The organism is Aquimarina algiphila (assembly GCF_947494415.1).
In the GTDB taxonomy this organism is placed as follows: Bacteria; Bacteroidota; Bacteroidia; order Flavobacteriales; family Flavobacteriaceae; genus Aquimarina; species Aquimarina algiphila.
Genome location: NZ_CANLVC010000010.1, coordinates 461371 through 519041, shown reverse-complemented (window position 1 = coordinate 519041; position 57671 = coordinate 461371). Strand labels below are relative to the sequence as shown.

Below are 57671 nucleotides of genomic sequence, written 5' to 3'. Positions count from 1 at the left end.
AGAACTGTCTTGTAATCACATAGCCAAAATGCCTATTAGGTTGCTCAACCAGGAGTACATTTTTATATTGTCTTTCACTTCTTAAAAAGGCAATATCATCTTCGGTTTTATCATCTCCCGACAGTTGTGCTACATATTGATAATAACTTCGTGTCTGCCCTAATAGATCTAATGCCATATTGGTCATTGCAATATCAGTTTCCAGATTTGGTCCATGACCACATAATTCTGATAATCGCTGACCAAGGATTAAAGCATTATCGGCGATCCCATAGATGTATTGTATTTTATTTTCGTTTTTCATTTTTAAGTTTGCTTTAGTTAAGCATGTATTACCCTTCGACTTAGATCAGGGTGACTTCATTCTTGCTTCTTACATATGCTTTACTTCATCTGGTAATGTATAGAAGGTAGGATGTCTGTATACTTTATCCTGAGCAGGATCAAAAAGTTCTTCCCTATTTTCGGGGTTTGAGGCTGTAATATGTTTGGATTCTACAACCCATATACTTACTCCTTCATTCCTACGTGTATATACATCTCTAGCATTTTCTAAAGCCATTTCTGCATCTGCAGCATGTAGGCTTCCAAAATGGCGATGTTCTAAGCCATTCTTACTTCTTACAAACACCTCCCAAAGTGGCCAATTGTTTTTCATCTGTTTATATTTTTTTAGCTAAATTCACTTATCCAACTGTTTAAGCAAAAACTATTATATCACTTTTTTAAGTTTCCTAGTGTCTTGTTTTTCTGCATAGGCCATTGCTGCATCACGCACCCATTCTCCTTCTTCCCAAGCATTTACTCTAGCCGACAAACGTTCTTTGTTACATGGACCATGACCTTTTACTACCTGCCAAAACTCATCCCAATCAATTTCTCCAAAGTCATAATGACCAGTTTCTTCATTCCATTTCAATTCTGGATCTGGAATTGTAAGTCCTATTAAATCTGCTTGTGGAACAGTTTGGTCTATAAATTGCTGACGTAGCTCGTCATTAGTTTTACGTTTTAATTTCCATTTCATAGATTGCTCTGTGTGCACAGATTCTGCATCTGTAGGCCCTAACATCATTAATGAAGGCCACCACCATCGATTTAAAGCATCTTGCGCTAATTCTTTTTGTTCTGGTGTTCCTTTTGCTAATGTCATCATTATCTCATATCCCTGACGTTGATGAAAACTTTCTTCTTTACATACACGTACCATAGCTCTTGCATATGGTCCATAAGAAGTGCTACATAAAGGTACCTGATTAATAATAGCCGCACCATCTACTAACCAGCCAATAGCACCAATATCTGCCCATGTGATTGTTGGATAATTAAAGATACTGGAGTATTTTGCTTTACCTGTATGCAATTGTTCATATAACTCATCTCTTGATATCCCAAGTGTTTCACAAGCACTATAAAGATAGAGACCATGACCAGCTTCATCCTGTACTTTGGCTAGTAGCGCTACTTTTCTGCGCATAGAAGGTGCTCGGGAAATCCAATTTCCTTCTGGTAACATTCCTACAATTTCTGAATGGGCATGTTGAGAGATTTGCCTAATATGTGTTTTTCGATACTTTTCTGGCATCCAATCTCTTGGTTCAATCTTTTCATCCCTAGCAATTCTTTGATCAAAGATTTCCTCTAGGCTTCGACTCTGCTCAACCCCAGTGTTTTTTACTTCTTTTTCGCTCATAACAATTCTATTTTTATTATGAAAAATGGACTCCTGCCTTAACAGAATTACAATTCCAAATTATACTCTTCATCTTTGTTTTTATTTACAAACAAGGATTCTAAACATCAAAATCAACAACTACTTTTTCTGTAGTAGGTACTGCCTGACAAGATAAAACCAAGCCTTTGGCGACTTCGTCTTCTTCTAATGCATAATTTACTTTCATTTGTACCTCTCCTTCAATAACTTTACATTTACATGTACTACATACACCTCCTTTACAAGCAAAAGGAAGATCTGCTCCAGAAGCCAAAGCTCCATCCAAAATATTATCGTGATCATCATCCATAGCAAAGTGAAATTCCTTTCCTCCATCTATGATTGTAACTTCGGTTCCATCAAACTTATGATCCAGCACTTCTGCTACTTTTTTCTTATCCTCATCAGTAGCTCCAGAAAAGAACAACTCATAATGAATTTTTTCTTTACTCAGTCCTGCGCCCACCAACTCATCTCTAATCAAGAATATCATTTCCTCAGGTCCACAAACAAAACATTCATCAACACTAGAAATATCAATTATCTTATCTGCGAGTTCTTGTATTTTTTCTGCTGTAAATCTTCCATTGAGTAACGGAATATCTCGTTGCTCTTTGGTCAAAAAGTAAAATATCTCTAGCCTACCAAAATATGTATTTCTAAGTGCTTCAATCTCTTCTTTAAAGATAATTGATTTAACGTTTTGATTCAAATAAAATAGCTTGAAAGTACTATTTGGTTCTGATATCAAATGTGTCTTTATAATCGACAATATTGGAGTAATACCACTTCCTGCTGCAAAAACAATATAATTTTTAGGTCTAGAAGGGTTAATCTCTACATAAAAGTTTCCAACAGGAGGCATAATCTCTATGACATCTCCTACTTTTAAAACATTATTTGCAAAATTTGAAAACAGACCTCCATTAATCCTTTTAACAGCCACTTGCCACTTATTTTCAACTGGACTAGAACATAAAGAATAGGAACGTCTAACCTCGTCTCCATTTATGGTTGTCTTGAGCGTAAGATGTTGTCCTTGTTTATAAACGAATTTATCTTTGAGCGCTTCTGGTACATCAAAAGTTATCGAAGTACAGTCCTTAGTTTCTTTATTCAATTCAGAAACTTTTATGGGATAAAAATCAGTCATACTCTAATTTAACTATATCGTTATAGTTAAACAAAACTAACGATTGTTAGTTTGAATCACAAATAATTATATGTTAATTTTAAATCCTCAAAAAAACAAACACTATACAACTCCTTTAAGGAGTACTGATATCATATCACGTTTTAATATATCAGAATCGATATTTTTTTGATTTGGATACCACAAATACAATGTTCTTAAAGTAGACAGTGTAGAAAACACCATAATCTCGATATTATACGGTTTAATCTCTCCTTTTTCAACTCCCTTTTTGACTATATTCCTAAAATTCTCTTCATAATCATGTCGCATTTTCTCGAAATATATAAGATTTTCTTCTTCGAGATGCATCCAATCACTATTAAGAGAACCTAGTCCATCTGCATTACGCAAAGTAACATCTACGTGCAAACTGATAATATTTTCTAACTTTTGAATTGAGCCTACATCAGAGTTTATGATTTGATTCATTCCTGTCGTAAATTCTTCTGCAAGATCTATGATAATAGTAGATAAAATCTCTTGTTTTGATTGTATATGGTTATACAAACTTGCTGCTTTAATACCCATAGCTTTTGCCAGATCTCTCATGGTAACAGCGCTATATCCTTTCTCTGTAAAGAGGATTGATGCAGCATTAATAATTTCTTGCTTTCTACTTTCGGGTTTCATTTGTTTTTATTTATTTATCTATAGATGAAAATCACAATCACATTCATTTCATTAGAAGATATTTACATTTTTCCCTATCAAAAATAAATTTTAATCTCATATAACATATCTTTTTACGATTAAAAACCAAGATTATCATTAATTTACCACTTTAAATGGCATAATTTTGGTCATAGAAATCATAAAAACCTGATTCTCATGAAATATCTAGTAATTATTTTATTCTCTCTACTATTTTCTAACACTAACACTTGTAATGAAAAAAAGAAAACAGCTAATCATCAAGAAGAAGAGAGCCAAACTGATCAGGAAATTACTTTTTTGATTGCCACGCTTAACGGAAATGATATTTCCAACAAGAAATTATATATTACGTTTGATGAAAAACGTAATTCTGCTACTGGAAATTCTGGATGCAATACTTTTTCATCCAAATACACCATAGATAAAGAAGACATCTCTTTTGGCTATCCTATTGCTACAAAAATGTATTGTGAAGAAAATGCTAAATTAGAACAAGAATTTTTCAAAACATTAATTCAATCTAAGGTTAGAATCATTACTGAAGATTCTTTATTCTTAAAAGATGAAACGAAAAAGATATTATTCTCTGGGATAAAAAAGCCCAAAGAATAATATGATGAATTAACACCTGGAGTTTATAATCGCTGACTTACAATTACTTTTCTTGTAAACGAAGTCCCATTCGTTGCGTTTTTAACATAAACAAAATACAATCCAGATGACCTATCATTCATATCAATATCTTCTTTTTCTAAAGATAATTGACCTGAACCGATACGCTGTCCAGAAATATTATAAATGATATACTCTAAAACGTCTTCTGGACCATTAGCAATTGTAATTACAGCTTTTTCTGTATCAAAAAAGACAACTACCTCTTCTTCCTCTTCCGGAGGTGTAACAACTGGTGGAGTAACTGTACCCTCTCCTTCTACCGAGAGCATATCCAGAGTTTCTCTACCTGTATTTGTTGGATCCAACCAATTAGAAAGTCTATTTGAATCGGAATTTCCAAAATCCCAAGAGATATTGAATCTACCATAAAAATCTGAAAGACCATTATCATCTGTACCTGCACAAGCAGCTCCACCACCGGCAAGCTGTCCTACAATTCTTCCTTCTGGATTAAAAAGAGCTGACCCAGAAGACCCTCCTTCTGTAACACCTATATCCCAATCCTCTACTCTCCAAGAATCCACCGGATCCGGGATACCTCCAATATCTGTCTTAATATCAGTAAGTACTTTATCTTCTCTACACACCTTCATAATATCCCCAGAAGGGTGATGAATACCTACTGCAAAACCTGAAGCTATATTTCTTCTATCCCAACCAGCCCATTCTAAATCCCAGGATGGATCCAAACCACCGTCCAAGCTTAATAATTTAAAATCTGACTCTGGATTAGACGCTCTTCGAGTAGCCCCACTAGTTGTTTGTTCTACAGTAGCATCAGGACTATTTAAAACAGTCCCACAAGAAGGATCCGGGCTAATCCAATTAAAACGAAACGCCCATGTAGCCTCATCTCCTGCATTACAATGATTCGCTGTTAAAAAATATGGAGCTTTATCATTACTAGTATTGTTGATTAAGGTTCCTGTACACACAAACCCTTGCATAACGATAAATGCTACAGAATGCTTTAATCTTTCTTTTATCGGATCAAAATCACTACCGACTGTACAATCAACGTCCTGATTACAATCTCCCGATGTATTTAACTTTTGTGTAATTTTAGCATCGCCAATAGTACGATATCCATGTATAATTTTGGAAATACTCAATTCACCTTGTCCCACAACTGAAGAAGGCTCATAATACTCTAACCAAACATTACTTCCCATTACAGGCCAAGTACCTAATTTTTGGTCAGGCCTGTTAAAAATATTAGTATAAGCTCCTAACAGATCTGTTCTATCATTATTATAAATATATAAAGTCGCACCTCTTGGTATTTTATAAGTATCAAAAATACAGCTTATTGATTTTGCTTCTTTAGATATGATATTAAGTCTCCAAATTCTATCTCCGTTTTCTAATTTATCCCAAACTCCAGAATTCTTAAGATTCAGATCTACTTTGAGTTCATATCCAAATCTCCAGGGAAGTGACTTATTTTTATCATTCTTAGCATCTTCAACCTTAAGCTTATTCAAATCAAAGCTTTTCATTAATGTAGGAACAATACTTTTTTTGGTCTGCATACTCCAGCTAAAAGGTGTACCCTCGTTACTAACTTGAGCATTTATTGTTCCTAACGTAAAAATCAATCCTAATACTATCAGCTTAAATCTCACAACTATATATTTTTATGTAATAAAAACAAATTTAACTATAATAAGAAGAACACAAAGTTATCTTAGCTATTTTAAATTCTAAAACTTAACAATTAAAACAGATAAATGCCTTTATTCTCTTTATTCTATATGATTTTCTCAAAAATCATATAGAAGGTTATCTGGTTTACAATTTGTTCTTTCTGTATTAATATAAAACAATTTATCTACCAAATACCCTACCCTTTCTATTTTATTAACTTAAAAAAGATTAAAATCTATTTAAAATTAACAGAAAAATAATACTCAAAATCACCAAATTCTTATTCTAAAATAAAACTCGCTACTATTGGTATCGATATCAAAATAAAACTATTAATTTCCCATTTAAATTGTCTTGATCAAAAATATTTTTTTTCTATGTCTCAAAATATAGTATCTAACCCCCTAATTGAAAGGCTTCCAGAGCATTTAAAACAATTCATAAAACCACAAAATTATGAAGAGTATACTCCAATTGATCAGGCAGTATGGAGATATGTTATGCGAAAAAACATCACTTCGCTTCGAAAAGCAGCTCATGATTCTTACTTAAATGGATTAAAAAAGACCGGTATCTCTACTGATGAAATTCCGAGCATGTATGGTATGAATAGAATTCTTAAAGAAATAGGTTGGGCAGCTGTGGCTGTTGATGGTTTTATACCTCCTAATGCTTTTATGGAGTTTCAAGCCTATAATATTCTTGTTATTGCTTCTGATATCCGTCAACTTGAAAATATAGAATACACTCCTGCTCCCGATATAATTCATGAGGCTGCAGGACATGCTCCCATAATTGCTAATCCAGATTATGCAGAATACCTTCGTCGTTTTGGAAAAATTGGTTGTAAAGCTATTTCTTCTAAAAAAGATTATGATATGTATGAAGCGGTGCGTGAGCTTTCAATTTTAAAAGAGGCATATGATACCGATCCAAAAGATATCCAAAATGCTGAAAAAAAGATCGAACAATTGCAGAATCAAAAAGAGACTCCTTCTGAAATGGCATTAATACGTAATCTGCATTGGTGGACTGTAGAATATGGGTTAATTGGCACAACAGATAATCCAAAAATATATGGAGCAGGCCTACTATCTTCTATTGGTGAAAGCGAATGGTGTATGACTGATCAGGTGGAAAAAATACCGTATTCTCCAGATGCTGCATTTCAGGATTTTGATATTACAAAACCTCAACCTCAACTGTTTGTTACTCCAGATTTTGCATACTTATGTCAAGTCTTAGAAGAATTTGCAGATACTATGGCGCTACGAAAAGGAGGCCATAGAGGACTTGCTAAGCTTATAGAATCTGAGAATCTGGGCACTATAGAATTAAGCACAGGACTACAGGTTTCAGGGACTTTTACCCGAATGATCAAAAATGAAGATAATGAGGTAATTTATTTTGAAACGAAAGGAGAAACTGCTCTTTCATTTAGAGAAAAAGAACTTATAAGTCATGGAATTGATGCTCATCCTAATGGTTTCAGATCACCGATTGGTAAGCTCAAAGGAATCAATCTCGCAATAGAAAACATGTCTCCCCGAGATTTAAAAGCTTACAATTTTTATGATGGAGAATATATCGAATTTGAATTTGAAAGTGGAATTACCGTTGCCGGAAACAACATCACAGGTATGCGAAACATAAAAGGAGAATTGATTTTAATTCAATTTAGCGAATGTACAATAAAGTATAAAGGAGAATATCTTTTTAAACCCGATTGGGGAACATTTGATCTTGCAGTAGGAAACGAAATTGTATCTGCTTTTTCTGGCCCTGCCGATGATCACTCATTCGATCTGGTTACCCATAAAGCCTCCTCGGTCAGTACTAAACGCACTTATTCTCAAGCTCAAACAGAACTACACTCTTTATATCAATCTGTCAAAAACATCAGAGAAGGTAAAAATACTAGATTTTCATTGGAAGCGGTATTCGAAATTTTAGAAAAAGACCATTCTAATGACTGGTTACTTCCTTTAGAGATTTATGAATTGATATATGAAAAAGATGCTAAATTTGCAGCACAAACCCTAAAGCATCTGGAAGCAATAAAATCTAAAAAACCTAATATTAGCCATTTAATAGATAGCGGACTAGAAATCATCAATAAGAACTTAACCATCGCATAAACACTTTTAAAAATCCATGAATGGGTACTGTTCTTGAAGTTGGTATTTTTTATACTCTAATTGCTCTAAAAAATTATGGTGCTGTTCGCTTTCTGGATTAAAAGGTCTATGTGACATTCCTTTTTTAATTTCCTCTACCTTACTCATCGTATGAGTAGTTTTTTCGGAAATCCATATCGATGAAAATCGCTCCCAAATATATTGAATTGCTAAGGCACTGGGGTGAATCATATCGGTATCATAAAACCTATAATCTCTTAGCTCGTCCATCATAATCTCATAAGAAGGAAAATACCGCAGGTTTTTATTATCATCTATTATATGATGTATAGAAGCTATTAAATGAGATTTACTTCTATTATTCTCTACAAATCCATCTTTACTATGACGTACTGGAGAAACGGTAAAAATAATTTGCACCTCTGGATTAAGACTTTTTACAAGATGTATACAATTTTGAAGGCACTGATCTATCTCATCAATTGACAAAAGTTCTTTTTCAAATTCTCTTTGCGGAATTTTATGGCAATTTGCCACAATCATATCCAATGATTTTAAACGATATACCCAAGCCGTACCCAGTGTTATGAAAATATGAGTTGCCGATTTTATATTAGCTCGTGTATGAACCAATGCATCATTTAATTCAAAAAGTAACAAATCCTGATTAGAATTACTTAAGGAAGAATGTGCATCAAAACAATGCCATTGTTCATTACTAAAAAACAAATCCGTTTTGGTATACTTTTCTCCCTGAGTAGCCATCCAGAGAAATGTTTCAATGGCTTTTGGATGAAACAAAATTCCAAAAGGATTTATTTTATTTTTGAATTTAAAATACTCAAATTTTTCTCCAATATTCTCTGCAAAACAGGACCCCAACAATACTACTTCTGATTTATAATCAATTTTAGGTTCCTGAGATTGTAATCGTATTTTGGTTTGTAGTTTCATAAACTCTTCACTTCACTCCTTAACAATTAAAAAGGGATAAGCTCTTATTATTATCCTAAATATTGTTTGGCATTATCTAATGCCTCTCCTATCCCTGAAGGGTTTTTGCCTCCAGCAGTTGCAAAAAATGGTTGCCCACCGCCACCGCCTTGGATATATTTACCCAATTCACGAACGACCTGACCTGCATTTAATTGTCGTGCCTCTACAAGATTTTTAGAAATATAGCAAGACAGTAACGCTTTACCGTTTTGTTCTGTACCAAACACTATAAACACATTGTCTAATTCACTACCAAGTTCGAAAGACAAGTCCTTAATTCCGGCAGCGTCCAAATCAACTTTCTTAGCTAAGAATTGAATTCCCTGTACATTTGCAAATTCTGATTTAAGCTCTCCTTTTAAGTTTTTTGCCTTATCCTTAAGAAGTGCTTCTATTTGTTTTTTTAGCGTTGTATTTTCATCTTGAAGTGACGTGATTGCTTTTATAGGATCCTTAGTCTTAAGCACTGAAACCACTTTTCCATATGCCTCTGATTGAGATGTAAAATATTCTTTTGCCGCATCTCCTGTAATTGCCTCAATTCTACGAATCCCTGCTGCAATTGCACTTTCTGAAGTAATTTTAAAATGCCAAATACTACCAGTGTTTTTAACATGGGTACCTCCACACAATTCCATGGATTCTCCAAATCGTATAGCTCTTACTTTATCTCCATACTTCTCTCCAAATAAGGCAATAGCTCCTTCTGATATTGCCTGATCATATGAAATTCCTCGTTGCTCTTGTAAAGGAAGTTGTTCTCTGATCCTAGCATTTACAAAATCTTCAACTTCTTTGAGTTCTTCTATTGATACTTTTGCAAAATGAGAAAAGTCAAAACGCAGACTACCACTATGTACCATTGACCCTTTTTGCTCTACATGCGTTCCTAGAACCGTTCTTAAAGCCTGGTGCATAAGGTGTGTTGCTGTATGATTAGACGCAGATCTGGATCGTTGTTTTTCATCCACCACTGCTGTTAATGTCTTATCAAGATGTTTTGGTAAATTTTTAGTAAAATGAATGATCAGATTATTCTCTTTTTTAGTGTCAATAATATATACCACATCTCCATTAGGCACCTCTAGATACCCTTTATCACCAACTTGCCCTCCTCCTTCTGGATAAAACGGAGTTTTATTGAAGACCAATTGATACAATTCTCCATCTTTCTTACTCTTCACTTTACGATATCTTGTAAGTTTTACTTCTGTAGTAAGATGATCATACCCTATAAACTCTTCTTCTGTACCTTCTAACAATACTTCCCAGTCTCCTGCAGAAACTTGAGAAGCAGCTCTTGATCTATCTTTTTGTTTTTGAAGTTCTGCTTTAAACCCTTTTTCGTCCAATTCATAACCTTGTTCACTTAAGATTAAAGCTGTCAAATCAATAGGAAAACCAAAGGTGTCATATAATTCAAAGGCCTTTTCTCCAGAAATAATTTTACCCTTAGTTTCTTTAATAACATTGTCTAATAATACCAACCCTTGATCTAAGGTTCTTAAAAAAGATTGTTCTTCTTCTTTAATTACATTAACGATTAAATTCTTTTGCGTTTTTAATTCTGGAAAAGCATCACGCATTTGCTTACTTAATGTTTCAACCAATTTATAGATAAATGGTTCTTTTGTGTTTAAAAAAGTAAAACCATATCGAATAGCTCTTCGTAAAATTCTACGAATTACATAACCAGCTCCATTATTACTAGGCAATTGACCATCTGCAATAGAAAATGACACCGCTCTAACATGATCGGCTATCACTCTAATCGCCACACTAACTTTTCCTTCTTCATCAGTTGGTAAGCTATCTTTATCATATGTAGAATTTGTAATTGTTTCAATCTCTCTGATTAAAGGAGTAAAAACATCAGTATCATAATTCGATTTCACTCCTTGCAATACCATACACAGGCGTTCGAATCCCATTCCTGTATCCACATGCTGGGATGGCAGTTTTTCTAAAGATCCGTTGGCCTTCCTATTATATTGCATAAAAACCAGATTCCATATTTCTACAACCTGTGGGTGATCTGCATTGACTAAATCACGACCAGAAACCTTAGCTTTATCTTCTGCAGAACGTATATCAACATGAATCTCAGAACAAGGTCCGCAAGGTCCCTGATCACCCATTTCCCAGAAATTATCTTTTTTATTTCCCATGATGATTCGATCTTCAGGAACAATGTCTTTCCATAAATCATAAGCCTCCTGATCCATCTCAAGATTTTCGTCTTTTGCTCCTTCAAAAACAGAAACATAGAGTATATCTTTATCTATACCATAAACATCGGTCAACAATTCCCAAGCCCACTGAATGGCTTCTTTCTTAAAATAATCACCAAAACTCCAATTCCCTAGCATCTCGAACATCGTATGATGATACGTGTCCATACCAACTTCTTCTAAGTCGTTATGTTTACCGCTTACTCGTAAACATTTTTGGGTATCTGTTAAACGATTATTTTTCGGAATACCATTCCCCAGAAAAAACTCTTTAAATTGGTTCATCCCAGCATTGGTAAACATCAATGTAGGGTCATCCTTAATCACCATTGGTGCTGAGGCTACAATGCTATGTTTTTTTGATTCAAAAAACTCTAAAAATTGATTTCTTACTTCTTGGGATTTCACGCTTTTAAATTTTATAAATTCTAAATCTGAATATTATTATACTAATCAAAAAAACACCTTTTTTACTCATAACCAACATATTAAATCACTTTCGTAAAAAAGATACTCAACCGATATTTGTCAGTTTTTTCCTGACTTTATAACATTTTACTATATTTGTTGCTGTGTTTAGGTTCTTTAAGAACTACATATTGGTTGATATCCTGCAAAAATAGCATATTTTAGATTATGTCAAAGGTTAAATATTACTATGATAGTGAGACTCTTTCTTATCGCAGAATAGAGCAAAAGAAAGGTCGCAAATTTGGTATTGCTGCATTAGGGGTTATCGGTTCTTTTTTAGCTGGTTTTGTCCTTCTCTTAATTTATCTTAACATTCCTCAATTAGAAACTCCTAAAGAAAAAGCATACAAAAGAGAATTAGAGAACATGCAACTTCAATATGATTTAATGAATCAACGATTGAAACGTGATGAAGTTATATTAAAAGAAATCGCAGAACGTGATGACAATATTTATCGCCTTTATTTCGGCGCTAATCCTATCCCAGAAGAACTTAGGAATGCTGGATTTGGAGGAGTAAATCGATATAAGAATCTAGAAGGATTTAATAATTCTGATATTATTATTAAGAGTAGTGAGCGAATTGACAAATTAACCAAACAAATTGTTGTTCAATCTAAATCTCTAGATGAAATTGCAACTTTGGCAGAACAAAAAGAAGAATTACTAGCTACCATACCAGCTATTCAACCCATACGTAATTCTGATTTAAGACGTATGGCTTCTGGTTACGGATGGAGGAGTGACCCTTTTACGAAAGCAAGAAAATTTCATTATGGTATGGATTTTTCTGCTAATACTGGTACTCCTATCTATGCCTCTGGTAATGGTGTTGTTACGCGTGCTGATGCTAATTCTACTGGATACGGAAGACATATACGTATTGATCATGGTTTTAACTATGTTAGTCTATATGCCCACCTAAGTAAATACAATGTAAAAAAGGGTCAAACAGTAAAACGTGGAGATGTTATTGGATATGTAGGAAGCACAGGAAGATCTGTAGCACCACATCTACATTATGAGATTTTCAAAGATGGTGAACGTATTAATCCTCGTAATTTTTACTACGGAAGTTTAACTTCTGAAGAATTCAGTGAAATGCTTAAAGCTTCTAATCTAATTAACGAAACCTTAGACTAACCTCTATGCGCAAATTACTTCTTCTTGTCTTAATTTTTGGCTTCTGTTTTACTATTCAAGCACAAAAATATTCAAAAGAAGTATTGGATTCGATGTCTGTTATAGTTGAGAACACTCAATTGAAACTTGCAAAATCCAAAACTATTAAAATTATGGCCGTTGGTGATATTATGATGGGAACCGACTTCCCTAATAATAGTTATCTACCTCCTGACGGAAAAGGACCTTTTGATGATGTAAACTCAATTCTCACTAAAGCTGATATTCTATTTGGTAATCTGGAAGGTACACTTACGGATGAAGGAGAGAATGCAAAGCGCTGTTCTGATCCATCAAAATGTTACTCCTTTAGATCTCCCGAGTACTTTGGAAAATATCTCGAAGAAACAGGATTTGATGTCATGAGCATTGCAAATAATCATATTGGGGATTTTGGAGAAATAGGTATAAAAAACACTTCAAAAACACTCGAAAAACATAACATTGCCTATGCAGGTGTATTTGCTCAACCTTCTACTATTTTTGAAAAAAATGGAATTAAATATGGATTTTGTGCATTTGCCCCCAATAAAGATTGCATAAAAATTCATAACTTAACCAATGCAAAAAAAATCGTAACTGAGCTCAAAGAGAAAGTAGATATTGTGATTGTTTCTTTTCATGGCGGTGCCGAGGGTTCTGATCACACTCATGTGCCTAGAAAGACAGAGCGATTTTATGGAGAAGATCGTGGAGATGTTTATCGTTTTGCTCATACGCTGATTGATGTAGGCGCTGATATTATTTTAGGGCATGGACCACATGTTTCCAGAGCATTTGAAGTGTATAAAAATAAATTTATTGCATACAGTCTGGGTAATTTTTGCACCTATTCGAGATTTAATTTAAGTGGAATTAAGGGGTATGCACCTATAGCAGAAATTGAAATTAATTCTGATGGTGATTTTATAAAAGGAATGTTGCATTCTGCTAAACAGATAGACGAGGTCTATCCTTTTTTAGATGACAAAAAGAGGGCTTTAAAGGAAATTAAACAACTTACCGAAAAAGATTTTCCTGAAAGTAAGCTGATTTTTGAAGATGACGGAAGTTTTACACAACAAAAAGAATAACTATTATGTATGTAGACTTACCAAAAAAAATGTATTATGGTATCGGAGAAGTAGCAGAAGCATTTGATGTAAATGCCTCGTTAATCCGTTTTTGGGAAAAAGAATTTGATATCATAAAACCTAAAAAAAATGCTAAGGGTAATAGAAAATTCACTCCAGAAGATATTAAAAATCTCGAATTAATATATCATTTGGTAAAGGAACGAGGGTTTACACTAGAAGGTGCTAAGATCCATCTTAAAGAACAAAAACAAGAAACCTTAGATAGTTTTGACATTATCCGGAAATTAGAATCTATCAAAGGCCAATTGCTCAAAATAAAAGAACAGCTTTAGAATAACAAAAATTAAAATCCTCTTACCTTCCTCAATCTAATTAAACACTTTATTTCTTCCTAAAATATACTGAAACTGGAACTCCATTAAAATCAAATTCTTTACGAAGTTGATTTTCTATAAAACGCTTGTAAGGGTCTCTTATATATTGAGGTAAGTTACAGAAAAATGCAAATTGCGGTTGTGGAGTAGGTAATTGTGTAATATATTTTATTTTTACATATTTACCTTTGTACGCTGGAGGCGGATTACGTTCTATAATTGGTAATAGAGTATCATTTAATTCACTTGTCTTGATCTTCTTAGATCTATTTTTATATACCTCTACAGCAGTTTCTATAGCCTTAAACAATCGTTGTTTTGTTAATGCAGAAATAAATACAACAGGAACATCTGTAAAAGGTTCTATTTGTTTGCGGATATATTTTTCAAAATCTTTAAGAGTGTTACTTTCTTTATTCTCTATAAGATCCCATTTATTTACTAGAATCACTACTCCTTTACGGTTACGCTCTGCTAACCAGAAAATATTCTGTACCTGCCCATCAAACCCTCTTGTAGCATCCAAAACGATCAAACACACATCACTATGTTCAATTGCTCGAACTGATCTCATTACAGAATAAAATTCAAGATCCTCCTTTACTTTTGATTTACGTCGAATTCCTGCTGTATCTACAAGATTAAACTCAAATCCAAAACGGTTATACTTTGTATCAATAGCATCTCGGGTAGTTCCTGCAATATCAGTAACAATATACCTATCTTCTCCAATTAGAGCATTAATAAATGAAGACTTTCCTGCATTAGGCCTTCCCACCACTGCAAATCGTGGTAATTCATCATCTTCATCTTCATCTTTTTCAGGTAGTGCTTTTACCAATTCATCCAAAAGTTCTCCTGTACCACTCCCGTTAATACTAGCTATAGTATAATACTCTCCAAGCCCCAGATTATAAAATTCAACTGCATTTGCTGCCCTTTGACCATTATCCACTTTATTTACAGCTAAAAAAACTGGTTTATTCACTCTGCGAAGTAAATTAGCTACATCTTCATCCATCCCGGTTATTCCGGATTCTACATCAACCATAAATATAATAGCATCTGCTTCATCAATTGCCAACTCTACTTGTTTATCAATTTCAGACTCAAAAACATCATCACTACCTACAACATATCCTCCAGTATCTATCAACGAAAATTCTACTCCATTCCAATCACTTTTTCCATAATGACGATCTCGAGTAACTCCACTAACTGCATCTACTATAGCTTCTCTCCTTTGAATCAACCGATTAAAGAATGTTGATTTGCCAACATTTGGGCGTCCTACAATTGCTACTATACCACTCATTGATATTTATTCTAAAATTTTTGCAAAATTAGACTTTTTATTTAAGCAATACTATACATATTTTGATTTGATTTCAATATCATTAGAAAGTCGTCCAAAAAATAAAAAGTCCACAAGCCAATGTTTTAGGCCTATGAACTTTTCATAATTGATAGTCAGTCAGTGAAATAATTACTTATATCAAATATACCAAGTAATACGGTCAAGTTGGTTACTGTAAAACAACAAAGTTTTTATGGATGTTATTTAATCGTCTTCCTGGCTTATTTCATAAATCGCTACAGTATTAGAAACCTCATTAGTAATAATGACTAAATCCTTATCTACAGGGCTATCTTCGGCTCTAACAACTGTTAATCCTTCTGGAGAAATATCTATATCATCTCTTATCCATTCTAAAAACTCTGGATGAGATGGATTAGAAATATCATAAATCATTACTCCTCCTGTTCTTTCTAACCCTACAAATAACAATGTTTTATTACCTACCTTTAATGTTTCTACTGCTTCTGGCTCAGCTCCTTTATCATCAGATCTTTTATCTGCAGCTCCTCCTTCGTTATTATTAAATGCTCCCGCATCCAAGTCAAAAATAGTTTTTCCTATTTGGTCTCCGCTATCATAGATAACAGATCCAGAAGTGGACCATATTGTAAATGACCTTGCTCCATATCCATAAATTTCATCAAAATCACCATCTCCATCTATATCCCCATTTGCTGTAGTGGTTTTCAGTCTTCCTAAATTCTCATCCAACTGTAATGTTTCTGCATTTGGAAAAGCCACAGGATCTAGAGTAAGATCCTTTACTCTTTCTTCTTCAGAAAAACCGTCATAGTCTCTAGCATCTCCTTCATTTGCTGTTATTAAATATCTTCCTCCTTTTATTTTTGCAAATGTAATTGCGTCGGGATGATAAAATCCAAAAACTGGCCAATTTTGAAAATTCCCTACAATGTCATCTTTATCACTAGCATCTATTTGATTATCTTCTAGATTATAATTCTTCACACCTAATCCAATAATATCTGTAATTGTTTTAGTTTGTAAATTAACAATTGCTATTCCGTTATTTTCTTGTAACGTTACATATGCCATTTTAGAATCATTAGAAATGGCTACATACTCTGGTTCTATATCCTGTGCTAAAGTAGCACCAGGTCCAAATACACGAAAATGGTTACCGATCACCTGACCATTAAAAGCCGTAAAACCAATATTAAAAACCTGACCATTTTCTACCTCTATTATAGTAATTGAGCCTTCTGGGTCATTAACATACAAATCATCTGGTTCTCCTTCATTTGCAGCTACAATATATTTACCGTTAGGGCTAAACGTGACCATATCTGGTAATGCTCCTGCTTCATAGGTATTAAGTAATACTTGTGAATCTGAATCATATGTTGCAATTACTCCATTTGCTTGTTTATTTGTTGCATTTTCTAATGCTACAGCTACAATTCCATCATGAACTGCAACACTATTTGGAATACCTGTTAATGCTATATCACTCCCTTGAATTGGGGTTCCAGGATTTGATATATCCCAAACCGATAGTTCTGCATCATTTGGATTCACTACAAACAGTTTTCCTGTATTGGCATCAAAAGCAGAAATCTCTGCAAACCCTTCATCTCCTGTTCCATTACTGAAACCTCCAATTTTTTTAAACGTTAATTTGTTATTTCCACCGTTACCACCTCCTCCTTGGTAATCATCTATGTCACATGAACTAAATGCCCCTAATACAACCGCTGCAAAAAGAGCAGTTTTGTTAAAAATTTTCATTGTTGATGTTATTTTATGTGATTAAAACCTCAAATGTTAACAACAAATTTATCCTTAACGTTATGCTAAGGATAAATTAAGAATATTAATGACTTATCTGGATTCTATATAAAACATAAAGCCCGCTATTTTATAGCAGGCTTTAAAACATAGTATATTTTAAAATATCTACTGTATAATCAATCTTTGTGTGGTAGTTCCTGTTTCTCCAGTGATCTTCATGATATACATTCCTGAAGAAAGTTTTGAGAACTGAGTAAGACTTACATCTATCGTTTCATCTCCCTGAGGCATATTTCTAATAATTACAGGTCCAACAGCAGCTCCAGAGAGATCATGAATAGAAATTCTAACCTCTTGATTAGTTTTAGATTTCATATTTAATGACACATTTCCTGTAGGTTCTAAAACGGTTGGATACACCTCTACAGTTTTGTTCCTTGGTAAGATTCCTCCTTCACAAATCCTGGTAAAAATCTTTATTTCATCTGAAGCAACACAACCTCCTTTATTTACTTCAAGAGAATATACCGTTGTGTCTAATACTCTCACGGTAATAGATTTAGTCGTTTCTCCTGTTGACCAAAGATATGAATCGGCATCAATGGGTGAAGAAAGCACTACAGTTAATCCAGAACATATTAATCCATCTGCTCCAAGATCTATTGACAAGTCAGAAGAAACAGAAACTAACACTTTATCCGTGGCACCGCCACAAGATCTACAATCATTTATAGTTACTATATATTCTGTATCTTCCTCTGGAGATACTGTAATACTTTTTGTGGTTTCTCCTGTAGACCACAAATAAGCAATTCCATCTGGTGTAGAGCAATCTCCATTTTTATCTACTTCTGCAGTGAGCGTAACTTCCTGCCCAGCACAAATTTGCTGATCCTCTCCAGCAGTTACAGATGGTGGATTACCTGTGCGAACTTCTACCGTATCAGAAGCTTCACAATCTTCACAATCCTTAACAGTAACGGTGTATGTTCCAGGGCCAGTAACCACAATTGACGGTGTAGTGGCTCCTGTAGACCACAAATAACTTACATCACTATTACCCGTAGAACTACATTCTCCAATATTAATATTAAAATCTCCTACATTAAAATTACTATCTGTAGTATCAAACCAACCAGACCCTCCATATTTACCAACTTCTTCTTCAGTTATATTTGCTCCATTACCCAATTGAAAAGCCGGACCTCTTCGGGAAATATCAAATGACCAAGAACCATCGGTCTGAGTAACAGAACCAGAAACATCGGTATAATAAATCCATCCACTGGTACTTTCTGAATTACAAAAGTGATTTTTAGGGCTCCCAGCAGGTGCTGTTATCGTTTTTCCAGAATAGGTTACATCAACTTCTAATGTAATCAAAGGATCATCATTATCCACTACAGTACCTGTTAGAGTAGCTGTTCCATTAGCTAGTTCTTTCCACTCCAGATCAACATTAGAAAATCTCTTTATTGTATTATTTATTTCATCTTTTAACCAAAGTACGTAAAGATTTCCTTTTCCACATCGAACTGTATTCTCAATGCTATATGACTCACAATCATCACATATGGATGCATCAGAAATTGAAGCAGTAAGTGTTACTCTTTGACCACGACAAATTTCTGTGTCATCTCCAGCGTTAACGGACAACTCACAAACTGTTGAAGGCGTATCTATACAGGCCTTAAAAGCATGCTGATGCAATTCTCCCTGATTATGATAATAGTTTTTTGCTATTACCTGACCATTTATATTTCCTGAAGAATCCTTAATTACATCTGCTTTTGGAGCAAATAAAGAACCTACTAAAGTACCTCCGCCTTTAAGCGTTACAGATGATGCATTAAAGAAATTCCAGATAATAAAACTACCATGCTGATCCCCTATGCTATTGATATTAAAAACATTCCATTCAAAATCACCAGATGCGTCTACATTTATAATAAGCGGAGTACTTGCATCTGGCTCATTTTCAAATGTTAGGTAAGGCATATTAAGAATTTTGTTTCCTGTAAGATTTAGCACATTTACTTGACCAGAAGTAAGATTAATTTTATTGTTTTGATCTACTTCTAAGGTAGCGTCTAAAAGACTAAATGCTAAGGATGTAGATTCAAATCCTTCAAACGCAGTTTCAAAATCTATTAAATCACTATGACCAACAGAAGTTGCCAATTGTTTTCTTTGCACTTGTACTCTTGGAATTGCTTCATAACCTCCAGAGGTTAATCTTGTATTTACAGATGCATTATTAAGGTCTCTATCAAAAACTGAGGATCCATAACTATCTCCTATTTTGACAAATCCTTTATTAAGGTGTATTCCTTCTCCCGAATTATACATGATCTTTCCTGCAACCACCAAAGAAGAAGCTTCACTATCTCCATTAAAATAATTAATTCCGGCTGTATGAGCTGCAACGGTAATAATTCCTTTCATTGTGAGGTCTCCACCCATTGCAATGGAGCCTTCCGTATCTCCGTTTTTAAGATGGGTTTCATATCTTACAAATGCATTATATTCTAAAGCATTATTAAGTGGATTATCACAAGTATTAACTGTAGAGGTCTTTTCTTCAACACTATTTTTATAGTCTGCTTCTATAAACCCCGAAGAGAATGTAAAAACGTAAACTAACACAAAAGAGAATAGTGTAATTTTGGTTACTTTTTTTCTAAAACTGTTGAGCATTTTGACGGTTTTTAAGATTGATTTTTTTTATAAAATTCAAAAAAACGCATTATCCAAGTATAATTTTATGGTAATAACACAATTAAATATGTTTTTGATAAGAATGATTTATCAAAACTATTTACTAGTATTACCAGAATAAATCTTTACTAATTTGTACTATAGGTTTGTTTGTGAAGAAGTAAAATGTATTCATAGCTTGGGGCGTTTTTACATTAAATTTGGAAGACGAAATTAAATATAAACCATCTAAAATCCATGAAAAAATTGATAAAACCGATAAACGGTAAAATTCACCACACAAACTACGGCATTACCATAAAAATAGTTTACAAAAACCTCAAAATTCTCACAAACCACTATCTTACAACTAATTACATCTTAAACAACAATAATACTATATAATCGCTGAATTATTGATTATATCCAAAACGCTTTAATTGTCGCTCGTTACTACGCCAGTTTTTATTAATTTTCACATATAGTTCTATATGTATTTTTTTGCCAAAAAATTTCTCGAGTTCTTTACGTGCTTCTGTCCCTACTTTTTTCAAAGCTGATCCTTTATGACCAATTATAATTCCTTTTTGAGAATCACGTTCTACCATAATTACAGATCGGATTCTAATAATACTTTCTTCTTCAAAAAACTCTTCTGTCTCAATTTCTACAGCATAAGGAATTTCTTTTTTATAGTAAAGTAAGATTTTCTCTCGAATAGCTTCATTTACAAAAAATCGTTCAGGTTTATCGGTGAGTTGATCCTTTGGATAAAATGCCGGAGATACTGGCAATAGCTCAACAATACGATCAAACACCTCCCTAACATTAAAATTTTCTAATGCTGATATTGGATATAACTCTGCATTAGGTACTTTTTCTGCCCAGAATTGAACTTGCTCTTCTAATTGTTCCTGATTGGATTGATCAATTTTATTTAATAATAAGATCACCGGAATTTTAGCATTTTTAATTTTATTAAAAAAAGCTTCATCTTTCAGTTCTTTTTCACCTATTTCGACCATATAAATAAGTACATCGGCATCTTCAAAAGCAGATTTAACAAACCCCATCATTGATTCTTGCAACTCATATGCCGGTTTTATTATTCCGGGAGTGTCAGATAAAATTACCTGAAAATCATCTCCGTTAACAATACCCAAAATCCTATGCCTTGTAGTCTGTGCTTTGGAAGTAATAATGGATAATTTTTCACCAATAAAAGCATTCATTAATGTAGACTTCCCCACATTAGGGTTACCAATAATATTTACAAAACCTGCTTTATGAGTCATAGTAATCAATTTTAATGCAAAGGTAGATGAATATTCAACAAGAAAGTAATTGATCAAAAGATAATTGAGTTCATCTCTATTTTGTTAACATCTATTTACAAAAAATCGTTAGTAAGTATCATCAAGGAATTAACTTTTTAATTGTTTTTTTCCTAAATTTAGTTCTATTACGTTTTCAAAAACCCCGTGAAAACATTTTTTTATTATTAAAAATCGGGACAATTTGGAAGTACAACAATTAATTTCTTTACAGATTTTAAAAAAAAGAGTCATAATACAATCATGTATTATTATACTTTCATTATCCTTTAATCTTAACGCTCAAGACCAAAATAAACTTCTTGCTAAAGCAAATCAAAATTTCAAAGCTTTTAAGTACATCGATGCACGTGCGATTTACCTGGATGTAGCAGAACGTGGATACTCATCACAAAATCTTTATAGTAAATTAGCCGATTCATATTATTTTACAGGTGATCTTGAAGGTTCTGTTATATGGTATAAAAAATTATTTAAAGAATACCCCAAAGATCTGGATGCAGAATATCTATTTAGATATGCTCAAAGTTTAAAAAGTATCGAACTTTATAGCGAAGCTGACAAGGTCATGGATGAGTTCAATACACTAACAGGAAACGATAAACGTGCCCGTTCCTTTATCAACAAGAGAGATTATTTGAATTTTATTGAAATGCAATCGGGAAAATACAATATTTACCCCCTGAGTATAAATTCTGAAAATTCTGAATATGCCCCAAGTTTTAATAATCAAAATCAAATAGTTTTTGCTTCATCCAGAAGTAAAAAAACAAATAGTTCAAAGCTGCACGGGTGGAACGAAATGCCTTTTTTGGATTTATTCTCCTCGACAATAAAAGAAGATCAAATTAGTCTAGAAGGCATAAAAAAACTTCCTGGTAAGATTAATACCAAATTTCATGAATCCTCAACTAGTTTTAGCAAAGATGGAAAAACAGTTTATTTTACGCGTAACAATTATACCAACAATAAAATAGGAACTAATAAAAAAGGAGTTGTTTTATTAAAACTATACAAAGCTTCTTTACAAGATGGGAAATGGGTAAATATAGAAGAATTACCTTTTTGTAGTGATGAATATTCTGTATCACACCCTTCACTTAATGCAGATGGAAGTAAACTGTATTTTGCCAGTGATATGCCCGGTTCGTTAGGTAAATCTGATCTATTTGTGGTTGATGTACTCGATAACGGAAGATTTGGTACTCCAGAGAATCTTGGAGAAGGTATTAATACCGAAGGTAGAGAAACTTTCCCGTATGTAAGTAATAGTGGAAGACTATACTTCTCTAGTGATGGACATGTCGGTTTGGGAGGGTTGGATATTTTTGTATCTGTCCCAGAGGAATCAATCTACAATACTGCTTATAATGTGGGAAAACCTGTGAATAGTCCAAAAGATGATTTCAGTTTTGTACTTAATGAAGATATACGAATTGGTTATTTTGCCAGTAATCGAAAAGGGGGCAAAGGGAATGATGACATTTATAGTTTTAAACAAACAGAAGAATTAATTACTTCATGTAAACAATACATTAAAGGAAATATTACCAACAGTTATACGAATGAGAATTTACCTAATGTGAATATTACCATAACCGATATCATTGGAAATATAATTGTTCAAACTACATCAGACGATCAAGGTGAATACGCCGTTGACGTGCCTTGTAATACAGAATATATTGTATCTGCATCATTAGATGGGTTTATATCGCAAGACGTAGTGCTAAAAACTACCGATGTTTTCGAATTGGGCCATGATATTTCAATACCACTTGATCCTATAAAAGCTACAGAAATATTACTCACTTCTGTAGGAATCAATATTGGAGATGATTTATCCAAGGTTTTACAACTTCAACCTATATATTTTAGTATTGATGATTCTTCAATTCAACCAGAAGCCGAGGTAGAATTACAAAAAATTATTTCTGCAATGAATAAGTATCCAGAACTAAAGATTGAGGTTAGATCACATACAGATAGTAGATCAAGTTATTGGTACAATAAAAAACTAAGTGTAAAAAGAATGAGAACCACTGTGAAATACATTATAGAAAATGGTGGGATTTACTGGCGACGTATTCGAGGAAAAGCCTATGGAGAAAGAAAATTAATAAATGACTGTACTAATAATGTACCTTGTACTGAGGAAGAACATCAAAAGAACAGGAGAAGCGAATTTATAGTCCGTAAATAGAATCTTAGTATTTTCGTTTGTTAAATTTTATATTGATTTATTTTCTAGTTTTTGGAAATATATTTTTGCCATTTTATTTACTCTTGGAGCCAATAACAGTGCAGAAATAACAGTAGGGATAGCCATGATTGCAAAAGCACTATCGATAAGATTAATTGCAAATTCTATTTTTACTACGGCCGCAATTATAATAGATAGAATGTATATGTAATTATAGTATTTCCCATATTTGGGTTTGGTTAAAAACCCTAGGCATGTGGTTCCATAATAGGAATAAGAGAATAGTGTAGATAATGCAAACACTGAGACCATAATAATTACTACAATATCACCCAGACCATAAGGTAATACGGTATTAAAAGCTTCTAATGTTAATGAGATACCGTTATCGTTTGTACTTTGCCATACTCCGGTAGAAAGTATGGCCAGAGCGGTTAGTGTACACACCAATAATGTATCTATTGCCGGACCAATCATTGCTACCAAACCTTCTCTAATAGGTTCATTAGTTTTTGCAGCACCATGCATCATTGGTGCAGTTCCTATTCCTGCTTCGTTAGAAAATGCTGCTCTTTTAACTCCTGTTTTAATCAAATACCCCAAAGCACCTCCTGCAACGGCTTTCCCTGAAAAGGCATCAGAAAAAATTAAGGTAAACATTGCTGGTACTTTCTCCATCTGAATGATCAAAATCGCAATCACGGTTATAAAATATAATACCACCATAAAAGGAACTAACTTACTAGCAACATTACCAATTCTCTTAATTCCACCAAGAATAACAATAGATGCAACCCCTGCTAACGAAAACCCTATATACCATTTATCACTATCATTCCAATCCAGCACATCCACCAATGTTTGTGTTAGTTGATTTGCTGTAAATGCTGGCAATGTTCCTACTAACCCTGCTAATGCGAATACTATTGCAAGGGGTTTCCATTGTTGACCCAGTCCTTTAGTAATTACATACATAGGACCACTAAGCAAATTACCATCATCATCTTCTGATCTATACATTACGGCTAGTGAACAGGTATAAAATTTGGTAGCCATGCCAATCAAAGCACTAATCCACATCCAAAAAACAGCTCCCGGACCACCAGCAACTATTGCTATAGCTACTCCACTAATATTCCCCATACCCACAGTTGCAGCAATAGCAGAAGATAATGCCTGAAAATGATTTAATTGACCAGGGGCTTTTTCATCATCATATTTACCACTTAGTACCTGAATTGCATGTTTAAAATAGAAAAAAGGAGTAAATCGAGAGTAGATTAAAAAAAAAACTCCGCCTCCTATAAGAAGAATTAATAAGGGCCAATCCCAAACCCAGGAACTAAAATCTGAAACAAAACCTTCTAGTGTTTTAAACATAAGTATTAAAGGTAGTAACAAAAATTGTATTTCGAATATAAAGAATTATACTTCTGTCAAAATTCATTCTGAGGCTCTAATAAATCTTGGTTTATTAATTCCTCTATCATACATAACTATGCTTCCTGCTACAGCAACATTGAGGCTTAACTCTGATCTAAATTTGACAATAAATCTGGATTTTTCAATAGCTTTTTTTGATAATCCATGATCTTCTGCGCCTAATAAATATACGCATCGTTTTGGGTGCTTAAATGTCTCTAATGGTTCTGCTTTATCAGTAAGTTCTACTCCAATCAACATAGCTCCTTTAGGTAAATGATGATAGAAGTCGTCAAAGGTATCATAGTGAAAGTAAGGCATTGACTTTACCGCATTGTGGGTATCGCTGGCTTGTTTTGCATATCGGTTACCAATGGTAAAAATAAAACTTGCACCCATATTTTGTGCAGAACGCCAAAGTACTCCAAGGTTCTCTGGTGTTTTTCCGTTTTGAATTCCAATCCCAAAAAATTCGTTTTCAAGGTTATCGATCATAAGAGCAAAAATATAAAAACCTTAATATTTTTTTTAATTTTTATTTTTATAAGTGCTACTCATTACTCCTATATTTTAGATAAGCATTCTTTAATTTCACATCGTACTTATTCTTTTTATAACCAGGGCCATTATACCCTTCTGCAAATCTTGCCCAATTCTTTTCTTTAATCCAATCTATGAGTTTTTTACCCTTAAAAGGAGTAATTTCTATAAATTTACCAAATGCTTTAAGATGTTCTCTTTCATGCTCATACATAGTTGAAACAAATTGATCTATAGACGAATACCCTAAGGATGAATAATGAAATCCCATGATCTGAAATGCCCCCCATGAAGCAGCACTATACGCAGCTTCATGAAAAGCTGATAGATCAGATATTCCTGCTGCTTTTTCTAAGCGATCATATTCACCAGGGCCTCCTCTATAATGAATTTTAGTCCATTTTTTATACAATACATCCTTGGTTCTTTCTGAAACATATTGAGATGGATTTACTCCTCTCTTGTCTAGCTGCCTCCAAAATATATGACCTTCGAATAAAATTCTTGGTCTACCGCAGACCAAAAACCCTTTTCCATTACTTTCTATTTCATTAACCGCTTTTACCATTGCAAGTTCTAAACCAAATTGTTTTGCAAAATCTTTTGTATCCTGTTCTGATAAAAATTTATCATTAAACGCAGTTAAATCTTTTTTTACTTCTATAAGTTTTGACCATGTTTTGAGCCCTACAATGCCATCGACAACAAGATTATGCTCACTCTGGAAGTTCTTCACTGCCAAATCGGTATCTTTTCCAAAAAAGTTGGATACAAATACTTTGTATCCTAGTTTTGTTAAAATCTCTTCTAAATAATGAACATCCTGCCCACGTGAGCGATACTGTATTGTTTTCATTTTTCATGTTTTTCTCTTAATACTCTAACTCAATAAATCTATATTTATTTATTTTTTCATTTCCCAAAAAACAAAACAATTATTGTTATTACCTAATAAAAAATCACCACAAATTAACCGAAACAACATCTTAAACTCTATTAAAAAGATAGCACCAAGCATGATTGAAGATACAAAAAATTGCCTAATCAACCTCAAGTTATAAGTACATATAATTTAACAAAATAGACGCTGAAAATCTGATTTTAAAGTATAGTATCATTATAAAACAATTCAAATACATCATATGAGTATATTATCAAAGTTTGTTTTTTTAATTTTTTAAAACTTAAGAATTATTCTGCACAAAACGAATTCTAATTAGATCGTTACGAATACTAAAACCGTATCTTTTAAAACAACTTAAGGAACTACTTTTATCATCAAATAGCCAACCTCAAAATAAGCTGTTATGAAAAATGTTGCCATAATCATTATTCTATTCCAAAGTTTTCAATTTGTTAACGCTCAGCAAGGTTTTGCAGAAACCCAGAATTTTTTGGTAACTACTGAAATTATGAATCAGGATCAAGAACACCCCTCATATGTTATTAATCTGGTTCGTTCAGAAGATGATTCACAAAAAATATCTACCCTTACAATTGAGGACACAGAACTTTTTGAGGATATCTTCATAACCACCTTAGAGAACCCTGGACTAGAAGGGATCTCTGAGGTGATTAAGATGGAGATTGAATACTTGGCATGTTGTGCACATGTAGAAGCATATTATTATATGGTTAAAGAAGATAATACAATTGTAGCGCTTCCTGAACTTAGAAATGTATACTGTGAAAATTCTGATACAGATTTTCAATATATATTTCCTAACCAAGAATACGGTATTAAAGGTAATATCCTAGAAACACAAACATTTTATAAAGAAACAGTAAAAGATATTAAATACGTAAACCTAAAACAAAGCTTTGCCTGGAATAACGGTGTTGTTCAAGATTCAAAGACAACCGCTATTACTGGGTATTAATTAAATCCTAACGGTAATCTCAATCTGATAAACAAAAAGGGGGAAACTTTTGTTTATTATACCGACCCACCTTAACAGGTGGTGTCGGTTTTTTTACATTTAAATTAATTACACCCCAGACCAAAAAAACAGTTTGATTATATTTGCTATTAACCAGATCAATCTTTTGTGAACACAAACCGTTTATTCACCTACCTTATCTTTTTTCTGATATTTAATTTTATCAGCTCGTTATCTGCACAAAACAATCAACTTAGAGCATATACATTAGAAGATGGGTTATCTCAATCACAAGTCTACGATATTATACAGGATGAAATTGGATATCTTTGGCTAGGAACTCAGGGAGGTGGTCTTTGTAGATTTAATGGCGATGAATTTAAGATCTGGAATGAAAATGACGGATTACAATCTAACTACATTCACTCCTTGGCTTTTGTAAACGATAGTCTATTTATTGGTACAAAAAACGGGCTTAGCATTAAAACAAAAAATAGATTTACTAATCTTGAAGGGCCTCGTATCAATAAAATATGCTTAATAGAAGATAAAATCTACTTGGCCACTAATATTGGTATTTATGAGTATCGTAAAAGTCTAGGGTTAATCAAAATAAACCTCAATACCAAAATCAATACCAGTATCATTAATGATATTGTATTTGATGGTAGACTATTTTGGGTTGCGACCAATAAGGGACTCTGGAAATTAAATGATATCAAGCAAAATGCCGGTATTATAGAACGGCATAGCGCTTACGATTTTACTGCAGCTATTTTTCATAATAATAAAGTTTTTGCTGCAGCTTTTAATCAAGGGATTTTAGTCCTCAATACCAATGCAAAGACCTATGGAAATCATTGGATTCAAAAACCCGTTCGTGTAACTAATATTTCTGTGCATAATGATGGTGAATTATGGTTTTCTACAGACAACGATGGAATTACAATAATAGATTCTGAAAAATACAGAGAAAAAAAGAAAATCAACCGAAAAAATGGTTTAGCTGTATCCCATACAAGAAAAAGTATTTTAGATCGTCAATCTAATATTTGGATAGCAACATCTGGTGGTGGATTTTATAAATATTTTCAAAATAACTTTGTTCATTATGATAAAAATACCGGCTTAAAAGGAAATCGAGTATATGCCGTTCATAATGCAAAAAATGGTATTTGGGCATCTAATTCAGAGGTAGGATTAGTGCAAATCGACTCCTTAGGAATTCATAATATTCCCCAGGAAGAACAATTATCCGAAGTAAAAATTAAAACTATCACCAGTGATATTTATGGTAATATTTGGGCTGGTACAGAAGGTAAAGGAATTCTTTTTAAAAAGATAAGTCAGGTTGATAGTGTTTTTACAGATACTATACAAAATATAGAAGCAGATAAAGATCCAATTATAACTACAGATACAATTGTAAAAACTGTCATCAAAAATCATATTATTGATACTGATAAAGGATTACCATCAAATTGGATAAGAGCAATCGAAGTCATTGATAATACTATATGGGTGGCATCGTATTCTGCTGGAATATCTAGGTTCACCTATGATTCTGAGAAAAAACGTATCCTATCATTAAAAAAATTTTCAGGAAAGAACGGCATAAATGATCTCCATATCAGAGATATGAAACAAGATTCGACCGGTAAAATTTGGTATGCAACTCAAAACGGACACTTAGGATACATTAAGAAGAATAAGGTTACTCATTTAGGCAATGTTTTAAAACAAGCGACCGCAATAAGTTCAATTCTTTTTCATAAAAATACGATTTACATAGGAACAGCCGGAAGAGGAATTTGGTGGTCTGATTTGGATGGTGATATTGCATTTAAAAAATTAAAAGGTAGAAAAAAGCCATATTCTGATAATATTTATCAAATTATATTTGATGATAAAGATAATCTGTGGGCTGGAAGCGAACGTGGAGTGGACAGAATAGAACTAAATCAATCAAATGATATTGTAGACATCTTTCATTTTGGTCGAAACGATGGTTTTTTAGGTATAGAAACCTGTCTCAATGCTGTTACCAAGGATGAACAAGGAAACCTATGGTTTGGAGCGATTTATGGGTTAACCAAATACCAACCTACCGGAACTACTAAAGCCACTATCAAGCCAAGTTTATATTTTGAAGAAGTAGAAGTCGCTTACCGTAGTGTGGATTCTATACGATTAAGTGTTTGGGCCAATAGTAACCACATTCTAAAACTCACTCCAAATCAAACAGAATTATCTTTTAGCTATAAAACAATTGATCTGGATCATCCTAATGACGTCGAATATCGTTGGAGATTAAATAATTCTGAATGGAGTCCATGGTCATCTGATCATAGGCAAAATCTTGCTGGATTAGCCTATGGTTCACATGCTTTTACAGCACAATCCAGAAATTATCGATGGGAAGAAAGTGAACCTATTGCTTTTCAATTTTTTATTGATAGCCCCATTTATGAAAAAGGCTGGTTTCAATTAGCTGTTTTGGCGATGATCATATTATTTATAGGAGGCTATGCATTATCATACGTTCGGCGTGTGAAACAAAAAAACAAAGAGGAGCGTAATCGCTTAGAAATGAAGAACCACCTACTTTCTTTAGAACAAAAAGCATTACGATTACAAATGAACCCACATTTTATATTTAATGCACTTAATGGTATAAAAGCAATGGGAACCAGTAATCCTAATCGTATGAATAATACCATTAACACATTTGCTACTTTATTAAGAGAAACTTTATATAATTCGAGAAAAGATTATATTACTTTAGATCAGGAAATACAAACGCTCAAACATTATGTCGAAATAGAACAGCTAATGGCTAGTAAACCATTTACATATGATATTGTAGTTGATTCTGATTTAGACCCAGAAGAAATTCTAATTCCGCCTATGTTAATTCAGCCTTTTGTGGAAAATGCGGTTAGACATGGGATATTAAAAGGAAGCAGAGATGGAGAATTAAAAGTACAGTTTCATACTACTGAAGAGTTTTTACATTGTACTGTATTAGATAACGGGCAAGGTATTTTTCAATCGCAAAAAGCAAAAACCAAAACAGATCACCAATCAATGGCTCTAACAGTAACCAGAGAGCGATTAGAGTCAATTTCTGGAAAAGATTCTTTAAATATAAGAGAAATTATGCAAAACGGAAATTCTGTAGCAGGAACCGAGATTGCATTTAAAATACCATTACAAACCGACTATTAAAACTATTATGCTTACAGCCATTATTGTAGAAGACATGCCAGATGCACTTCAACTTTTGAAAAGTGATCTAAAATCAAATCATCCTGAAATAGAAGTAGTCGATACGGCACAAAGTGTTGTTGAAGCGGCAAAATCATTACGCAATACACAACCAGATATTCTATTTTTAGACATCATGCTTGGTGATGGTACTGGTTTTGATATCTTAGAAATATTTCCTGATTTAAAATCAAAAATAATTTTTGTTACTGCCAGTGATGAATTTGCCATTCGAGCATTCAAATTTGCAGCTATAGATTATGTATTAAAACCATATTCAAATGAAGAGTTAGCTCAAGCTATTGCAAGAGCCAAAGAGCAAATACAACCCAATAAAGAACGCCTTAATATTCTTAAAGATACGTTATCTGCTCCAGAACAAAAACCCGATAAAATATCATTACATACTCTGGATAAAATCATTATTGTAAATCTGGACGATATTATTCGCTGTGAATCTGATAGTAATAATACAATCTTCTATCTTCAAGATGGGCAAAAAATATTTGTAACCAAAACATTAAAATACTTTGCTGACATGCTTAAGAGTTATCAGTTTTTGAGAGTACACCAAAGTCACTTGGTTAACCTACAATGCATTAGTGCGTTTATAAAAACCGACGGAGGATATCTTATGCTTAAAAATGGAGAGAATATACCTGTATCTGTTCGCAAAAAAATCGAAGTAATGGAAATCTTAGATCGTCTTCACAGGTAATTTTTAGGGTATAACTAATAATAACTTTTGTATTTCACAACACAATTCATCTCTTCTATAGCGGTTACTTCTTCTTTAACTGTATAGAATCTATTTTTTTATTATTAACTGAATTTACCAGACTTAACAAACTCTCTTTTTATACCTTCTGTTATATCTTTATATGAGATTACATGACTTTCTTTGGCCAATACATTAAGACAAACATACTGCACTACATTCATAATATCTGCACCAGTCAATTCAAATTTTTGGGCAAGTTGTTTAAGGTCTATATCCTTGTCCAGTATAAGTTTATTGGGAAAAGCATTCTGCCATAAACTCAAACGCTCTTGCGTTCTTGGCATCGGGAAATGAATAATTGATTGAAAACGACGAACGAAAGCTTCGTCTATATTACTCCTAAAATTAGAAGCCAATATGATCAATCCCTTGTATGTTTCTACTCGCTGAAGTAAATATGCAACTTCTTGATTGGCATATCTATCATGAGAGTTTTGTACCTGTGTACGTCTTCCAAATAACGCATCTGCTTCATCAAAAAAGAGAATCCAATCCTTATTTTCTGCTTTATTAAAAAGATTTGCAAGATTTTTTTCTGTTTCACCTATATATTTAGATACCACAGAAGAAAGGTCCACTCGATATACATCTCTATTCGTGTGTTTTCCTAATAAATTAGCGGTTAAAGTTTTTCCTGTACCTGGTGGGCCATGAAACAATGCTCTATATCCAGGTTTTAGTTTTTTACGCATTTCTAACCCTTCGAATAAGGCATGTTTATATTTTAACCAGATAAGAATATCCTGAATTTGAAGTGAAGTCGAACTAGGTAAAATTAAATCATTCCAATGCTGTTCTGTTGTAATTTTGGCAGCAGGAAATTCTGTGCTAAAACTAGGACTGGTTATACGACCTAATGTTATTTTGTCAATAAATTCCTGATCCAGAATAAGTTGTCCGCTCATAGCCGGTTCATTTCTTTCAGGCTCCGCCAAACGAATCACTTGTTTTTTTGCAAACCAGTGCTCTGGAGAAAAAAGCTGCTGAATCCGAAATCGATATTCAAGGTTTTCACCCGCCAAAAGAAAGAGTGCTGTCTCTCCCGATGGTAAAAACCCTCGATGTCCTTTTCCTCTAATCCCTCCTAAATGAGGAAATCCTCCACCATTAGGATATACACTTTGAATAAGTCGATCAAAATAATGAGGTCGGATATGAGGTGCCAACGCCAAAGTAATAATCACCAATTCTTCATCACTAATCTTTTTAACAGGTAAATGTGGTAATAGAGAAGCAGACCATGAAGTGATATCCCAAGATTCTAGTTCTAAGCGCTCATTGGTCTCAAAAGACTTTAAACTACTTAGCAATAGCGTCTTAAGACCTGTTAAGGCATATTCTAAAGAAGTATTGATTTCTGTAGTGATCATAAACGGTTATCCTTTTTGCTGAACAACATGTGTTAATTCATGTACTAATAAATGTTTCCCACTTCTGGAATAAGGATCATATTTGCCCATATTAAAATAAATATCATATCCATGGGTAAATGCTTGTGCGTTTAACATCGCCGAGAGCTCGATAGCTTTTTCATCAGTATGAATACGAACATTGGTGAAATCTGCTTTCATTTCGGCCTCCAGTTCTGCTTTTATCTCTTCAGGAAGCGGTATACCTTGTCCTTTGGTTTCCTGAATCATGGCTTCTACAGATTCCATAGCATTAGCCTCTGTTTTCTTCCCTTTTTTTTCTTTAGATTCTCCTTTGGCTTGAGTTGCCTCATCATCCGTTTTCCTTTGAATTTGTTTTGTAGCAGGTTCTTCTTCCTCTGTTTGTCGTTGAATACGTTTTGCAGCAGGCTCCTCTTCTTCTGCCTGCAGTTGAATTTGTTTCGCAGCAGGTTCTTCTTCCTCTGCTTGTCGTTGAATACGTTTAGCTGCGGGTTCCTCTTCCTCTGCTTGTCGTTGAATACGTTTTGCAGCAGGCTCCTCTTCTTCTGCTTGTCTTTGAATACGTTTGGCTGCGGGTTCCTCTTCTTCTGCTTGTCTTTGGATACGTTTTGCAGCAGGCTCTTCCTCTTCTGCTTGTCTTTGAATACGTTTAGCTGCAGGTTCCTCTTCTTCTGCTTGCCGTTGTACCGATTGTTTTCCAAAAGCATCACCAGGTACTTTCTCGTTATTTTGTTGTAGTACATGATCAGCCATAGCATCAGCTTCCTTCTCAAAAGGACTGCTGGGATCACCTATTTCAAGTTTAGCCTGGAAAAAACTATCACTTCCAGAACTTTCTTTTGCTTTATTTTCTGCATTCGAAAAAAAAGCATCGCTTTCTTCCTTTTTGTTCTTGTTTGGTTTTCTTGGTCTTATTTTTTTCATTGTTTTGTGTTTTTATGAGATCCAAATGATTTCTTATTCATTCTAAATTAAATTTCCCTTTTTCGTTACTATTCGTCAATCCAACACCAGCTTCTTGAAAAGCTCTCATAGGTTCTTTTGTACCGTTAATAACCTCAACTAATGCCTCGCCATAAACTTCTACGACATCCATTGCGCACTTTATTGTATTTCGAATAAAGGTATTATTAAGTTCAAGTTGAGTAAAATCCACGCTTGATTTAAAACGTACTTGACCAGTATTTAAATTAAGCTCAAAGTTTCCAATTACAAGGTCGAAGTTTGCCAATGTAATAAATTCCATTACATATTTACGTTGTTCTTCACCAGCTATATCCTTGAAATTGAAATAGCAGAGAAAACGTTCATAATCAACACGCACATCAAAATGTGCATTGGCTATAGGAATATTTTCTGATTCAAAATCCACCAATAGTACCTCTTCTATATCAGTTTGTTGCGGTTCCCATCCTACTTGAGCAAGAAACACTTCAACTTGTTTAAGGGCTTTTAAACCATTTTCATAACCTATGTTTTCACTATTCATAATTTTGTGTTTTATACGTTGAAACTATTATCTAATGCATAATTAGCCTTAATATAACTTTTATGTTTTCTCCAGGTTCGTTGTGACCAATCATCTGGTATATCATTTGCGGAACCAATTGAACGATTTTCTGAAGCGTCTCCAACAAATAAGTTTTCAACATCATTAAAGAAATCACGATGTAAAGCTTGTGCAGCCGCTTGAATTGTTTCATTTCCTAGAGGGTCAGCAACGGGTTTCTTCGAGTTAAGTTTTCTCTTCGATGTGCTCCATTTTTTACCATTCAATGCAGATTCATAATGAGCCGCCATTGACTGAGAAGAGATAATATGTCTACGATCCAGATTCCTTCGCAATCTTGGTCCTCTTCCGCTTACATGCTTTTTATGGCTATCAGGATCTTGCTCCATCAAAGTCCATTTAGTTGATACCCTAAATGTACTACGTTCTACTGAGATATCAGTAGTTCCAGGTTTTATGGGGATAGCTCCTTTTTTCTTAGTAGTGTTTGGGGCAATTGTTATATCAAAATCTAAGTCCTCGTCTTCTATATCAGAAGTAGGTTCTGTAAAAGTAATGGATATAGCAATACCATCTTTCAACTGTCCTTGATACGTTTGTTCAATTCCTCTAGCCTGTGCTTGTTTAGCTGTTCTTAATTCTTCATAACTACCAAATTCTCCACCACCTTCTTTTAATTCATTTGATGCTGCATTCGCAATCTGACCATGCTTCTCATCATCCTTACCTTTTAAGAAACTTTTGGCTTTATTTTTAACCCATAAAATCATCTTATCAAGTGCCTTATCGATAGGATCCCTGATCTTTTTTAAGATATTTTGCAAGGCATCTCCTATTTTACCTAGTCCAACAAATTCAGCCAAAAAGCTTACTGCTAATACCAAGATTCCTTTCATGGTGTTGACTACCTTTGTAGCGGCAGGTACCAGGTTTCCTGCTACGATATCGGCAATAGAGTTCATAAAAGCGACTCCTACCTGAATAATTTTTTGAATACGCTGAATAAATACTTGAATAGCTCCCCAAATAGCCAGAATGGCTTGAATAAATCCTGCCCCAGGAATGAACATACTTACTAACTTTGCTACTGCCTTTGTAACCACTGTCTGGGTTACCCAGGAGATGATTTCACCAATCACCGTATCCTTGAGTGTCGTAATATGTTCCATAATTTTCTCCCAAGCTGCAGCAGGACCTTCGGTCACTAATAATTGAATCAGCTCAAAACCTTCCTCCAGAACAGTAACTGGCCCTTCACCCAAATGCTCTACTAATTTGGCTCTCATATTCTCCCAGGTAAGACCCAATACGGATAATACGAATTTCAAAATCTCTACAAAATCAAGACCAGTAGGAATATAAACACCTGCACCGGCCAAAGTCCCTGTCAACCAATCGATTAGCACCTCCCTTAAAATACTACCGATATTATCTTTAAACATTTGAAAGCCCATTTTTCCGGCCTGTACCAAATTGCCTAAAAAGGCCATAGGGTTCTCAAAAATAGACTGAATAGCACCTCCTGCTCGTTCAAGGAATGGCATAGCTCCAGGGGCGACCACCGAAAAGATGATTTTCAAAAGTTCCCACATTGCATTTCCCGCCCAGGAAACAAAATCTACTACAAAAGTGGCGAAGACTAATGCTATTTTGGCAAAGGCTCTGGGTACTACTACCAAGTCTACTATGGTTAATGATTTTAACGCGTTTATAAATCGAGTAGGAATACTGGTTACCAAGGCAATTAATTGACCCATAGCTCCCTGGAACCATGCCCAGGCTCGTGCAATAGCATTTCCTTTTTTGATATTTTCCCAAATTTCTTCCTGACCGATTAACTTCATAAAGCCACCAATAAGAGTCTCGGCCGTTCGCGGAACAGCATCTCCTGTAATAGGATTTGTACCAAGAACAGCAATAAGCAAATCCCAACCATTTGTCCCCTCTGCAAGACTTGCTAAAGGTCTAAGAATTGCTTCTTTGATGAATTCTAAAATATCTGAAACTAATCCCTTAACAAAGTTAATTAGCATAGTAATTGGCGATGTAAAAATACGTTTCGCCCTACGCCATAAACTTCCCAATCTGGCTATATCTGTTATCCCCAGAGAACCAACAAATTCTCTAAAAGCACTTACAATAGAAGCTCCAATATCTCCAAGAGTATCCAGTTGTTGTACAATCCAATTTCCTACTTTGTCGAATATACCATGGTTGTTAAGTGCCTCCCAGATCATATTTCCTCCTGGTAAAAAGCCCATGATGCCCCTAAAGATATTTGCAGCATTACGAGGGACATCTTGTCCATTAATAGGGTTAAATCCTAAAATGACCGTTAACATCGAATACCCAGGGATATTATTTGCTTTGTCTGCCGCCCAATTACGCGCTCTTGAGATCACACCTCTCTGTACCATAGCAGGAGCACTTTGATTGACCTGAACGTTGGCACTTCGTTGTACTGAATTTTTGGTAGCTGCACCCTGCTGTACTACATGGGTCAATTCATGAGCCAATAATCTTGTACCTTCTTTTTGTTCTGGCTGATATGTTCCTTTATTAAAATAAATATCGCGACCATGAGTAAATGCATGTGCTTGCACCTGATTACTCATCCCTTCTGCATCAGAATCGGTATGAATTCTCACATTGCTAAAATCTGCTCCAAAGGCAGATTCCATTTGTGTTCTTGTTTTTCGAGACATTGAGGTCCCTCCTCCTTTGCTGGCATGCAATTTAGATTCAAAATCAGAATTTGTATGCTGCCCTTCTGCCATTTCACTCAGATTAACTTTGCGTTGAATCTCTCCAGTTTCAGTCTCTGCAATATCTTCTTCCTGATGATGAGTAGTTGGAGGTGGAGGCGTAGTAGTAATTGATTCTGCTGTGGCTGATCGTTGTACTTCTGCTTCTGGGTTGCTAGCAGTATTCAAATCCAATTCTGTTGGACTTTCAAAAGCTGGTTTACGCTGAAAAAAGGCTAACCGCTGGATATTAGTTCCCGCATCCCCAGAAGCAGGAGGTGCCGCTGGAGGAGAAAATCCCTCTCCACCAGTATAAATAGATTGTGTTACCTCATCAGCAACACGATCTGCTTCTACTTCAAATGGATCATTGATTTTGTTAACCTGAAGTTTTGGTTGGAAAAAAGTAGTATTCTCTGCCTTAGTCTGGCTTTCAGATTTAGAATGATCCGCGGCTTCTACAGTAGCAACACCACGTGACTCTTTTACACTTCTATGATGCTGATTAGCAGCAGAAGTTGCCGAAGAGTCATGTGATGTACTTGTGATAGCCATATCTATTCAATACTAAGTTGAAATTTGAATTTATTTTTTAGGTTTTTTGAACTTTTTATTAAGTATCCAGAGAATCAGCAGAATTAACAAGGCTATAATAAATGCTAACCAACCGGGGATACCAAATGTATCCTCGAGCCAATTTTGAACTTCGCAAAGGGTATTACAATCTTGTGATTTCCCAAAACCAAGAGCGCTCCCTTTATAAACTTTTACATCTGAGACACTTATAGATATATCTGGATCATTATTACCATTAATTGCGTCAAAAGTTATAGTATAACTTCCATCTCCATTATCAAGTGTATTCACATTAGCGACATCGTTACCTTTAATACTAATTCCATTTGCAAAACCTGGTCCTACGAAACGTTGCTTATTCCCCACTTTATATTTTGGAGCATATTGTAATTGAAATTTATTATCTCCGATTTGAGTGACTTGCTGGGGAGATACATTCGGATCGGGATCGGGATCTCCAAATCTTAAGTACACAGTACGTCTTGTTAGACGGTTAATTTTTCCTATAGAGTCATTAGATGCAGATATTTGAGCAATAGTTTGATATACTCCAGATACATTGGTATCTGAGAATGTTCCTTCATATTTTCCATCCCCAGAATGTGAGAGATTCACTACATTTTCTCCCAGGTTTAAAGAATCTATCAAGTCTGGATTTTGTTCTAAAAGAGCTAATAATTTCTCATATCCTATAGATCCTACATCTACACTATCATTAACATCGAGTTTTACCTGAGCTCTAGCCAGTAAATCGCCAAGATCTTCTCCAGGTTTGAAAACCAGTACTGAAACATTGGCATCTAGAATAGGTTTCTTTCTATAACTGAGCTCTGTGAATATGCGCAATTGATCTCCTACTTTGAAATCATCAGCTTCTATATTATAATCATAATCTAAACGATGATCATCTACCTGCGCTTTAATTTGATATGGTTTTCCTCCTCCAGTTCCTGATCGTACTCTTACCGTCCAAGTTCCTTTAGATGTTTGAGGCAAAGCAGCGCATCCAGCATACTTTTTTAAGTCAATAATACCTAGAAGGCTATTAGTCCCATTATTCGGACCAAAGATGTATTTAATTGCTGATTCATCATTACAACTACCTGTTACCGATACCCCATCTTTTTCTACCGTGAAAAAAGGTTCCTGATCTGGTGTGATGAGTTCGAAAAGAATCTTATCGATATTGTCATTAATTTCAAAATTATGTACAGGTGCTGAAGTTGGAGAACCTGAAGTAGAATCAATAACTCTAGGAACCCTACCGTTTTCCACACCAACAGTTTGAGGACTATTCCCTTCTAGCATATTCTCGAATCCGGCGTCAAAGAAATTTGCTATGCCTGTTGTAGTATTAAAATCGCTTCCATCTCCTCCCGCATTAACCTCTTCTTGTAATAAGAAAAAACGAGCGGTAGCTCCCGTAGGAGTATTTTTTGTGGCTATCTCCTCTAAAAGGCTTGCAGGAGCTCCCATTGCGGCTGCTCCAGTAGCAATGGTAATTATATGGATGGAATCATCACTATTATTTAAAGATTCTCCGCTATCGGTTTCTTCTCCTATATCTGGACCACCATCAACAACTTCATCTCCACGGTTCTGCTCTCCATCTGTAAATAGAAAAATAAGTTGTCGACTATGAGCTGCGGTTGTAGAAAGTTTGTTTTTTCCTGATAATAAACCATCACCCATTGCCGTCCACCCACCTGGAGTTAATGCTATGATTTCATTCGTGAAATTAGAAGCATTTCCATCGATATCTGTAAAAGAAGCTCCAAATCCAGGAGGAGGAGTATCTACTGTGGTTTCGAAATATGTAAGTGCAACTGAATCTCCTGGAACTTTAAAAGCATCTAATTTATTCACAAATAAATTGGCTGCAGTTTGAAGAATATCCATTCTTGTGATAGTTCCGGCTCCATCATGTGGCGGATTCCCCATACTCCCTGATCTATCTAACACAAAAGCTGCTGAAACAGGTTTACGAACGGGTATAATCACTTCAATTTCACTAGTGTCGCCTCCGCTTTCAAACTCCAAAAATATGGTGTAAGAATCTTCAACAATTGTAGTTAGAGTGACTGTTGGGTCGGGAACTACATGAAGGATTTCTGCAGTACCATCTACAGTTACTTCTAAATCCGGAGATACAAAAGGATCCTCTCCTCCGACTACCATTTTGAGCCCGCTACCATTGAGAGTAGTAGCATCTACGTTTGTCCAAATTACTATGTTGCCTATACCTAACCCTCCAGGAGTAATTGTAAGATCAAATGCAGCATCACCAACACCATAAGTATTGGCTGTTTCAAGAACATCGGTTCCCGGACTAAAAGGAATATCTTCTTGCCCAAAAAAATGATAGGGCATCATAAAGCTCATGATAAGAATGATTACAATATTTTTAATAAATTTTAGTGTCGGTTTCATATATAAAGTTTTAATTATGAGTAAAATTTTAAATCCAGTTGATTTGTAAGAGTTCTTTCATCCAAGGGAATTTTACCATTCCAATTCCCCATGGTAGATGTTGTAGCAAGATATCCTGAGCTTTTTGCTCCACATAAAGTTGCCAGCCTGTTTCGGTTTTTAGGAGTTTGCCAGATCTATTGATAAATCCTTCTCTTAAACCATCGACAGAGGTGTTTTTAAGTGCATCCCAATGTTGAATAACTGATTTTAGTAAGCTTCTTGCCTCATTCAATTCAAAGGAGTTGAGCTCTATTCGGTGATCCATAACCGTATCCCATGGTAAACCACATAAATGTTTGAACAATACACACTCATATTCTATGTACCCCGTATTTCCTGTACTGAGAAATGCAAGAAGTCGAATTGCCTTTTGGGCAGATGACTCGGTTTTCCAATTGTTATTTTCTAACAATGACAGATTCTTAAAAAAAGATCCTAAAAAAGGATATAAAAGTGCTATTCCGGCATAGTGTACATATACTCCTTCTTCCTCTTCTATTCTTAAAGTTGATTCTGGTACATTATTTTGCACTTCTCTCTCTCCACTTAAATATTCTTCTTCTCTGTTAGCTCTATATAAATTATCAGTAGTTTTTTCCTGTTCAGAAGTTTTTACATTTCTATTTGTGTTTGGATTGGTAAAGTGAGCTGAACTCAAATCTATCTTCACATTTTCAGTTTCGTTATCCTTTAAGAGAATTGAGGCTATTTCTTCTTTAAATTTTGAGATCGGAACTTGAGGCCATATTCCTTGTATTTCATTTAAGAAAAAGTGGACTATTTTATCTGAACGGAAATTTCTTAAAAATTTCTTTTTTCGAAAGAAAGTATTTGAAAGAAAGTATTTTAAAAACTGTATTTCAGGTTTTTTTACAGTTTTCTTAATGAGATCATGGTGTATAATAATAGTCTCCCAAAATACAATTCTAAATTCCTTTTCCTCATCCTTTTGAAAGACAGTTTTTTCAAAAACTTTGTATAGTGGTGAATGATCTAGAGGTATCTCTTTTGACACTCCCATAGTACTTAAAACAAAGGCTATTTCCTCATCCTGAAAAGTAGTTAGAAACCGTATACGAGTATTGGGTGTTTTTTGAAGTATGGAGACAAGTTTTTTAGTCTTTTTCACATCTAATTGATGTATATATTTCTTACCAATTTGTGGTAACACATTCAAATCAAACCACCATGGAAAGTATCCTTTTTCAAAATAGAACATGAAAGCATTCTCAAGAACATCTATATGATTTTTTCTTCTTGATAATTGTGAAAGTTTGTCTACCTTATTTGTGCCTACTATTCTACTAATCTTATCTGCTAAAACATGTTCAGGTTTATGTGAAGTATTCGTGGAAAAAGAAGAAATAGTTTTGGAATCCTTTTGTAATAAGAAGCTTTTTTTAAGTTGTTCCTGTAAAGCAAAATCTAATCTTTCTTTCAAAACGTTTTCCCAGTTTGTAAACGATATATTCCCTAAATCAATTTCTAAGCTATCAATGAATACATATTCATCACTGTAATATTTCTGAATCTTTTTTTCGATAGCATTACATAATTCTGTTGTGCAATATTGAGTAACATCTTCGCTTAATGAAACGGAAGAAGTATTCCCATTGACATTAATATCAAAAAACAACTGTCTTATTATGTTATCGTATGGTTTCATTTATGCAGATATTTGATAAATTTCATTCAGTACTGTAATTAATTCACTCCTTCTATCGCTAAGGACATTTATTGGTGTTGACGCATCTTCTTTAGCTTCAAGCCATGCTCTCCACCGAGCTGTAAAATTGTTTAGAGAAGGTGTATTTGCATTTTCAACACCGGTATTGATATCTAGCCAGTATATGCCTGTCAGTATATGAGCAGGAGTTTCTTCATTAATCTGTTTCACGATAAGGTTTCGAAATTTTTCATTTTGAAATTGTGCAGGAATTGAAGGTATTGGTTCCATTTCTACAGCAAAATCTCTTTCAAATCCAGAGGGAAGAATACTACTAATTCTCATAGAATATGGATTAGAAACATTATTGGTTTCATTTATCGGAATTTCTAAATCGATTGTATCTCCCTCGTTGGGTCGTAAAAGAATATGTTCTACAATATATACTCCACTTCCAATTTCTTTTAGTTCTCTGATGATGTGTCTTATGTTAGTTCTTGCAGCAAATTCGTCATTTGTAGAAGGAAGAGGCGAAGTCGCTACATAGGTCGGTAAATTTCCGGATTCTGGTTGAAATCCTATTACATATGTTACAGGAGATACACCCTGGGGTTCTGCAGAATAATGATCTCTATCAATAGCTTGTCGTATAGTTTCTCTAGCTTCATTTTGCGCATCTAAAGCATTGGGATAATTACCCACACTCCGTAATATCACATCACTATTACTATCAATAATTTCAAAAATAAAATCAGGGCCGTCAGGAACAATCTGTATGAAATTATCTACTTCATTATGTAAAGTTCTTCTATTCAGGTTTCTTAAACCCAGCGCACTAAGCAATCGTTTAGATAATCCTGATGTATTTCCTGTATCCCAAGCCTCTTCACTATAATTTAAAGCCATAAACCGATTTTTACTCTGCTCGGGGAATACACTCAGGTAGTTAATCTTATCTAAAATGAGGTCATGAGCTATTTCAAGTTGTCTTAAATCAAGTTGTGATGAATTATCAACCATCAAAGAGTTTTCTTCATATCTGAAAGAAATATAATGTTCTAAAGAAGCTCCAAATCTTGCCATTAAATGATCGAGGAAACGGTTTCTACGATCTAGAAAAATAGTATTAGACTCGAAGATCTCATCTAAAGCTTGTTGATAATCATTTGAAAGGTCATTTTTAAAATCTTCCCAACTTTGTCCGCTATTTAAAAAATCAACGAGTAATCTTTCATAGTAAGGAATATCATATAGCGGATTTTTAAAATAAGTATTAGTAACATTGGTATCTATGGAGAATAGATCATTAATATGATATAATTGATTTGAATAACTCGCGAGTAATTGATCGATTATCGTTAGATACGCCCTAAACTGTTCTACTTTTGCTCTATGTTCTTCTGAATAGGTATTAGATAATACATTTTTTCCTAAACCAAAGGCGGCAGGGAATTCATGTTGAATAGAATAATAGTCTGATAATGTAGCTAAAGATTCACCAGACGGAATAGATGGAAGATTAGATATCGTATTAGAAGTTTGAAGCGTTGTTCTTAATTCATCTAATAAGCTAATCACCAAATCGTAATTGTAGTCTAATTCGACTCTTCCACTATAAAATTGTATGTTAGATTTATTAAAACTGAATCTGGGTTTAACCAGTTCTGACTCTGCAAGTACCAAACAATCAGTAACCTTTTCTTCTACTATCTTGTTGTTTCGGTAATTAGAAATAGTAATATTAGAAATTGCAATCACCTGATTTTCGATAATATTTGTTATTGCTGTAGAATTTTTTAGAGCAGTTTTAATAAAAAGATTAACTAAATCTGATATATATACAGTACTATTTCGACTATCAGCAACTCCTCTCGACAAGTCATTGAGTACGGCATCGTCTAGAAAACCATTTGCTAATAAAGGCCCCTCAAAAATGTTTTCGTAAGAGATTTTTTTGGTTTCTAAATCGTTGAGAGATGTAAAAAGTATTGGAGGTCTAAAGAAATTTTCAAGCTCAAATAAAACCGAAGCCAGATATTTTTCGAGATTTAATGTTTTCAAAACTTCAATACTAACATCTATACCAATCTCTTGAATTCTAACGGCCTTTATATCTTGTATATCTTCCCCTAAGTTGCGATGAGCTCTCAATTTCTCCCAAATACTATTTTCAATGGTTGAGGCCGCTACTACTTTTCTGTTAAATAAATCAATGAAGGAGTCGTTACCGGTATTAGACAAAAGGGCAATAATTTCATTTTCGACAGCAGTAGTTTCTATAGGATCTGTACCAATTGATGGGTTTACAGATATGATAACAGTAAATGAAGTAGTCGAAATAGTATTATAGGTTATTTCTAATTCTGCCGAGTAATCATTTTCTTCTCCTGAAGGAGGTGTTAATATAATACTGGCAGATCCCGGACTGGTAATATTATCTATAGTAGTAAATATTTCCTGAAAAGCATTTGCACCTTCTTCGTCCCAAAAAGGAAAAAACACACCAATAGTAAAATCTTGATCTCCACTTCCGATATTGATAGTAATATTTTTTTCGATGATACTACTATTAATATCACCTAATGTATCATCTTCATCCAATTCTAATAATACATCATACAAACCATTAATATTATTAGTCTCCCCAATAGACAATGGAATAAACCAAGCATTTCTAACACCTTCGGTATCGATTAATACTTTTCGATAATCTTTAATTGTGGTAGGATGAACTGGTAAAATTTCTTCAGCACCAAATAGTACATTAGAAGAATTTTGTTGGCTACTAGCCAAAATATCTTTAATATCAAGGTCGGCTTTTAGCGAAAGTTCGGTAAGTGCAAAACAAAAAGCTTCCAATAGGGTGATCCCTGGATCATGTATGTTATGATCTGTCCAGGTGGTTCCCGAATATTGCTGGAGAAGTCGAATCCCCTCTTGTCGTAAAAACGAAAAATCTTCTCCCTTTTTTAATATTGGAGATTTAAGAATTTGCTGTTTTGTGTTCATATTCATTCATTTCTTTATCAGACTGTACCTTATGATCATTGAGAGCTAATTCTGTTTGAACCTTTATATTTTGAATAAGTTCATATACCTGTATATATGGCATAGAGCCTAAAGCTGCTAATATTTGATTGATTGATCCCAGTGATAAGGACAAGTGAATTTTTTTTTGTTCGACTGATTTCATTGTGTTTTCTGAATTCATGGTTGCTTTATTAGGTTATCTTGTAATTTTTATCCCCCAAGTGCACTTACCCGGGAATCCAATTCATTTAATACTTCTCTTATGTTTATTACTTCAGATCCATTTACCATCACTATTTCTCCATTCGTAAAAAGGTTGGCATTAGGATGATTATTCTGATTTGTATTGCTCACAGTTCCTCCAATGACAACATTCCCTGTGTCGTCTTCAATTTGCATTCTAACCAGGTTTCCATTTTGAGTAAACCGAATGACTTCGGTTAAAGGAGCGTTAATATTTACATCTCCATCGGCTCTCTGTCGCAGCGCATATTCGGTATCATTTGCTCTTTCAAAATGACTAAAATGAGCACGATCTGCCGAAGTACCAGTTGATCTGTCATGAATTACTGCACTTCCTAGCCTCACTTGATTTGTTACGCCATTATTTACACCAATTCTCACTTCAAACAAATAATCTGTAGGTGTAACATCACCTGTTCCGATACCAACATTTCCGCCATTATAAGCCACATTTGGGCCATTCGAAATCGGAGCAAATACTCCTCCAGAACCAGGATCTCCCAACGGGCGCCAATTATTTCCTTCTCTAAATTCGAAAACACCTCCAAAAAAACGTATTGTACCGTTGGTATCATCATTTGTACTTCCTATTCGTATCGCATTGTCAAATACATAATTACTATCTTCAATACTTATAGGATCATCTTCATAATTGATAAACGAATCCCATACATCATTAAAAGCATTTTGATCTGGCCGTTCCCCATTAGAAAAAGGGCCTTCAAAAAGATAAGTTCTACTTCGCTGTGTCATGATCTTTACTAATTAATTACTACTGTTTTCATCATTGATAATAAAATCTACATCTATGGTCATAAATCCTATGCCTAAAGATGAAGCTCCTGAGCATTGATACTCATCGGGTCTTAATGGTTGTATTCGATGATCTAATGCCGAAACTAAAATGGAACGTGGGCTTGTTGCACATGCCACATTCACATCACTGCCAATTATAAAATTGGAGTTAATCGTCATATCTTGTATTCCTAAAATTATGTCGGGCGATATCTCAAAATTTTCTTCAATAATTAATTCTCCCAATCCCGGTTCTGATCCCCCTAAATGTTTGTGGTACAATTCGAAATCGACCACATAATCAACGTAATTTTTACTCTCTATGAATTGAAGGATAGAAGATTTGTAAATAGCCCCACCAATTTCAATATCTACTCCTTCAACAAATGCCCATGGCGATAAGAATTGCTTTAATTCTTCATTTAGCAGATTGCTATAAAACCCTGGATCAAAACCTGAATTAAAGCCTATTTTGGCATCTACAAGTATACTTTCATATATAGGGAGTTCTATATTAACTTTTACAAAAGGAGAAATATAGAGTTCTACAAAGCTTTTGATTTCATCTAAAGTTAATTGACTTGTATTAGGTTCAAAAGGGTTGATAGTGTCTTTATTTCGAAGGTTTGATACTACAATTAATGTCACAGAACCTGCTTCGGTAGTCGAATTACTATCGGTATGAGCAAGACATTTAACTTTATAAATATTTGGGAAAGCTTCTAAAATCATACGCTCATAATCCCAAAGTTGAATAGATCTATTCTTATGCCTAAGTCTTTCTGCTACACGTGCTGTATATGAAGGAGTTGGTTCATTAGGAAAACCATCGACAGATTTTAAAGGTTGTTCGACTTTTTTTATTTCCTTTACTCGGTTTAATAAGTTTGAAATACTTTCTGCTGGTAAAGGTTCATTAAGATGAGCATCATAATTCTCATCTTCAATTTTCAATGTAGCATTAACTGCATTAGAATATATATTTTTAAGTTTATTAGCTCCTTCGGCAGCTTCAGATATTGTTGCTTTTATCCAGAATAAATTACCTGATAGAAAACTATCGGTATTGGTAGCATTTCTTGGAATAACTAAAGAAACAATTCCAGATTGTTTAAAGCCAGAAGTACCGTCAGTCAAGATTTCTTGTGGAGATAATGGAATCCAAGTTTCTTGAGAAAGATAATTCCAGGAGATATTTTCTGGGGGAAGGATCACAGATCGTTTTGCTGTTCCTTCTTCTATATCAAATAATAGATTAAGTGTTTGAGGAGGGGAAAAATTATCTAATCCTATAATTAAACTTCCTTCTTCTTCAAATATTGGTACTAGTTCTCTATGAAATTGAGCATCCAATTGTCGAAAACCAAATGGTCCAATCTGAAATAGGTTATCATACTCGCTTTGAGCATTGGTAACAATAGTCTTGTTCGCAGTGTAACCAAGAGTAAGTTCTTTTATCGTTGGTGTATAGGGTTGATTAGGTAGAACAGGTTGGGGAGGGTTACCCGGTTCTATAGGGTCGTATGTTGCTAAAGCAATTGCCTGTTCTGTGTATAATTGTGGAAAATCCTTATGTCCAAAAGCTTTAAATGGTTCAACATTCCTTAAATCTAACAACTCAATTTTTATAAACCCTCTTTCTGCTTGAGTAGTATAGGGTTCTAAATCTTCTACAGAGGGAGCGTCTTCATAAGCTATATTTACATTAAATTGAGCTGCTTCTACTTCAATAATTCTGGGAAGATTAGCATCATCCAAATTGAATAAAGGCTCTCTTACCTTAAGCAAATTATCCCATGACTTATTTAATAATAAAGATATATCTGAAATAAAACTATTATTACCAAAATCGTCACTAATACCGTATTGCGAATAATGATTTACAAATTGAGCATCTGGTATATCGTGCCATAATAACTCTATGGTTAATGAAGAAAGTCTCTTCCTAAAAATTTCAGCATTTCCGATGTAAAAACTGCTATTCACCAAAGGTTGAGGACCAAAGGGGAGAAAAGGACTTTCCGGATTTAAAACTCCAATATCACTCTGAAGTATATTGTTTTTTAATCCGCTTACAGCTACATTAATGTCAACAGAATCTACTTTCAGGTCTTTTAAAGCATCGTACCCTGGTGAACCTGGCTTTAAAAATATCTTTAGCAATGGAGATTGTGTAGGATATGATTCTTCATGTATTTCAGAATTGTAAAAAGTGAAAGCAGGTTGATCATTATTTATTTTAATCTCCAACTTTAACTGCCTCTCTAACAAGGAAATATCTGCAACATATGATATTGGTTCTTCCCAACCTTTTTCACCACTGTAGTATATAGTAAAACTATTGTTAAGTGAATTAATATTTGAGAAATCCGAATCAGGTGAAAGATTAATATCTAAGGTAATATCACGCTCGCCTTCTTTTAATAGAAAGGTAAAACTGCTTATAGCAAATCCAATACCCGCATCAGTCATTGTGCGCTTTTCAATAGCAAGCTTATTCTGAGATTCACCAAATGATGGCCAGAACGAAATGCTTTCATCTAAGGGTTCTCCTATTCCATCTTTTGAGTTTGCAAATGGCGCTACTCGTATAACAGTATTGTTTTTTACCTCATCTAAATAAATGGTTTTAATACTTTGAATTTGTGCCCTAGAAATCACAGATTCTTTATCTGACTCATATATCAAAGAGTTTCCATCTATATCTTTCCCTGCATTAAACGCAGTATTCTTTTTCAACAAAAATTCATCAAAACTGTTACTCTTTGCCAAATCTAAAACCAATTGAACTTGATCAGGAATGGCTTTTTTGGGTTGTATTTTTAGAACTTCTTCATAGTAGTAGTCTAAATGTTTTTGAGTAATTGTATTGATTTCATTTTGAACATAAGTATAAAGCTGTGTTAACACAATCAACAAACCAATATGTGGAGGTATATCTTGATTTTCTAGAGTCGTCAGATCTTTAATATCAGAGATTCCCTCTAAGATCGATTGCCAATCTCCTATAATTTGATTATTTAGATCATAATATGTAAGCTCTATAGAAAAACGATACATAAAATCTAGTAGATCTAACTGTGATCGTTCATCAATCAACACATATCCTTCTTTCAAAAATCTGGATTGGCGTTCTAATTGATTAGTCCCGTCTCGTATGGATTTATTATTACAAATCATATTCTTGAAATATCAATAGCTTCTTCTAGATAAAATGGATAGACAAAATTGAATCTTGAATTTGTACTTCTAATAGTATAATCTATATCTATCAAAATGATTCCTGCATTCAAATTTTCGGTATTAATGTCTATTTCGTTTACATCAATTCTTGCTTCGTAAAACAAAATTGCTTTTCTAACCATATCTCTCACCAGGGTAATCAAAGTTGTGGTAACAGGTTCAAACAACATAATATCCAAATTGCACCCAAAACTTGGCCGTAACAAACGTTCACCTGGTCTTGTAGATAATAGTATCTGCAAACTTTGTTCAATATCTTTTACTCCCAGTACTATATCAACTTCTTTCTTATTTTGATCGAAAGAAGGAGGAAAACTCCATCCTTTTCCTAAATATGATTGTTCATTATTTTGATCCATATACCTTATTATTATGAACAATGAAGAAGACATACTTCTTTTTTTGCCCCTTATTACCATGTATACTCCTTAATTTTTATCGTTACCCGCTCTCCTTCTCGTTGTTTTCTGCCTACGAACTTGTACCTTTTTTTCTTCTTTAAAATCTAATTCCGAGAATTGAGAAACTATAGCTAACATCTCCTTGGTATTTTTCGCTTTTTTTAATCCCTTACTTACTTCTTCTTCACTCTTTATAAATTCTTTTAGCTGTTTTTTTACTCGTGCTTCTTCTGCTTGAGTAGCCATTCCTGTTAGTGCTTGAATTGTTTTAGAATCTGAAAACATTTTTTTTCTTGTTTTTAGGAATAGTTTCTCAGAATATCTTTCCAGGTATTGAAGTATTTCCTTCTTGTTTTCGAAAGTATTTTCAATAAAACCTACCAAATCATCTACTTGTCTAAAAGGAATTTCTTTAAGAGTAAGCACATTATTACGAAAATTAATATCTGCATTTCTATAAACTCTTCTTGATTCTTGTTGTGCATCTTTAAGAGTTTGCTCTATAAGTTCCAGATCACCATCAGTTTCAACAATATATTTTCCCGGCGAAGCAGAGAATTGATATTTTTTTACTGAGGAATGTGATTGACGAATTAGTTTTTGGTTGCTATCATATACTTTGATAAAAGTTATTTTTTTATTGCCCTTTTGCACTAACTTTAGAGCAGTATTGCCCGATGATATTTCAACTATTTTTTTCATGATCTTCTAATAAAACTATTAAGGATTATCTCTTCATTTAATACGAATTGTTAATCAGCTATATTCATAGCCGACAAATATGGTGCTTAAAAAATCCGTATTTACATTCTCCATTTGCACACCAAATGCAGCTACTCTCATATTTTCATACTCAAGAGGAAGGTCAACTCTTATATATTCATCTACAATAGTGGTTTCAGAACTATTAGGAATGGTGATCGTTTCTTCAGAAAGTACCATGTGGTTAAACAAAGTTTCCCCATAAAGTGGAAATGCTTCATAATCTTCATTAAGATTATCAGATACATACATCATGAAAAAAGTTACAATAGCATCTCCTGTTCGTCCAGAACTTACTTCAAAAACTGTTCGAATTGTATTCAACTGATTTGAACCTGCTGGTATCAAAATAACATCAAGCGCATCAATTACACCTCTATCTACATCTATATCAAAATCTTCATCGAGAATAATATTGGTTGTCCAACCTTGTGTTTGGATTGAAGGAAATTCATCTTCGGCCAAATTAAACATGGAATCGATAAGGTCTCTAAACTGTCCTGAAGTCGGTCTGTCACCAACTCCAAAATAACCTCTTAGTTGTGATCTTTCTACAATGGGCATAACTTATTTTTTAAATCTTATTCTATTCTATCTTTTATAATCAACCTATTAAAACAGTAAACTCTCCTAAAATAATACTACCACCATGTGCGGTTGAATCTCCTAATCTTGCTGCAGGCATACCACCTATAAGTACCGTGCTTGAACCAAGAATAATCGTATCAGGTGGGCCAGTACATGTTGCCATATCTCCTACCCTTGCTGCCGGCATTCCTCCAATAAGAACTGTTGGTTCTCCAGCTGGTAAAATAGGTCCGCCTACATGAGGAACTGGTCCATTAGATAATGGACAAACATGCATATCATTGATTCTGGCAGCTGGTTGTCCCATATCGTTAATTTATTTGTACTAGTGATCCCTTTAACACTGCTACTGCACTAGTACTTACTTCTGCTCCGGCACTTCCCTCGGCTTTAAAATTTGCGCCTGCTTTTAATTCCAAGTTTATTCCTCCCTCTATCTTTAGGTCCTGACTAGATTTAAGTTCTAGTTTTCCACCACTTTCAATCACGATTCCATCACTATCCATAATAAATTTGTTATTATTCTCATCTTCTAATTTTATAGCTCCTTCATCTTCATCGAGCAGTATTTTTTTTCCTGCCGGGGTCTCAATACTCACACTCTTTTTCTCATCGTCGAATACAAGCTTGATACCTTCTTTTGAAACATATCCTTTTTCGAAATTATCATCTGCTGCTTCGAATGGAGCTGCTTTTGTACTGCTATGAAGCATCCCAAGAACAATAGGGTCACGGGAATCATTATTTAGAAATCCAATGATTACCTCATCTCCAATTTCGGGTAAGAAAAATGTACCGCGATTTTCTCCTGCATCTAGTGTTGCTATTCTCGCCCAAACACCCTCTGCATCATTACTTATAATCGGTAGTTTCACTAAAATTCGATGTTCTCCATCGGGATCATCTTGTAGTTGTGTTACTACGCCTACTTGTAACCCTGTAATGCTTTGATGTAGGTCATAATTTGATGCTGCCGGTGTTTCAATATTCCCAAGTATCCATTTTTCGGGAAGTCCAAACTGTACATCGGTATGCCAGGTTCCTGCTTGTATTTCATGACGAATACCCGATACAAACGCAGGACCATTAAACCGATCCCCTAATCCTTTTAGAGTAATGAGTGTATTTGGTTTTACATTAGGTGATCCCTGAAACTTAACACGTCCTTTTATTTTAGATAATCGAATGTTTAACAATTGAGCATCTGCCCATGTTTGTAATTCATCTTCAGCTAAATGTCCACTATGCCTCAATACAAGTTCCTGGTCATCTCCTGTAGAAGCCAAATCCGTAGATGTGAGGTTACCTCCCTCTTCAATTCCTGGTTCTACTGCATCGACTTCAAGGAGTTCCTGATTGGTATGGTCCCAACTACTGGCTTTCACCTTCGCAAACTGCTGACGTGCATCTATCTCGCCATCAAATTCGAGTATTGTAGCACCATATGTAGCTGTTAATACAGGATCCTGATCAAAGTTTGGTTTTTGGATTGATAAGGTTCCATCATCAACAAGGCAAAGCAATCCATTGATTTCTGATCTTGACAAAATAAATTTCCAATCGGTCATTTCATACTGTACCAATTCTTGATGTGTAACTTCTGAAGATGCGATATCGGTACTAAAATCATATTCTCCTAAAATTTCTTCTATAGCATCAGAATCTTTAACCTCATTAAAATATCTATTTTGAGGAGTCAGTGTCGTTTTAAACACCATATCTCTACAATCTAACTTGAGTGTAGATGATCCATTTTGCCTGATTTTTATACCTTGTTTTACAATAACACCTTTAAAAATTACATCTTCGTTAGCCTGATACCCAACTAATACTTCAATTTCATTTCCTGGAATAAATAATTCATCATTACTACCGGGAAAGTCTTCTTGAGCTGGATCTCCGTCTTTTATCACCATTTTAGCAAACGATATACGATTCACTTCTTTGACCACCATCACTGTTAATACCTGATAGGTTCTCGGAATATCGTTACCATTTATTCGAATAATCGAAGTAACCACACTAGGTGTTCCGTTAACAGGTATAAGACGATCGTTATTCATGAATTATATTTTTACTAATGGTGGAAAAATTATTTTTTGACCTACTTTAAGGTTACGAAAAGAGATGAGTTTATTCACTCTCGCAACTTCAATGTAGTACTTAGGATCTCCATAGATATCTTTACAAAACAGAGGGAGTGTGTCTCCTTCTTTTACACTTCGAATATGGGTAAGATCGGGAGATTGATCATTCTCTTGAGCTATTCGTTCATTGGGTTCTACCAACTCTTTAAACTTAGCATCAACTTCGGCTCTTACCGGTTTACCATCTGGACGAAATAATTTATAATTGATTTTCATCCCGGTAAGAACACACCTAGATAACAAGTCACCCCAAATAATTTCTAGAAATGGTGGTGCATGTTTCTCTCCTACATAATCAAACACTACTTTTTTAAACTGTGCAATTTGAGAGGCTATTCCTTTTTCTCTTTCTTCATCGGTTGTACCAGGTAATGCTCCTGTGCTATCAAAAATGAATTTAAATCCCAGACTTAAAGGTTCGGTTTTATCAAACTTTGGTAAATCACCACTAGTACCTGATGCCTGGTCATCACTATACTTAATCTTATAATCAAGAGCATACGTTTCTGGGTTTATCCTTACCATGAATTCCCCTTCCGAGATTTTCTCAGATTCCTCAAATGTTGCTTCTTTATAAGCTGTAATCTTTAATTTCTGAAGATTTCCATCCATTAGGGTTCCATTTTTTCTTTTAATATTTCAATTACCTGTTCAACACATTCTGCAATGATTTCATCTTTATTCATTGCCGAATCACTACTACTTTGGGTAGTAGTATTTGCACCTTGTTCGGGACTACCCTGTTCTTCATTGGCGCTCACAGTTACCTTTACATACAATTCTTTTATCTGAAGTGGCATTACTGTTCTATTGTAAAATATTGATATTCTAATTCGAGTGTTTCGATGACTAATCCTCCTTTTTCGGCATTAAAATCTGATACCGACCACTTTTTTGGCCATGCCTGTACAATGTTCCAGGTCATTAAAGGTTCATGCTCTTCATTAAGCAGGTATACCAACACATCTTTTGGATAAATTAATAGTGTCTTAAACGCATCTGTACACCACTCTATCAACTTAGAATTTTTGGTCAATCCTCTCTTTAGAGTAAGGTTGGTGTATTTGGTACGTATAGGTAGTACATGCTCAAAACGATGCTCTCCTCCTTCTTTCACCGATTGTGTTTGCATATCTACAGTAAGGCCATTGACTGCCTGAAATCTGACATCAATATCTTCTTTATCCAGATCCTGGAATTCTACTTTAAAATGAAATCCGACAGGCGGATAAAAAGTATCCATGGCTACAAGAATTCAGTTGTTAAACCTTCATGAGCCAATTCCATAGTTTCAATAGCTACTTCATTACCATCTCCTTTAAGGTCTGTAGATTGTATTTTTACCGGCCATGCGTTATCTAATTGCCATGTTACGACAGGTTGGTGTTCTTCATTGAGTAATTTGATGGTTACTGTTCGTCTCTCCACCTTATTCATTACAATGGTTTTATACCAATCTCCAAAAGACCCCAATCCTTTAAACATTCCTCTTTTTAGGGTCACATTACTATATTTTACCATGCCTGGCATTTTTACTTTGCTATACTGTGGATTAAAGCCATCTCGATACTCGATCATTTCGATTTCTTTATCTAAACCTGAAACTTCTGTAAACCTTAAATCAGGTTCGTCTGTATTTCCTCCTGCACCCCATTCTACCTGGAAGTGAAACTTTGGTAATGGATAATCTGCCATGATATATTTATTTTAGTTTTAAAAAAATTTGAAAAGATTAACTTAATTACGCTTCTTGCATTTTATGAGAGAATTTCAAGATGATAAACTCTGCAGGGCGCACTACTGCCATTCCTATTTCTACAATCATTCTACCTTCAAGAATGTCTAATGCTGTCATGGTTTCTCCCAACCCAATTTTCACAAAAAAGGCTTGATCAGGGTTAGCTCCTGCTAATGCTCCTGCACGCCATTGAAGTGTTAAGAAATTTGAGATCATTGACTTGATCTTGGTCCATGTATTTGCATCATTTGGTTCAAAAACAAAAGGTTCTGTTGCTTTTTTGATGGATTCTTCGGCAAAAATGAAAAACCTGCGTACTGGTACATATCTCCATTCATTATCATTACCTGCCAGGGTTCGTGATCCCCATACCAAAATTCCTTTGCCAGTAAACGTGCGAATCGCATTAATAGATTTTCCTGATACAGTATTGACATTAAGCTCATCTTGTTCTGGTTGATCTATCGCATAACTAAGCCCAATAGTACCGTTAACACTTACATTTGCGGGAGCTTTAAAAACTCCACGATCACTGTCTGTTTTTGCATAAATCCCTACCATAGCACCACTTGGCGGTAATATTGTGGTAGAATTACGAAGCTCTGTAATAAGAGAACGATATACGACATGTGTATTAAAAAGAGCCTCTTCGCCTTCACTTTCATAATTTCTGGAAGCAGTGGTTAGTGAAGCAAAAGCCGTATAGATTTGTTCAAACAAATCAAGTAATGTAGATAGTGAATTCAACCTTCTTTCGGGATCGCTAACACCAGTAAATGGCATAGTATTGGGTGCCGGACCTGGTGGGTTTGCTACATTAAAAGTATCTCCCCATTCGGTAGCATTAAAAGTAAATTCGGTATCAAACCTATTGTAAGCAGCTGTAAGTTCTGAGTTTGCTCCTTTATCAAATGCTACTAAACTTAAAACAGAAGTACCTAAACTATCGTTTATTAAATTGATTGTATCTGCAATTAAATCTGCATTACTTAGTTCTGTATTATTTGTTGCTGGAACCCACCCATCGATAGTTACCACTATACTATATATATAATCTATTACTGCTCTAAAATTGGTAGTAGCGGTACCTTCATTATTTGTATTACGAAAGGTATCTACCAATGAAAGAAATTCTTCTCTAACTCCATTTGCTCCTAATGAGGATACTTCGCCTGTTATTCGATCATTATCATCTATAGCACTATTGAGATTCGTTAAAATCGTTTGTGCATCTATACTATCTGTTAGCGTAGCCAAATCTACAAGTATACCGCCTCGAAATACACGATCTCTAATATCTCTATAATTTAGGGTGATCCCTAAGTTGCTTATAAGATGAGGAGTATAGGCAGCGGCATATTTAAGGTCATTAATTCCTATATTGTCTCTAAACTCCTGAACGCCGGTTTCCCAATCAAAAGCAATATCATCATCCCTGTTTTCTATCAAATCAAGAACAGTAAAACGGTCTTGCATTTTGGCGCAATGTGCTATTGCATCTCTTTGAACATTATATAAATTAGTTCCTAATCCTATGGCATCTGGAAATAAAATTAAAGTGGGTTCATCATATTTTTCGAGTGTCGTTAGTGCATCCGTATAAGCTCCTTGTTCATTAGGATCTTCGTACGAACCAATGGAAACGATATAACAGTTACCTCCACCATTAGCGTAGAACATACGTATGCTATCGTATAAATAATTTGCTCTAGACATGTCACTGCCAGTTAACACATTATTTTCATCAATGTTTACAGCAGTTACTTGCATAGAAGGGCCAAATCCAAAAAGTTCTTCATATTCGAGTAAAGAACGAACCTTGGTAGGAACTCCATCCAAATCCCCTGGAACTAATTTTTGCGCCTTTTGGGTATAACCAATAAATGCCGGAATTGCAGTTGCTACCTCAGCAACAGATGGTGGAAATTTTGAAATTTCTTCAACATATACACCTGGTGTTTTGTATTGCATAATACTTTTTTTTTAATTAAACATGCTCGTTTCCTATTCAGGAGGGCCTAAACCACCTCCCATATTGAGTTCTGAATATATTCTTCCATTTTCTGGATAAATCATTTGTATATCGGGATTAGGAAATAATTGCGAATCTCCATTGCCTAAAATGACCGGTATTTCTCGTCCTATTTGGGTTAACGCTAATGGACTCGTAGAAATTAAAATCCTGTTATTAGGTGAATTTACATTGGGGTCCAGGTTTTCAAGTACACTTGATGTTAGATCGGGAGCTGTTTCGTAGTAGTATCTCCACCAGGTAGCCCGGTTTTTCCATCTAATAGTATATTCAGGGGAAAGCAAATGGTTTTGATTATTCTGATCCAACCATCTATATGCTCCCAAACTACCATCTGGCTCATGAAAACATTCTATAATTGCAAAAGGACGCTGTCGATATATATTATCATCCATGAAAAAAGTCAACGACAGCTCTGGCAAAGGGTTTCCAATTATATCTTGCACTTCTAAATGATAGCGCCCCGAATTTAACTCTCTCAAATTCAACTCACATTCTATCAATGGCGTTCCTGTATCGGGTGTGCGACAATTTATTCTTTTTACTAAATTTCCGTTGTGATCGTTGATAAAAAAGGCTAGTATCTCTTCTGCTACATTTTCTACATTAATTTTAAATATAGATGGCTTGGATACTATTCTATCTGTATTGGTTACAAATTGAAATAGTGGATTAATATCTTCAAATATTTCTCTCCAATTATCAGCATTGAAAGCCCCGGGTCCATTATTCTCAATCGCTTCTAAC

General features: G+C 34.4%; 45 protein-coding genes (2 of these 45 only partly in view). 9 read left to right on the top strand and 36 right to left on the bottom strand.

Annotation, left to right across the window (positions count from 1 at the left end):
* The 5 genes from paaC to PQF96_RS25795 all read right to left on the bottom strand — a co-directional run.
* A protein-coding gene (paaC, locus tag PQF96_RS25815; RefSeq protein WP_143915715.1) for a 1,2-phenylacetyl-CoA epoxidase subunit PaaC crosses the window boundary here: on the bottom strand, positions 1 to 304 show its 5' end (the start). It extends 452 nt beyond the left edge of the window; only the first 304 of its 756 coding nucleotides appear in the window; its start codon is at positions 302 to 304; the stop codon falls past the left edge of the window.
* Between the two features lie 69 nt (positions 305 to 373).
* Complete coding sequence (gene paaB / locus PQF96_RS25810; RefSeq protein WP_271769705.1) at positions 374 to 658, bottom strand: 1,2-phenylacetyl-CoA epoxidase subunit PaaB; 285 nt, start codon at positions 656 to 658, stop codon at positions 374 to 376.
* A gap of 54 nt (positions 659 to 712) precedes the next feature.
* Positions 713 to 1693: a 1,2-phenylacetyl-CoA epoxidase subunit PaaA gene (gene paaA, locus PQF96_RS25805; RefSeq protein ID WP_271769702.1), complete on the bottom strand. Its 981-nt coding sequence runs from the start codon at positions 1691 to 1693 to the stop codon at positions 713 to 715.
* Between the two features lie 100 nt (positions 1694 to 1793).
* The gene (gene paaE / locus PQF96_RS25800; RefSeq protein ID WP_271769700.1) at positions 1794 to 2867 is read right to left on the bottom strand and encodes a 1,2-phenylacetyl-CoA epoxidase subunit PaaE; all 1074 of its coding nucleotides are present in this window, start codon (positions 2865 to 2867) and stop codon (positions 1794 to 1796) included.
* 102 nt (positions 2868 to 2969) lie between these two features.
* The gene (locus tag PQF96_RS25795; RefSeq protein WP_109433878.1) at positions 2970 to 3539 is read right to left on the bottom strand and encodes a TetR/AcrR family transcriptional regulator; all 570 of its coding nucleotides are present in this window, start codon (positions 3537 to 3539) and stop codon (positions 2970 to 2972) included.
* A gap of 198 nt (positions 3540 to 3737) precedes the next feature.
* Here PQF96_RS25795 and PQF96_RS25790 point away from each other — a divergent pair, with 198 nt between their 5' ends.
* Positions 3738 to 4175: an META domain-containing protein gene (locus tag PQF96_RS25790; RefSeq protein ID WP_271769697.1), complete on the top strand. Its 438-nt coding sequence runs from the start codon at positions 3738 to 3740 to the stop codon at positions 4173 to 4175.
* 23 nt (positions 4176 to 4198) lie between these two features.
* On the opposite strand, the gene PQF96_RS25785 is transcribed toward PQF96_RS25790, so the two are convergent.
* Positions 4199 to 5863, bottom strand: coding sequence for a T9SS type A sorting domain-containing protein (locus PQF96_RS25785; RefSeq protein ID WP_271769694.1), 1665 nt, complete (start codon positions 5861 to 5863; stop codon positions 4199 to 4201).
* A gap of 399 nt (positions 5864 to 6262) precedes the next feature.
* Here PQF96_RS25785 and PQF96_RS25780 point away from each other — a divergent pair, with 399 nt between their 5' ends.
* Positions 6263 to 8023 (top strand): aromatic amino acid hydroxylase, encoded by a 1761-nt coding sequence (locus PQF96_RS25780; RefSeq protein WP_271769692.1) that lies wholly within the window; start codon positions 6263 to 6265, stop codon positions 8021 to 8023.
* A 6-nt stretch (positions 8024 to 8029) separates the two neighbouring features.
* On the opposite strand, the gene PQF96_RS25775 is transcribed toward PQF96_RS25780, so the two are convergent.
* A complete protein-coding gene (locus PQF96_RS25775) occupies positions 8030 to 8977 on the bottom strand; it encodes a GSCFA domain-containing protein (protein WP_109433882.1) in 948 nt (315 codons plus the stop codon).
* A 50-nt stretch (positions 8978 to 9027) separates the two neighbouring features.
* A complete protein-coding gene (gene alaS, locus PQF96_RS25770; RefSeq protein ID WP_271769689.1) occupies positions 9028 to 11658 on the bottom strand; it encodes an alanine--tRNA ligase in 2631 nt (876 codons plus the stop codon).
* A 228-nt stretch (positions 11659 to 11886) separates the two neighbouring features.
* Between alaS and PQF96_RS25765 the strand changes: the two genes are divergently transcribed.
* The 3 genes from PQF96_RS25765 to PQF96_RS25755 are packed head-to-tail and all read left to right on the top strand — an operon-like array spanning position 11887 to position 14311.
* The gene (locus PQF96_RS25765) at positions 11887 to 12864 is read left to right on the top strand and encodes a M23 family metallopeptidase (RefSeq protein WP_109433884.1); all 978 of its coding nucleotides are present in this window, start codon (positions 11887 to 11889) and stop codon (positions 12862 to 12864) included.
* 5 nt (positions 12865 to 12869) lie between these two features.
* Positions 12870 to 13976, top strand: a complete 1107-nt coding sequence (locus PQF96_RS25760; protein ID WP_109433885.1) for a CapA family protein — start codon at positions 12870 to 12872, stop codon at positions 13974 to 13976.
* 5 nt (positions 13977 to 13981) lie between these two features.
* On the top strand, positions 13982 to 14311 hold the full coding sequence (locus PQF96_RS25755) for a MerR family transcriptional regulator (RefSeq protein WP_109433886.1): 330 nt from the start codon (positions 13982 to 13984) through the stop codon (positions 14309 to 14311).
* A gap of 49 nt (positions 14312 to 14360) precedes the next feature.
* Here the strand turns inward: PQF96_RS25755 and der are convergent, their stop codons facing one another.
* The 4 genes from der to era form a co-directional block, all read right to left on the bottom strand.
* Positions 14361 to 15668: a ribosome biogenesis GTPase Der gene (gene der, locus PQF96_RS25750; protein ID WP_109433887.1), complete on the bottom strand. Its 1308-nt coding sequence runs from the start codon at positions 15666 to 15668 to the stop codon at positions 14361 to 14363.
* A gap of 246 nt (positions 15669 to 15914) precedes the next feature.
* Positions 15915 to 17459 carry a choice-of-anchor I family protein gene (locus PQF96_RS25745; RefSeq protein ID WP_271769685.1) on the bottom strand — a complete coding sequence of 515 codons (1545 nt, stop codon included), beginning with the start codon at positions 17457 to 17459 and terminating at the stop codon, positions 15915 to 15917.
* 168 nt (positions 17460 to 17627) lie between these two features.
* Positions 17628 to 20159, bottom strand: a complete 2532-nt coding sequence (locus tag PQF96_RS25740; RefSeq protein ID WP_271769682.1) for a collagen-binding domain-containing protein — start codon at positions 20157 to 20159, stop codon at positions 17628 to 17630.
* 413 nt (positions 20160 to 20572) lie between these two features.
* Positions 20573 to 21454: a GTPase Era gene (era, locus tag PQF96_RS25735; RefSeq protein ID WP_109433890.1), complete on the bottom strand. Its 882-nt coding sequence runs from the start codon at positions 21452 to 21454 to the stop codon at positions 20573 to 20575.
* 223 nt (positions 21455 to 21677) lie between these two features.
* Here era and PQF96_RS25730 point away from each other — a divergent pair, with 223 nt between their 5' ends.
* On the top strand, positions 21678 to 23696 hold the full coding sequence (locus PQF96_RS25730; RefSeq protein ID WP_271769680.1) for an OmpA family protein: 2019 nt from the start codon (positions 21678 to 21680) through the stop codon (positions 23694 to 23696).
* A gap of 27 nt (positions 23697 to 23723) precedes the next feature.
* On the opposite strand, the gene PQF96_RS25725 is transcribed toward PQF96_RS25730, so the two are convergent.
* The 3 genes from PQF96_RS25725 to PQF96_RS25715 all read right to left on the bottom strand — a co-directional run bounded on the left by PQF96_RS25725 (position 23724) and on the right by PQF96_RS25715 (position 26514).
* Positions 23724 to 25076 carry an alanine/glycine:cation symporter family protein gene (locus PQF96_RS25725; RefSeq protein WP_271769677.1) on the bottom strand — a complete coding sequence of 451 codons (1353 nt, stop codon included), beginning with the start codon at positions 25074 to 25076 and terminating at the stop codon, positions 23724 to 23726.
* A gap of 63 nt (positions 25077 to 25139) precedes the next feature.
* The gene (locus PQF96_RS25720; RefSeq protein ID WP_271769674.1) at positions 25140 to 25613 is read right to left on the bottom strand and encodes an RNA methyltransferase; all 474 of its coding nucleotides are present in this window, start codon (positions 25611 to 25613) and stop codon (positions 25140 to 25142) included.
* Between the two features lie 55 nt (positions 25614 to 25668).
* Positions 25669 to 26514, bottom strand: a complete 846-nt coding sequence (locus PQF96_RS25715; protein ID WP_271769672.1) for an N-acetylmuramidase family protein — start codon at positions 26512 to 26514, stop codon at positions 25669 to 25671.
* A gap of 451 nt (positions 26515 to 26965) precedes the next feature.
* Here PQF96_RS25715 and PQF96_RS25710 point away from each other — a divergent pair, with 451 nt between their 5' ends.
* The 3 genes from PQF96_RS25710 to PQF96_RS25700 all read left to right on the top strand — a co-directional run bounded on the left by PQF96_RS25710 (position 26966) and on the right by PQF96_RS25700 (position 31523).
* Positions 26966 to 27538, top strand: a complete 573-nt coding sequence (locus tag PQF96_RS25710; RefSeq protein ID WP_109433894.1) for a hypothetical protein — start codon at positions 26966 to 26968, stop codon at positions 27536 to 27538.
* A gap of 168 nt (positions 27539 to 27706) precedes the next feature.
* A complete protein-coding gene (locus PQF96_RS25705) occupies positions 27707 to 30766 on the top strand; it encodes a sensor histidine kinase (protein WP_271769669.1) in 3060 nt (1019 codons plus the stop codon).
* Positions 30767 to 30773: 7 nt separating this feature from the next.
* Positions 30774 to 31523 (top strand): LytR/AlgR family response regulator transcription factor, encoded by a 750-nt coding sequence (locus PQF96_RS25700; RefSeq protein ID WP_109433896.1) that lies wholly within the window; start codon positions 30774 to 30776, stop codon positions 31521 to 31523.
* Positions 31524 to 31627: 104 nt separating this feature from the next.
* Here PQF96_RS25700 and PQF96_RS25695 read toward each other — a convergent pair whose 3' ends face one another.
* The 21 genes from PQF96_RS25695 to PQF96_RS25595 form a co-directional block, all read right to left on the bottom strand.
* Positions 31628 to 32956: an ATP-binding protein gene (locus tag PQF96_RS25695; RefSeq protein ID WP_143915700.1), complete on the bottom strand. Its 1329-nt coding sequence runs from the start codon at positions 32954 to 32956 to the stop codon at positions 31628 to 31630.
* A gap of 6 nt (positions 32957 to 32962) precedes the next feature.
* Positions 32963 to 33901, bottom strand: a complete 939-nt coding sequence (locus tag PQF96_RS25690; RefSeq protein WP_271769666.1) for an eCIS core domain-containing protein — start codon at positions 33899 to 33901, stop codon at positions 32963 to 32965.
* A 37-nt stretch (positions 33902 to 33938) separates the two neighbouring features.
* The gene (locus PQF96_RS25685; RefSeq protein ID WP_271769663.1) at positions 33939 to 34466 is read right to left on the bottom strand and encodes a YbjN domain-containing protein; all 528 of its coding nucleotides are present in this window, start codon (positions 34464 to 34466) and stop codon (positions 33939 to 33941) included.
* Positions 34467 to 34477: 11 nt separating this feature from the next.
* On the bottom strand, positions 34478 to 37786 hold the full coding sequence (locus PQF96_RS25680) for an eCIS core domain-containing protein (protein WP_271769661.1): 3309 nt from the start codon (positions 37784 to 37786) through the stop codon (positions 34478 to 34480).
* A gap of 30 nt (positions 37787 to 37816) precedes the next feature.
* Complete coding sequence (locus tag PQF96_RS25675; RefSeq protein ID WP_271769660.1) at positions 37817 to 40237, bottom strand: vWA domain-containing protein; 2421 nt, start codon at positions 40235 to 40237, stop codon at positions 37817 to 37819.
* 28 nt (positions 40238 to 40265) lie between these two features.
* Positions 40266 to 41945 (bottom strand): contractile injection system tape measure protein, encoded by a 1680-nt coding sequence (locus tag PQF96_RS25670; protein WP_271769656.1) that lies wholly within the window; start codon positions 41943 to 41945, stop codon positions 40266 to 40268.
* On the bottom strand, positions 41946 to 44954 hold the full coding sequence (locus PQF96_RS25665) for a hypothetical protein (RefSeq protein WP_271769653.1): 3009 nt from the start codon (positions 44952 to 44954) through the stop codon (positions 41946 to 41948).
* Positions 44929 to 45156 carry a hypothetical protein gene (locus PQF96_RS25660; RefSeq protein WP_143915694.1) on the bottom strand — a complete coding sequence of 76 codons (228 nt, stop codon included), beginning with the start codon at positions 45154 to 45156 and terminating at the stop codon, positions 44929 to 44931. Before PQF96_RS25660 ends, PQF96_RS25665 begins: the two co-directional genes overlap by 26 nt.
* A 29-nt stretch (positions 45157 to 45185) precedes the next feature.
* Complete coding sequence (locus tag PQF96_RS25655) at positions 45186 to 45971, bottom strand: hypothetical protein (protein ID WP_109433904.1); 786 nt, start codon at positions 45969 to 45971, stop codon at positions 45186 to 45188.
* Between the two features lie 12 nt (positions 45972 to 45983).
* Positions 45984 to 49193, bottom strand: coding sequence for a baseplate J/gp47 family protein (locus PQF96_RS25650; protein WP_271769651.1), 3210 nt, complete (start codon positions 49191 to 49193; stop codon positions 45984 to 45986).
* The gene (locus PQF96_RS25645) at positions 49190 to 49615 is read right to left on the bottom strand and encodes a GPW/gp25 family protein (protein WP_109433906.1); all 426 of its coding nucleotides are present in this window, start codon (positions 49613 to 49615) and stop codon (positions 49190 to 49192) included. Before PQF96_RS25645 ends, PQF96_RS25650 begins: the two co-directional genes overlap by 4 nt.
* A 69-nt stretch (positions 49616 to 49684) precedes the next feature.
* Positions 49685 to 50359, bottom strand: coding sequence for a hypothetical protein (locus PQF96_RS25640; protein WP_271769649.1), 675 nt, complete (start codon positions 50357 to 50359; stop codon positions 49685 to 49687).
* 54 nt (positions 50360 to 50413) lie between these two features.
* Positions 50414 to 50983, bottom strand: a complete 570-nt coding sequence (locus PQF96_RS25635; RefSeq protein WP_109433908.1) for a hypothetical protein — start codon at positions 50981 to 50983, stop codon at positions 50414 to 50416.
* Between the two features lie 40 nt (positions 50984 to 51023).
* A complete protein-coding gene (locus PQF96_RS25630) occupies positions 51024 to 51314 on the bottom strand; it encodes a PAAR domain-containing protein (RefSeq protein ID WP_109433909.1) in 291 nt (96 codons plus the stop codon).
* A gap of 4 nt (positions 51315 to 51318) precedes the next feature.
* The gene (vgrG, locus tag PQF96_RS25625; RefSeq protein ID WP_109433910.1) at positions 51319 to 53070 is read right to left on the bottom strand and encodes a type VI secretion system tip protein VgrG; all 1752 of its coding nucleotides are present in this window, start codon (positions 53068 to 53070) and stop codon (positions 51319 to 51321) included.
* 3 nt (positions 53071 to 53073) lie between these two features.
* Entirely contained in the window at positions 53074 to 53766 is a 693-nt protein-coding gene (locus PQF96_RS25620) for a CIS tube protein (RefSeq protein ID WP_143915690.1), read from the bottom strand.
* A complete protein-coding gene (locus PQF96_RS25615) occupies positions 53766 to 53954 on the bottom strand; it encodes a DUF5908 family protein (protein WP_271769647.1) in 189 nt (62 codons plus the stop codon). The genes PQF96_RS25620 and PQF96_RS25615 overlap by 1 nt, the downstream gene beginning before the upstream one ends.
* Complete coding sequence (locus tag PQF96_RS25610) at positions 53954 to 54397, bottom strand: phage tail protein (protein ID WP_271769645.1); 444 nt, start codon at positions 54395 to 54397, stop codon at positions 53954 to 53956. Before PQF96_RS25610 ends, PQF96_RS25615 begins: the two co-directional genes overlap by 1 nt.
* Before the next feature lie 2 nt (positions 54398 to 54399).
* Positions 54400 to 54849, bottom strand: a complete 450-nt coding sequence (locus tag PQF96_RS25605; protein ID WP_271769643.1) for a phage tail protein — start codon at positions 54847 to 54849, stop codon at positions 54400 to 54402.
* Positions 54850 to 54895: 46 nt separating this feature from the next.
* Positions 54896 to 56863 (bottom strand): phage tail sheath family protein, encoded by a 1968-nt coding sequence (locus tag PQF96_RS25600; protein ID WP_271769642.1) that lies wholly within the window; start codon positions 56861 to 56863, stop codon positions 54896 to 54898.
* A gap of 33 nt (positions 56864 to 56896) precedes the next feature.
* Positions 56897 to 57671, bottom strand: partial view of a hypothetical protein gene (locus PQF96_RS25595; RefSeq protein ID WP_271769640.1) — the 3' portion only. It continues 548 nt past the right edge of the window; only the last 775 of its 1323 coding nucleotides appear in the window; its start codon lies beyond the right edge, outside the window — the gene reads right to left on this strand; its stop codon occupies positions 56897 to 56899.

What these genes read in the sequence shown, in the direction of transcription:
- era (WP_109433890.1), bottom strand. Translation starts at nt 21,454, where the DNA reads ATGACTCATAAAGCAGGTTTTGTAAATATTATTGGTAACCCTAATGTG.
- PQF96_RS25765 (WP_109433884.1), top strand. Translation starts at nt 11,887, where the DNA reads ATGTCAAAGGTTAAATATTACTATGATAGTGAGACTCTTTCTTATCGC.
- PQF96_RS25790 (WP_271769697.1), top strand. Translation starts at nt 3,738, where the DNA reads ATGAAATATCTAGTAATTATTTTATTCTCTCTACTATTTTCTAACACT.
- der (WP_109433887.1), bottom strand. Translation starts at nt 15,668, where the DNA reads ATGAGTGGTATAGTAGCAATTGTAGGACGCCCAAATGTTGGCAAATCA.
- PQF96_RS25710 (WP_109433894.1), top strand. Translation starts at nt 26,966, where the DNA reads ATGAAAAATGTTGCCATAATCATTATTCTATTCCAAAGTTTTCAATTT.
- PQF96_RS25600 (WP_271769642.1), bottom strand. Translation starts at nt 56,863, where the DNA reads ATGCAATACAAAACACCAGGTGTATATGTTGAAGAAATTTCAAAATTT.
- PQF96_RS25615 (WP_271769647.1), bottom strand. Translation starts at nt 53,954, where the DNA reads ATGCCACTTCAGATAAAAGAATTGTATGTAAAGGTAACTGTGAGCGCC.
- PQF96_RS25645 (WP_109433906.1), bottom strand. Translation starts at nt 49,615, where the DNA reads ATGGATCAAAATAATGAACAATCATATTTAGGAAAAGGATGGAGTTTT.
- PQF96_RS25660 (WP_143915694.1), bottom strand. Translation starts at nt 45,156, where the DNA reads ATGAATTCAGAAAACACAATGAAATCAGTCGAACAAAAAAAAATTCAC.
- PQF96_RS25640 (WP_271769649.1), bottom strand. Translation starts at nt 50,359, where the DNA reads ATGAAAAAAATAGTTGAAATATCATCGGGCAATACTGCTCTAAAGTTA.
- paaA (WP_271769702.1), bottom strand. Translation starts at nt 1,693, where the DNA reads ATGAGCGAAAAAGAAGTAAAAAACACTGGGGTTGAGCAGAGTCGAAGC.
- PQF96_RS25685 (WP_271769663.1), bottom strand. Translation starts at nt 34,466, where the DNA reads ATGAATAGTGAAAACATAGGTTATGAAAATGGTTTAAAAGCCCTTAAA.
- PQF96_RS25655 (WP_109433904.1), bottom strand. Translation starts at nt 45,971, where the DNA reads ATGACACAGCGAAGTAGAACTTATCTTTTTGAAGGCCCTTTTTCTAAT.
- PQF96_RS25620 (WP_143915690.1), bottom strand. Translation starts at nt 53,766, where the DNA reads ATGGATGGAAATCTTCAGAAATTAAAGATTACAGCTTATAAAGAAGCA.
- PQF96_RS25715 (WP_271769672.1), bottom strand. Translation starts at nt 26,514, where the DNA reads ATGAAAACAATACAGTATCGCTCACGTGGGCAGGATGTTCATTATTTA.
- PQF96_RS25695 (WP_143915700.1), bottom strand. Translation starts at nt 32,956, where the DNA reads ATGATCACTACAGAAATCAATACTTCTTTAGAATATGCCTTAACAGGT.
- paaB (WP_271769705.1), bottom strand. Translation starts at nt 658, where the DNA reads ATGAAAAACAATTGGCCACTTTGGGAGGTGTTTGTAAGAAGTAAGAAT.
- PQF96_RS25670 (WP_271769656.1), bottom strand. Translation starts at nt 41,945, where the DNA reads ATGAAACCATACGATAACATAATAAGACAGTTGTTTTTTGATATTAAT.
- PQF96_RS25740 (WP_271769682.1), bottom strand. Translation starts at nt 20,159, where the DNA reads ATGCTCAACAGTTTTAGAAAAAAAGTAACCAAAATTACACTATTCTCT.
- PQF96_RS25700 (WP_109433896.1), top strand. Translation starts at nt 30,774, where the DNA reads ATGCTTACAGCCATTATTGTAGAAGACATGCCAGATGCACTTCAACTT.
- PQF96_RS25755 (WP_109433886.1), top strand. Translation starts at nt 13,982, where the DNA reads ATGTATGTAGACTTACCAAAAAAAATGTATTATGGTATCGGAGAAGTA.
- PQF96_RS25680 (WP_271769661.1), bottom strand. Translation starts at nt 37,786, where the DNA reads ATGGCTATCACAAGTACATCACATGACTCTTCGGCAACTTCTGCTGCT.
- vgrG (WP_109433910.1), bottom strand. Translation starts at nt 53,070, where the DNA reads ATGAATAACGATCGTCTTATACCTGTTAACGGAACACCTAGTGTGGTT.
- PQF96_RS25725 (WP_271769677.1), bottom strand. Translation starts at nt 25,076, where the DNA reads ATGTTTAAAACACTAGAAGGTTTTGTTTCAGATTTTAGTTCCTGGGTT.
- PQF96_RS25630 (WP_109433909.1), bottom strand. Translation starts at nt 51,314, where the DNA reads ATGGGACAACCAGCTGCCAGAATCAATGATATGCATGTTTGTCCATTA.
- PQF96_RS25780 (WP_271769692.1), top strand. Translation starts at nt 6,263, where the DNA reads ATGTCTCAAAATATAGTATCTAACCCCCTAATTGAAAGGCTTCCAGAG.
- PQF96_RS25775 (WP_109433882.1), bottom strand. Translation starts at nt 8,977, where the DNA reads ATGAAACTACAAACCAAAATACGATTACAATCTCAGGAACCTAAAATT.
- PQF96_RS25605 (WP_271769643.1), bottom strand. Translation starts at nt 54,849, where the DNA reads ATGGCAGATTATCCATTACCAAAGTTTCACTTCCAGGTAGAATGGGGT.
- PQF96_RS25610 (WP_271769645.1), bottom strand. Translation starts at nt 54,397, where the DNA reads ATGGATACTTTTTATCCGCCTGTCGGATTTCATTTTAAAGTAGAATTC.
- PQF96_RS25745 (WP_271769685.1), bottom strand. Translation starts at nt 17,459, where the DNA reads ATGAAAATTTTTAACAAAACTGCTCTTTTTGCAGCGGTTGTATTAGGG.
- PQF96_RS25675 (WP_271769660.1), bottom strand. Translation starts at nt 40,237, where the DNA reads ATGAAACCGACACTAAAATTTATTAAAAATATTGTAATCATTCTTATC.
- PQF96_RS25690 (WP_271769666.1), bottom strand. Translation starts at nt 33,901, where the DNA reads ATGAAAAAAATAAGACCAAGAAAACCAAACAAGAACAAAAAGGAAGAA.
- PQF96_RS25650 (WP_271769651.1), bottom strand. Translation starts at nt 49,193, where the DNA reads ATGATTTGTAATAATAAATCCATACGAGACGGGACTAATCAATTAGAA.
- paaE (WP_271769700.1), bottom strand. Translation starts at nt 2,867, where the DNA reads ATGACTGATTTTTATCCCATAAAAGTTTCTGAATTGAATAAAGAAACT.
- PQF96_RS25760 (WP_109433885.1), top strand. Translation starts at nt 12,870, where the DNA reads ATGCGCAAATTACTTCTTCTTGTCTTAATTTTTGGCTTCTGTTTTACT.
- PQF96_RS25795 (WP_109433878.1), bottom strand. Translation starts at nt 3,539, where the DNA reads ATGAAACCCGAAAGTAGAAAGCAAGAAATTATTAATGCTGCATCAATC.
- PQF96_RS25720 (WP_271769674.1), bottom strand. Translation starts at nt 25,613, where the DNA reads ATGATCGATAACCTTGAAAACGAATTTTTTGGGATTGGAATTCAAAAC.
- PQF96_RS25665 (WP_271769653.1), bottom strand. Translation starts at nt 44,954, where the DNA reads ATGAACACAAAACAGCAAATTCTTAAATCTCCAATATTAAAAAAGGGA.
- PQF96_RS25635 (WP_109433908.1), bottom strand. Translation starts at nt 50,983, where the DNA reads ATGCCCATTGTAGAAAGATCACAACTAAGAGGTTATTTTGGAGTTGGT.